48 protein-coding genes (1 of these 48 running past the window's edge) are annotated in these 57,671 nt (G+C 38.2%); 24 read left to right on the forward strand and 24 right to left on the reverse strand.

Going from position 1 to position 57,671, the window contains the following annotated elements; genetic code table 11:
- The first annotated feature begins 234 nt into the window (after window positions 1-234).
- Window positions 235-1,905 carry an FMN-binding glutamate synthase family protein gene (locus FTV17_RS10845; RefSeq protein ID WP_179999471.1) on the forward strand — a complete coding sequence of 557 codons (1,671 nt, stop codon included), beginning with the start codon at window positions 235-237 and terminating at the stop codon, window positions 1,903-1,905.
- A gap of 36 nt (window positions 1,906-1,941) precedes the next feature.
- Here FTV17_RS10845 and FTV17_RS10850 read toward each other — a convergent pair whose 3' ends face one another.
- Genes FTV17_RS10850 through FTV17_RS10865 form a run of 4 tightly spaced genes read right to left on the reverse strand, consistent with a single transcriptional unit; the run spans window position 1,942 to window position 5,679 of the window.
- Window positions 1,942-2,970 (reverse strand): alpha/beta hydrolase, encoded by a 1,029-nt coding sequence (locus tag FTV17_RS10850; RefSeq protein ID WP_035266046.1) that lies wholly within the window; start codon window positions 2,968-2,970, stop codon window positions 1,942-1,944.
- Complete coding sequence (locus FTV17_RS10855; RefSeq protein ID WP_179999473.1) at window positions 2,970-4,100, reverse strand: YdcF family protein; 1,131 nt, start codon at window positions 4,098-4,100, stop codon at window positions 2,970-2,972. Before FTV17_RS10855 ends, FTV17_RS10850 begins: the two co-directional genes overlap by 1 nt.
- Entirely contained in the window at window positions 4,093-5,145 is a 1,053-nt protein-coding gene (gene murB / locus FTV17_RS10860) for a UDP-N-acetylmuramate dehydrogenase (protein ID WP_179999579.1), read from the reverse strand. Before murB ends, FTV17_RS10855 begins: the two co-directional genes overlap by 8 nt.
- Before the next feature lie 12 nt (window positions 5,146-5,157).
- The gene (locus FTV17_RS10865) at window positions 5,158-5,679 is read right to left on the reverse strand and encodes a low molecular weight protein-tyrosine-phosphatase (RefSeq protein WP_179999475.1); all 522 of its coding nucleotides are present in this window, start codon (window positions 5,677-5,679) and stop codon (window positions 5,158-5,160) included.
- A gap of 113 nt (window positions 5,680-5,792) precedes the next feature.
- Here FTV17_RS10865 and FTV17_RS10870 point away from each other — a divergent pair, with 113 nt between their 5' ends.
- The gene (locus FTV17_RS10870) at window positions 5,793-6,953 is read left to right on the forward strand and encodes an iron-containing alcohol dehydrogenase (RefSeq protein WP_179999477.1); all 1,161 of its coding nucleotides are present in this window, start codon (window positions 5,793-5,795) and stop codon (window positions 6,951-6,953) included.
- A 37-nt stretch (window positions 6,954-6,990) separates the two neighbouring features.
- Window positions 6,991-7,434, forward strand: a complete 444-nt coding sequence (locus tag FTV17_RS10875) for a thioesterase family protein (RefSeq protein WP_179999479.1) — start codon at window positions 6,991-6,993, stop codon at window positions 7,432-7,434.
- Here FTV17_RS10875 and dnaX read toward each other — a convergent pair.
- From dnaX to FTV17_RS10910, 7 genes are all read right to left on the reverse strand, one after another.
- A complete protein-coding gene (gene dnaX, locus FTV17_RS10880) occupies window positions 7,431-9,557 on the reverse strand; it encodes a DNA polymerase III subunit gamma/tau (protein ID WP_179999481.1) in 2,127 nt (708 codons plus the stop codon). The genes FTV17_RS10875 and dnaX overlap by 4 nt on opposite strands.
- A 127-nt stretch (window positions 9,558-9,684) precedes the next feature.
- Entirely contained in the window at window positions 9,685-10,134 is a 450-nt protein-coding gene (locus FTV17_RS10885) for a copper resistance protein NlpE N-terminal domain-containing protein (protein WP_179999483.1), read from the reverse strand.
- 60 nt (window positions 10,135-10,194) lie between these two features.
- Entirely contained in the window at window positions 10,195-10,812 is a 618-nt protein-coding gene (cpaB, locus tag FTV17_RS10890) for a metalloprotease secretion chaperone CpaB (protein ID WP_179999485.1), read from the reverse strand.
- 3 nt (window positions 10,813-10,815) lie between these two features.
- A complete protein-coding gene (cpaA, locus tag FTV17_RS10895) occupies window positions 10,816-12,585 on the reverse strand; it encodes a metalloendopeptidase CpaA (RefSeq protein ID WP_179999487.1) in 1,770 nt (589 codons plus the stop codon).
- 69 nt (window positions 12,586-12,654) lie between these two features.
- Window positions 12,655-13,914, reverse strand: a complete 1,260-nt coding sequence (locus FTV17_RS10900; protein WP_373687205.1) for a serine hydrolase domain-containing protein — start codon at window positions 13,912-13,914, stop codon at window positions 12,655-12,657.
- 68 nt (window positions 13,915-13,982) lie between these two features.
- Window positions 13,983-14,837, reverse strand: a complete 855-nt coding sequence (locus tag FTV17_RS10905; RefSeq protein WP_179999491.1) for a MaoC/PaaZ C-terminal domain-containing protein — start codon at window positions 14,835-14,837, stop codon at window positions 13,983-13,985.
- A 140-nt stretch (window positions 14,838-14,977) separates the two neighbouring features.
- On the reverse strand, window positions 14,978-16,369 hold the full coding sequence (locus tag FTV17_RS10910) for a 3-oxoacyl-ACP reductase (protein WP_179999494.1): 1,392 nt from the start codon (window positions 16,367-16,369) through the stop codon (window positions 14,978-14,980).
- 240 nt (window positions 16,370-16,609) lie between these two features.
- On the opposite strand from FTV17_RS10910, the gene FTV17_RS10915 reads away from it, so the two are divergent.
- Window positions 16,610-18,139 carry an acetyl-CoA C-acetyltransferase gene (locus FTV17_RS10915; protein WP_179999496.1) on the forward strand — a complete coding sequence of 510 codons (1,530 nt, stop codon included), beginning with the start codon at window positions 16,610-16,612 and terminating at the stop codon, window positions 18,137-18,139.
- A 55-nt stretch (window positions 18,140-18,194) separates the two neighbouring features.
- Here the strand turns inward: FTV17_RS10915 and aceI are convergent, their stop codons facing one another.
- Window positions 18,195-18,626, reverse strand: coding sequence for a chlorhexidine efflux PACE transporter AceI (gene aceI / locus FTV17_RS10920; RefSeq protein WP_179999498.1), 432 nt, complete (start codon window positions 18,624-18,626; stop codon window positions 18,195-18,197).
- Window positions 18,627-18,723: 97 nt separating this feature from the next.
- Here aceI and FTV17_RS10925 point away from each other — a divergent pair, with 97 nt between their 5' ends.
- The 4 genes from FTV17_RS10925 to FTV17_RS10940 all read left to right on the forward strand — a co-directional run bounded on the left by FTV17_RS10925 (window position 18,724) and on the right by FTV17_RS10940 (window position 22,639).
- The gene (locus tag FTV17_RS10925) at window positions 18,724-19,608 is read left to right on the forward strand and encodes a LysR family transcriptional regulator (RefSeq protein WP_179999500.1); all 885 of its coding nucleotides are present in this window, start codon (window positions 18,724-18,726) and stop codon (window positions 19,606-19,608) included.
- Window positions 19,609-19,702: 94 nt separating this feature from the next.
- The gene (tal, locus tag FTV17_RS10930) at window positions 19,703-20,689 is read left to right on the forward strand and encodes a transaldolase (RefSeq protein ID WP_179999502.1); all 987 of its coding nucleotides are present in this window, start codon (window positions 19,703-19,705) and stop codon (window positions 20,687-20,689) included.
- 67 nt (window positions 20,690-20,756) lie between these two features.
- Window positions 20,757-21,407, forward strand: a complete 651-nt coding sequence (gene leuE, locus FTV17_RS10935; RefSeq protein ID WP_179999504.1) for a leucine efflux protein LeuE — start codon at window positions 20,757-20,759, stop codon at window positions 21,405-21,407.
- 53 nt (window positions 21,408-21,460) lie between these two features.
- On the forward strand, window positions 21,461-22,639 hold the full coding sequence (locus tag FTV17_RS10940) for a benzoate/H(+) symporter BenE family transporter (protein WP_179999581.1): 1,179 nt from the start codon (window positions 21,461-21,463) through the stop codon (window positions 22,637-22,639).
- Between the two features lie 19 nt (window positions 22,640-22,658).
- Here the strand turns inward: FTV17_RS10940 and map are convergent, their stop codons facing one another.
- Window positions 22,659-23,453, reverse strand: a complete 795-nt coding sequence (gene map / locus FTV17_RS10945; RefSeq protein WP_035266073.1) for a type I methionyl aminopeptidase — start codon at window positions 23,451-23,453, stop codon at window positions 22,659-22,661.
- Between the two features lie 344 nt (window positions 23,454-23,797).
- Between map and brnQ the strand changes: the two genes are divergently transcribed.
- Both brnQ and FTV17_RS10955 read left to right on the forward strand, forming a co-directional pair.
- On the forward strand, window positions 23,798-25,090 hold the full coding sequence (gene brnQ / locus FTV17_RS10950; RefSeq protein ID WP_179999506.1) for a branched-chain amino acid transport system II carrier protein: 1,293 nt from the start codon (window positions 23,798-23,800) through the stop codon (window positions 25,088-25,090).
- A gap of 420 nt (window positions 25,091-25,510) precedes the next feature.
- Window positions 25,511-25,762, forward strand: a complete 252-nt coding sequence (locus FTV17_RS10955; RefSeq protein WP_179999508.1) for a hypothetical protein — start codon at window positions 25,511-25,513, stop codon at window positions 25,760-25,762.
- Window positions 25,763-25,861: 99 nt separating this feature from the next.
- Here FTV17_RS10955 and FTV17_RS10960 read toward each other — a convergent pair whose 3' ends face one another.
- Both FTV17_RS10960 and FTV17_RS10965 read right to left on the reverse strand, forming a co-directional pair.
- Window positions 25,862-26,317 (reverse strand): hypothetical protein, encoded by a 456-nt coding sequence (locus FTV17_RS10960; RefSeq protein WP_218945354.1) that lies wholly within the window; start codon window positions 26,315-26,317, stop codon window positions 25,862-25,864.
- A 146-nt stretch (window positions 26,318-26,463) separates the two neighbouring features.
- Complete coding sequence (locus FTV17_RS10965; protein WP_179999510.1) at window positions 26,464-27,996, reverse strand: TerC family protein; 1,533 nt, start codon at window positions 27,994-27,996, stop codon at window positions 26,464-26,466.
- 554 nt (window positions 27,997-28,550) lie between these two features.
- Here FTV17_RS10965 and FTV17_RS10970 point away from each other — a divergent pair.
- Window positions 28,551-29,015, forward strand: a complete 465-nt coding sequence (locus tag FTV17_RS10970; protein WP_035266085.1) for a MarR family winged helix-turn-helix transcriptional regulator — start codon at window positions 28,551-28,553, stop codon at window positions 29,013-29,015.
- A gap of 17 nt (window positions 29,016-29,032) precedes the next feature.
- On the opposite strand, the gene FTV17_RS10975 is transcribed toward FTV17_RS10970, so the two are convergent.
- The 5 genes from FTV17_RS10975 to FTV17_RS10995 all read right to left on the reverse strand — a co-directional run bounded on the left by FTV17_RS10975 (window position 29,033) and on the right by FTV17_RS10995 (window position 36,068).
- Window positions 29,033-29,698: an SOS response-associated peptidase gene (locus tag FTV17_RS10975; protein ID WP_179999511.1), complete on the reverse strand. Its 666-nt coding sequence runs from the start codon at window positions 29,696-29,698 to the stop codon at window positions 29,033-29,035.
- A gap of 59 nt (window positions 29,699-29,757) precedes the next feature.
- A complete protein-coding gene (locus FTV17_RS10980) occupies window positions 29,758-31,206 on the reverse strand; it encodes an aldehyde dehydrogenase family protein (RefSeq protein WP_179999513.1) in 1,449 nt (482 codons plus the stop codon).
- Window positions 31,207-31,297: 91 nt separating this feature from the next.
- Window positions 31,298-33,460, reverse strand: coding sequence for a malate synthase G (locus FTV17_RS10985; protein ID WP_179999515.1), 2,163 nt, complete (start codon window positions 33,458-33,460; stop codon window positions 31,298-31,300).
- A 354-nt stretch (window positions 33,461-33,814) separates the two neighbouring features.
- Window positions 33,815-34,957, reverse strand: a complete 1,143-nt coding sequence (zapE, locus tag FTV17_RS10990) for a cell division protein ZapE (RefSeq protein WP_092767765.1) — start codon at window positions 34,955-34,957, stop codon at window positions 33,815-33,817.
- Between the two features lie 100 nt (window positions 34,958-35,057).
- A complete protein-coding gene (locus tag FTV17_RS10995) occupies window positions 35,058-36,068 on the reverse strand; it encodes an AraC family transcriptional regulator (protein WP_179999517.1) in 1,011 nt (336 codons plus the stop codon).
- Between the two features lie 155 nt (window positions 36,069-36,223).
- Here FTV17_RS10995 and FTV17_RS11000 point away from each other — a divergent pair, with 155 nt between their 5' ends.
- Entirely contained in the window at window positions 36,224-37,744 is a 1,521-nt protein-coding gene (locus FTV17_RS11000; protein WP_179999519.1) for an NAD(P)/FAD-dependent oxidoreductase, read from the forward strand.
- Between the two features lie 37 nt (window positions 37,745-37,781).
- On the opposite strand, the gene FTV17_RS11005 is transcribed toward FTV17_RS11000, so the two are convergent.
- Together FTV17_RS11005 and msrB are read right to left on the reverse strand one after the other, a co-directional pair.
- Complete coding sequence (locus tag FTV17_RS11005) at window positions 37,782-38,264, reverse strand: glutathione peroxidase (protein WP_179999521.1); 483 nt, start codon at window positions 38,262-38,264, stop codon at window positions 37,782-37,784.
- Window positions 38,261-38,680, reverse strand: a complete 420-nt coding sequence (gene msrB / locus FTV17_RS11010) for a peptide-methionine (R)-S-oxide reductase MsrB (RefSeq protein ID WP_035266138.1) — start codon at window positions 38,678-38,680, stop codon at window positions 38,261-38,263. Before msrB ends, FTV17_RS11005 begins: the two co-directional genes overlap by 4 nt.
- A 151-nt stretch (window positions 38,681-38,831) precedes the next feature.
- Between msrB and FTV17_RS11015 the strand changes: the two genes are divergently transcribed.
- From FTV17_RS11015 to FTV17_RS11065, 11 genes are all read left to right on the forward strand, one after another.
- Entirely contained in the window at window positions 38,832-40,067 is a 1,236-nt protein-coding gene (locus FTV17_RS11015) for a pyridoxal phosphate-dependent aminotransferase (RefSeq protein ID WP_035266106.1), read from the forward strand.
- Window positions 40,068-40,253: 186 nt separating this feature from the next.
- Complete coding sequence (locus tag FTV17_RS11020; protein WP_035266107.1) at window positions 40,254-41,312, forward strand: type II asparaginase; 1,059 nt, start codon at window positions 40,254-40,256, stop codon at window positions 41,310-41,312.
- A gap of 173 nt (window positions 41,313-41,485) precedes the next feature.
- Window positions 41,486-45,064 (forward strand): DNA polymerase III subunit alpha, encoded by a 3,579-nt coding sequence (gene dnaE / locus FTV17_RS11025; RefSeq protein ID WP_179999523.1) that lies wholly within the window; start codon window positions 41,486-41,488, stop codon window positions 45,062-45,064.
- Window positions 45,065-45,077: 13 nt separating this feature from the next.
- Entirely contained in the window at window positions 45,078-45,920 is an 843-nt protein-coding gene (locus FTV17_RS11030; RefSeq protein WP_035266112.1) for an RNA methyltransferase, read from the forward strand.
- Window positions 45,913-46,725 carry a serine O-acetyltransferase gene (gene cysE / locus FTV17_RS11035; protein ID WP_257219932.1) on the forward strand — a complete coding sequence of 271 codons (813 nt, stop codon included), beginning with the start codon at window positions 45,913-45,915 and terminating at the stop codon, window positions 46,723-46,725. Before FTV17_RS11030 ends, cysE begins: the two co-directional genes overlap by 8 nt.
- 110 nt (window positions 46,726-46,835) lie before the next feature.
- On the forward strand, window positions 46,836-47,753 hold the full coding sequence (locus FTV17_RS11040) for an ABUW_2363 family tetratricopeptide repeat lipoprotein (protein ID WP_179999527.1): 918 nt from the start codon (window positions 46,836-46,838) through the stop codon (window positions 47,751-47,753).
- Window positions 47,754-47,867: 114 nt separating this feature from the next.
- The gene (locus FTV17_RS11045) at window positions 47,868-49,871 is read left to right on the forward strand and encodes an alpha/beta fold hydrolase (protein ID WP_179999585.1); all 2,004 of its coding nucleotides are present in this window, start codon (window positions 47,868-47,870) and stop codon (window positions 49,869-49,871) included.
- A gap of 230 nt (window positions 49,872-50,101) precedes the next feature.
- Window positions 50,102-51,538: an anthranilate 1,2-dioxygenase large subunit gene (gene antA / locus FTV17_RS11050; protein ID WP_035266117.1), complete on the forward strand. Its 1,437-nt coding sequence runs from the start codon at window positions 50,102-50,104 to the stop codon at window positions 51,536-51,538.
- A 2-nt stretch (window positions 51,539-51,540) separates the two neighbouring features.
- Window positions 51,541-52,032 carry an anthranilate 1,2-dioxygenase small subunit gene (gene antB, locus FTV17_RS11055; protein WP_035266119.1) on the forward strand — a complete coding sequence of 164 codons (492 nt, stop codon included), beginning with the start codon at window positions 51,541-51,543 and terminating at the stop codon, window positions 52,030-52,032.
- Window positions 52,033-52,043: 11 nt separating this feature from the next.
- Complete coding sequence (gene antC, locus FTV17_RS11060) at window positions 52,044-53,078, forward strand: anthranilate 1,2-dioxygenase electron transfer component AntC (RefSeq protein WP_179999529.1); 1,035 nt, start codon at window positions 52,044-52,046, stop codon at window positions 53,076-53,078.
- A 98-nt stretch (window positions 53,079-53,176) separates the two neighbouring features.
- The gene (locus tag FTV17_RS11065) at window positions 53,177-54,520 is read left to right on the forward strand and encodes an MFS transporter (RefSeq protein WP_179999531.1); all 1,344 of its coding nucleotides are present in this window, start codon (window positions 53,177-53,179) and stop codon (window positions 54,518-54,520) included.
- Between the two features lie 43 nt (window positions 54,521-54,563).
- Here FTV17_RS11065 and FTV17_RS11070 read toward each other — a convergent pair whose 3' ends face one another.
- On the reverse strand, window positions 54,564-55,544 hold the full coding sequence (locus FTV17_RS11070) for an AraC family transcriptional regulator (RefSeq protein ID WP_179999533.1): 981 nt from the start codon (window positions 55,542-55,544) through the stop codon (window positions 54,564-54,566).
- A gap of 461 nt (window positions 55,545-56,005) precedes the next feature.
- On the opposite strand from FTV17_RS11070, the gene FTV17_RS11075 reads away from it, so the two are divergent.
- Entirely contained in the window at window positions 56,006-57,043 is a 1,038-nt protein-coding gene (locus tag FTV17_RS11075) for an AraC family transcriptional regulator (protein WP_179999535.1), read from the forward strand.
- A gap of 48 nt (window positions 57,044-57,091) precedes the next feature.
- Here FTV17_RS11075 and FTV17_RS11080 read toward each other — a convergent pair whose 3' ends face one another.
- Window positions 57,092-57,671, reverse strand: partial view of a transporter gene (locus FTV17_RS11080; RefSeq protein ID WP_179999537.1) — the 3' portion only. 365 nt of this gene lie beyond the right edge of the window; 580 of the gene's 945 nt are visible here — the last part of the coding sequence; its start codon lies beyond the right edge, outside the window; the stop codon is at window positions 57,092-57,094.

The following is a 57,671-nucleotide window of genomic DNA, read 5'->3' on the forward strand; positions in this document are numbered from 1 at the left end:
AGTTGTGCAAGTGGTTAGGGCAAATTGTAGGTTTTATCTCTTTCACAGACTAAAAGTCTTAGGTCTATTACAAACTCTACAATTTGCATATAGTGGAAGCTAATCACTACAAGCTCCAAGATACAAGATCTAATATAAATTGTTAGCTTACAGCTGTAAGCTAACAATTCACTACTTGTCTGATTCCATAGAAGTTCGTAAGGTAATTACAGTAAAGAACGATGGAAAATAAAAATGGCAAGTCCTGCTCAAGCAATAAGACATAAATTACTGAACACTTTTTTTTCAAGACATTCTGTATGGTTCGCATGTATTATCATCGCCCTGAGTATTACGTGGCTTAGGCTATTTTACAGTCCCCATTATATTTATTATTTTCTATCCGACAGTGTCATTAATATTATTTGGCTACTGACCAGTTTACTCAGTGTGTTAGGCCTATATGATGTACTTCAAAATAAACATTCGATTTTAAAGAACTACCCAATCATGGGGCATTTTCGCTTCTTATTTGAAGATTTCAGACCCGAAATTCGTCAATATTTTATTGAATCAGACCAAGACGCTTTACCCTTTTCAAGAATGCAACGTAGCTTAGTTTATCAGCGTGCAAAGAATGAAAATGCTGATAAGCCTTTTGGTTCAATTATTGATGTATATCAAGACGACTATCGTTTCATTACTCACTCTCTTGCACCGAAACTCCCAGCTGATACCAGCACCTTCCGTATTAAAGTGGGTAATGATCAGTGCGCTCAACCTTATAGTGCATCAATCATGAATATCTCAGCAATGAGTTTTGGGAGTTTAAGTGCTAATGCAATACGCGCACTTAATCTCGGTGCCCACATGGGTCAGTTCTATCATGATACTGGCGAAGGAAGCCTAAGCCCCTACCATCTTGAAAATAATGGAGATATTGTTTGGCAAATCGCCAGTGGATATTTTGGTTGTCGAACTGAAGAAGGTCTATTTGATCCTGAAAAATTTAAAGCTCAAGCCAAACATCCCAATATCAAAATGATTGAGCTAAAACTGTCTCAAGGTGCAAAACCAGGTCACGGCGGTATTTTACCCAAACATAAGATTACAGAAGAAATTTCGAAAATTCGTGGTGTTCCTCGTGATCGCGATTGTATTTCCCCGCCAAGCCACCCTAGCTTTAATACACCGATTGAAATGATGCATTTTATTCAACAATTGCGTGAACTATCAGGTGGTAAACCTGTCGGATTCAAATTATGTATCGGACAGCCTTGGCAATTTATGAGTATTGTCAAAGCGATGCTTGAAACCAATATTGTTCCTGATTTTATCGTCGTAGATGGATCAGAAGGTGGAACCGGTGCTGCACCGATTGAATTTAGCGATCATATCGGTACACCTCTGCGTGAAGCCCTGTTGTTTGCACACAATACCTTAATAGGTGCTGGATTAAGAGATAAAGTAAAAATTGGTGCAAGTGGTAAAATCATCAGTGCTTTTGATATTGCAAGTACCTTTGCCTTAGGTGCAGATTGGGTGAATTCAGCTCGTGGATTTATGTTTGCTGTCGGTTGTATCCAAGCTCAAAGTTGCCATACCAATCAGTGTCCAGTTGGGGTAGCAACACAAGATGCTGAGCGCCAAAAAGCAGTACATGTACCAACGAAAGCAGAACGTGTTTATAATTTCCACAAAAATACATTACATGCACTAGCGGAAATGATAGCAGCTGCAGGTTTAAATCATCCGAGTGAAATTAAAGCTCATCATCTCGCGCAACGTATAAATGATCGTGAAATAAAAAATTATGCTCAATTACATTTTTGGTTAGAATCAGGTCAATTATTAAACTGTAAAGATAAAGACGAAGAAAATTTCTATTTCAGAATGTGGAATTTGGCAGATGCCAGCAAATTCTAGTTTTATCAAAAAGGTGCTGAAATCAGCACCTTTATTTTAAAAGTATCCTTTATGACTTTGCGCATGTAAGAATGCTGGGATTAAACCCGTTAATGCTGCCCGTATATCCGCACGCTCATTGATCAACTGATGAGATCCCTCCTCTAACATGAGCAAGGTCTGAAGGCGAAACTTTCTGCGAATAAATTCGATATTATAACGCCAGTCTACGGTTTGATCTTGGGCACCTTGAGCGAGCCAAACTGGAATTCGGCATGCAGGTCGATTTTCCATTTCCAACATCCACTTTGACATTGCTAATATCCAATCCATCCCCATCATACGCGGTTGTAGTGGATCTTTTAGACGTACAAATCTTAAAAATTCAGGATTGTGATTATTGCGTTTAAAATGTCTTGGAACTTCACGTTTGATACGGCGAATGATGCCCAAGCCTACTGGATTATGCCACCATGCTGTTTTTGCAGGTCTGACTAATGGCGACAAGAGTAATACGCGTTCTACAATTGGATTTTTACGTTGTTCAGCAAACTCCAACAAATGATGCATCCAAATTGCACCACCAGTACTCTGTCCGATACCTAGCCATGGTTTAGGCAATTGATCAGCTTGTTTTACATATTGGTGAACCGCATGGAGTACTTGCTGATAATGATCAAAGTTCTGAATGCTGGCAGCATTGCCATCACTTAACCCATGTCCAGGCAAGTCATAAGTCAAAACACTAAACCCTTGATCCAGCAATTCACCAATAATTGGTTGGTAAATCCCACTGTGTTCCAAATAGCCATGCAATAAGAATACAGTACCTTTCACCTGCTCTATGCGAGGTTGATACACCTGCACATGAAGTTTGAACAAAGGCATTTTGATATAACCCTGCCAATAATTCGCTTCAAGACGATCAAGTGCGTAAAGATGACGATAAGCTTGAATCTCTTTCGAAGGAGAATAAGGTCGATTTAAGTTCAAAGGTTCCAACCTTAATGGTGTTTGTTCTCGATTCGGAATGGGTAAATCGAGTTGTTTCAACACATTTGGATTCAGAAATGGAATATCAGACATTATGGCACCTCCCGACAACCGCTAGAGCCAAACATTACATCTCTGATCGTGGCAAGTAATTCATAATTTGCACGACGACTGTGATCGTAATTTAATTGGCTAGGACGCCATGTTGTCAGCATTGTAGGCATGGGCGCTTCAACAGGAATTGTCTTGATACCGTTCAAAGCAAAAAGACGTCGTGTACGTGTCATATGATAACGATCGGTAATCAGAATCACTGTCGGCGCTCCTCCTTTTTTTTGTAATAATAATGAACTAAAGCGTGTATTCTCACAGGTATTCATGCTGCGTTGCTCTAATAGATTCGCTTCCACCCCACGCGATGCTAGCCAAGCTTGCATGTACGGTGCTTCAACACCACTCAACACAATAGGTAAATCCGTTTGCTTCTCAATCTCAAGTGTTTTTTCTAGTCTAGAGCGTGTGTAATCATTAACTACGATATCAATTTTATTATCCCCTAGCGTCAACCCACCACCCAACACAACTATCGCATAAGGTTTATCTTTTTGATTTGATAAAGTTTTATTTTCATTTTGAATCAACGCGATATCTTTATAGATTTGCGGATCTAATTTTTGAACCTCATCTTCTTCTAAGGGATGATTTCTAAGGAAAAATTCATATTTTTCCATTAAAGCCAAGCGCTGATTTTTTTCTTCATTAATGGATGAATTTGTTGAATCAGTTTGGCTTATGGCAACATCACTGGCTAAATCAGGCTGATCAATTGCGAAGACAACATCCTCTTTAGTTTCGTTCTTTTTATTTACATCTGTAAGCAATTCATCTTTAATTTTTTGTTTTAATAACACATAGCGAGTTTGAATTTCAGCAAGCTGGTCAGCCCCTTGATCATTTAATTGTTCTTCAATAAGCTTGAGATAAGCTTGTCTTGCAATCCACAGCCTTGAACCAGGCTCCAAATCCTCCTTATCAGTTAATGCTGCCATTTGCTGGCTCTTGGCCGCAATTTCGTCAACTTTGATAGGGACAAATGCGTGAAGTGATTTTACAACAAGTGCTGAATAAAATGGTGTATACCAGAAAACCATGAGACAGCCCAAAAGTGCGAATATGATCGCCATCATACGCACCGTTGTCACCATCCAATGTTTTCTAGACATACTGTCCTTTTTTAACCAAATGAGATTGAATAGAACCTTTTTGATCGAACAAAACAGGCTCAGGCTCTAATAAAATACCAAACTTATTTAACACATCTTGCTGCACAGAGCGATAGGTTGCCTGCACATCTGTGAGAGATGCATCGGCGTAATTGACTAAAACTAAAGCCTGTCGATCAAACATTCCCACTTTTCCTAATTTTTTTCCTTTCCAGCCTGATTGGTCAATCAACCAACCAGCTGCAACTTTTACAGAACCATCCGCTTGAGGATAGTGTGGAATCGTGGGATGAAGTTGTAAAACTTCCTCAAATTTCGTTTTATTTAAAATCGGATTTTTAAAAAAGCTCCCTGCATTTGGATATTCTGCAGGATCTGGAAGTTTACTTTTACGAATTTTGATCACTTGTTGCTGTAAATTATATGGCGTAATGTCATCGCCCATCGCAGCTTTTAAATCTCCATAATTCATTTTGAGTTGTGGCTGTTTAAGTAATTTAAAGATGACCGCAGTAATAAAAAACCGCTCAGGGTGATCTTTAAAAATGCTGTGTCGATATGAAAAATTACAATCACTCGCTTGGATTTGAACGATTTCATTTTTAGTGCGATCAAAAGCCTCTACAAATTCAATAAACTCACCGACTTCAACGCCATAGGCACCGATGTTCTGAACAGGTGCAGCACCCACCCACCCTGGAATCAATGCTAGATTTTGCAATCCATAAAAACCTTGCTCTGTTGTCCATAGCACGAACTCATGCCAGTGACGTCCAGCACCCACTCGAATTGTTACATTGGTATCATCTTCAGCAAGCAGGACAAGATCATCTAAATGTAATTGAACAACTAAAGCATCTAGATACTCAGGAAGCAGCATATTACTCCCGCCTGAAAGTATCATCATGTTTAATTGAGCTTGCTCAGCAAATTGAATTGCTTCTCGCAAATCTTGAAGAGATCGAACAATACAATAATGAGATGCAACAGCATTTAAATTCAACGTATTGAAAGACTGGAGTTGTATATTGGTTTGAATATCAATCATATTTTCATCTTACTCAACGTTTGACTGCTGCAACATTGGTTTTAAGTAACTAATCCATGCTTTACTGTTCGACTCACATTGATCTAAGACCAACTCAAAGCCATCATCTCCACCATAGTAAGGATCTGGTACGGGTTGATTTAAATATGAAGGATCTTTGGCACTCATGAGCTCTATTTTTGCTCGCAGTTCATGGTTTTGAAATATTTGCGCTGCTTCAACTTGCAGTTTCTGAATATTGACTAGATTTTCATGATCCATCGCCAAGATTAAATCAAATTCCTTAAAGTCTTCAATACGAATCTGTCTCGCACGTAATGAAGATAAATCATATCCTCGTTTCAATGCGTGCTTTTGACTTCGATGATCAGGCGCTTTGTTTGGGTGATAATTACTGGTTCCAGCTGAATCAACTTGAATATTTAATTTTTCTAAATCCGCAAAGTGTTTCATTACCACTTCTGCTGTTGGGGAACGACAAATATTTCCTAAACATACACATAAAATTTTGTATGGCATTTTCGTCGTCATCTTCGCCTCAAAAATACATATACTTTCGCAGTGCATATGTTAAGTTATTTAAGGAGTGAATCCTATAGAACTGTAAAACAATAATCTTATTTAAAGCGCAAAAAGGATGTGTGATGAGCCAATTTCAATTTCAAACTGTCGGGAATATTATTTCTGGTTTAGGGAGTATTCAACAGCTTGGCTCAATTTTAAAACAACATCGATTTAATAAAGTTCTTCTCGTCACAGATCAAGGAATGATTGATCATCACCTCCACCAACCTATTCTTCACATTTTCAACGCTACTGGGACTGAGTTCAGTATTTTTTCCGATGTCGTTGCAGACCCTCCTGAGGAAGTCATCTTAAATGCAGTAGATGAAGCAAAACGTTTACACATTGATGCAGTCATTGGTTTTGGCGGTGGTAGCTCCTTAGACGTGGCAAAAATTATTGCCGTACTTTCACACCCCAATCAAACCCAAACGATTTCTGAGTTATATGGCGTCAATCAAGCTCAATCGCCACGATTACCACTCATCTTAGTGCCTACAACTGCAGGTACGGGTTCTGAAGTTACACCAATCTCTATTGTCACTACAGGCAAAACAACAAAAACAGGAATTGTTTCACCCGTTCTGTATGCGGATACTGCCATTTTAGATGCAACTTTTACTCAAGGTCTCCCGGCTCACATCACTGCAGCTACAGGTATTGATGCAATGGTGCATGCAATTGAAGCCTACACCTCAAAACTAAAGAAAAATTTCTATTCTGATTTGCTCGCTAAACAAGCATTAGATTTATTGAATCAAAATTTAAAACTTGTTCTAGAGCAACCCCAAAACCTAGAAGCGCGCCAAAAAATGCTCTTAGGTTCTATGTTGGCTGGACAGGCATTTGCAAATGCACCTGTTGGAGCGGTTCATGCGCTTGCCTATCCTTTGGGCGGGCATTATCACTTATCGCATGGTCATACCAATGCAATCGTGCTTGTTGAAACACTGAAATTCAATGCACCTCAAGCGAAGAAATACTATGCTGAACTCATGCAATGGATTGACCCTTATAGCAAAGGCAATACTGATGGCTTATGTGATTTATTTATCGATCATATGGAAAGGCATGTAAGCCAGAGTGGGTTGAGCTTAAAACTCAATGAGCTAGGTGTACAAGAATCAGATTTAGAGATGTTAGCTAATGATGCGATGCAACAAACGCGCCTCTTACAAAACAATCCTAGAGCTCTAAGCTATGCTGATGCTTTAAGCATCTACCAAGCAATTTATCATTAAATGAGTCGAAATCTTTAATCAACTTTCTGAATAAAATATGACAACTATTTCAAAAAAGACCAGAGCTGACTATCAATTCTTTTTTCCAATCCAAACTCGTTGGGCTGATAATGACGTGTATGGGCATGTCAATAACGTCACTTATTACAGCTACTTTGACACCGCCGCGAACGCGCTACTTATTCAACACGCACTATTTGACTTTAAAACTTCGCCTATCATTGGACTCGTTGTTGAATCAAAATGTACATATTTTTCTGAACTATCCTACCCCGAAGTGATCGATGTTGCTGTCGCTATCCAAAAGATTGGACGATCTTCAGTGACGTATAGCATTTCAATATTTAAGCAAAATCAATCAGAGCCTGCTGCTCAAGGTTATTTTGTCCATGTATTTGTCGACCGTCACTCTCGTAAAAGTATTGAATTACCAAACTCAATACGCGAAGCCTTAACTACGTTTATGACGAAATCAACTTAAGACTTAAGCTGAATATTATGCAGCTCACCGCCGAAAGTTTTTAACAAGTCTTCCACGACAGGTTCTTGATGAATTAATTCTTCAGCACGTCGATATGCCTTTTGCTTACGCTTTTCCTGCAGATCGAAAGGCGTTTCACCGTTTGGTTCGTGGTATTTCACGATCAATTGAGATTTTGAAAATGATTGCTTGAGTGCTGCTTCTAAACTCGGAATGAGTGAGTGTAATAAAGCTTCGTATTTTGCAGGAATGTAGAATTCACATATCCCATCAATTTGACCTTGCATAAGACCTTGCTGTGCTAATTCTTGTACCGCAGGTGTTAATGGGCTATTTCTGAACCAGTATTCCCACTTTTGAGTATCCCATTCACCTACCAATTCGACAGGCTCAAGTTTAAGAATATCTTGAGGCATTAAACCTTTTAAACCAACATCTGTGACAACAATTTTATTCTCATCGGGTAGATCTAGACTTGGGAAATGAGGGCCATTCGATGTTCCTTCTTCTTGAATTGACAATTCAGCACTTTCAGCAGAAAGTTCATTTGGTTTAGGCTCTAAAAAGAAAATATTGTCTTGATCAACAATAGAAGATTCAACAGGTTCTGAATTAAAGCTTGCTCCAAATGAAGTCAGCTCAATCTCCCTACTCCCTACCACAGAGTTGTTTAAATTCTCTTGTTTCACCTCAACAGATACAGACTGACCGACATCATCCGCATGATTTAATTCTGTTGAATGCAAGCTTTCAGATTCAGATTTTTCAGGATGAACTGACTCCGTAGGAACAGCCTCATCATCAGATGCCATCATCTGCTGAAACAAGATTAGATCCGTATTTTCCTCATCATTTACATCACGACTAGGCTGAATCGAACTCGTATTATTCTCAGGCGAACTGATTTTCGATCCTGCTTCTTGATGATCAGCCGGTATAGATTCTGAATTCTCTGTCGAAATCTGATTTAAATTTTCAGCTTCTTTTAAGACATTTGATTGTTCTGGAGGTGCTTGAGTAGTCAGCTGCTCATTATTCGCCATCGGGCGGAATGCCAACAACCTGAGCACACACATTTCAAAGCCTTGCTCTTGAGTCACTGCAATTTGTAATTCAGCACGACCTTTACATGCGATTTGATAATACAATTGTAGATCTTGAGCCGAAATCATGCTCGAAAGCTGCATAATTTTCTGATTAATCTCAGTACTATATTTTAAACTCAAGTCTGGTAAATATTGGAGTAACGCCAACTCGTGTAAAGTTGAAATGAGTTGATCCAACACCAGAGAAACATCAAGTGCTTGTTGACGGAATTGGAGTAATAAAGCACTGACTTTAGCCCGTTGATTTTGATGTATCGCCAAAATAAGGTCGAAAATAATCGTGCGATCAATCAAACCCAGCATTTCTTTCACATCTTGGTAGTGAATTGCACCTTGTCCATATGCTATTGCTTGATCTGTTAGCGACAGTGCATCACGTAAAGAACCTTGTGCTGACTCAGCGATCTGCCAAATCGCATCAGCTTCCGCATTAATTGATTCTTTAGTTAAAATTTGTGTGAGATGTGAAGTGATTTCAGCAACCGCCAATGGGCGCAAAGTAAATTGCAAACAACGTGAAATAACCGTAATTGGAAGTTTTTGAGGATCTGTCGTCGCAAATAAAAATTTGACATGTTCAGGCGGTTCTTCAAGTGTCTTGAGTAAAGCATTGAATGAATGTGTGGACAGCATGTGTACTTCATCAATGAGATACACTTTAAAACGACCTTGCGTTGGTGCATACGGTACGTTATCCAATAATTCTCGTGTATCCTCAACTTTGGTTCGGGATGCTGCGTCAATTTCAATTAAGTCTATAAATCGACCTTCATTGACTGCGGTACACGTTGGACATACTTCACACGGCGTAGATGTTACACCTGTTTCACAGTTTAGACATTTAGCAAGAATCCTTGCAATCGTCGTTTTACCAACGCCACGCGTCCCCGTAAAAAGATAAGCATGATGCAGTCGACCACGCTCTAAAGCACTGGTTAATGCACGCGACACATGGTTTTGACCAACCAATTCTAAAAAATTACGTGGACGATATTTACGCGCAAGAACCTGATACATGAATGCTCCCTAATTACAGGACTAAGCATACTGTTTTTTTTGGCAAGAGTGAATGCGTTACAGATCATTCATACATTCAAAAAACAATTTAAACCCAACTCTTTTTTCTTGGGAAAATTTAACCTGTTCAATTCAAACTAAAATCATCAAAATTTTCGTATTCCTCACCAGTCCCATCGATACGAATTTCTAGCATTTTGTTGACCAAATCGACAAGAATGATATTTCTGGTTGGGACACCGCTTAATTGAATCAAAGACTTCTCAGTATTAATGAATTTAAACTGACCTTCTATTTCTTCTGCTTGGTTATGACCACTTAGACTTAATCGTGATAATACATACGTTTGGTCTGCGTTAAGTTGTAAATCAACAGCCATACCAGGACAATCCTCACAACGTGAAAAACACCCCATACATGGCGTGGTACCTTGATACAAACCAATATATTGAGGTGTTACTTGATTTTTTATTAAATCATTCTGTTTCAAGAGTTGATTTGATTGCGTGGACTGATCACAAGAAGCCATATGAATCGACGATATCAAAACCAATGGGATGACAGTACTACGGCGCATAATCACAAATCAATTTTAACAATTTTGTGAAAATTACCATATCTCAAGTCTGCATATGAATCAATGCGTATGTTGATGCATGTGAACCCCATCATCATGTAAAACTTGATCAGGGTAAGCGAGTCCAATCCCTTTAATTACTTCAGCAAAATATGACCCTTTATCTGTATAAACTTTAATAATTGCATATTGATCTTCAACACTTTGAGTAATCGTAAAATAGTTTAGATCAGCAGGATAATCCTCAAATTGCCCCTTATATCTCACAATTCCATCCTCAACTTGTTCAATCTCAGTAATTTCGGCCACACGATTGATACCAAATTGCAAGAGTTTCAAGGGAAATTTACTGCCCTCTTTCATGCTCGCCACTTGATCAGGACTAAACTTAAATAAATAACTCGAGTCAGCCCGATGCTGAAAACTTTCTGGAAGAATCATATGCCGTTCAACATTTTGTTCTAGTACAGGCATAAGCTCAGCCATCAGATGAGAACTCGATGATTCATTCTTATTTTCAAGGCGTTCGTCATGAGCATTAACATTTTGACCCAGTTCATTTTCAACTTGATGCTGCTGTAAGCTCGCAGATGATTTGTCTTTTTCGGGTTTTAGATATAACGTAAATGTAGCAGTCACAAAAACTGCTACACCCAATAAAATATAAATTACTTTCATAAATTATTTGAATAGCGACACTGCTTTAGCATTTTTATTAATCATAGTGACAGCATCACGATCATTCGTACCCCCTAATTGGTATCCATACTTTGGATGGAATAAATCTGGGCTTGAGAAATAAGAGATACTATTACCTCCCATAATCGTACTACCCAAAGGATGCTCCAAACCACGTGCTGGTCCAGCGGTATCATGATGATCCACCCCCATATTATGACCGAATTCATGACGTAAAACCGTGATTCCGCAGTTAATACTTCCACTACCGATCATATAATTTGAGTTAGGGTTTTCAAGTAAGTAAGCTAAACCACAGCCCTCTTCATCACCTTCATAATATACAGCATCAGCTTTTAAGCGATTACGCTCATTCTGAATAACTTTGTCCACACGACCAATATCAAGGACATTGTTTAATGTTTTAGAACTTGGTGTTTTATATTGCAGATAACCAACATTTCGCAGATAGAACTTGGCATTTGAATTCTCTGCAGACACATTGGTTAGGTCAAAGCCTTCAATCAACCTTATTTTCGCTGCATTTGCACCTAATTTCTCTGCAACAGCAGGACTACTCACCAAAAGCATGTCAATCGTTGAACTATCAGCTTGCCATCCTTGAGATGTATAGATAAAACGTTGCGTTTCCCCAGTTTGAATCGTTTGTCGTAAATTATTGGATGCCTGAATTGTGCTGCTCCACGCCGCTCCAGAACTTATGATTATTTTGTCATTAATTTGAGCACGATCAGGTAAATTAATTACTGATTGCCAATTTCCATTTGCCAACTTAACACGTGTCAGTGGTTGTTTAGGATCAGGAACTTTTTGATTATTTAAATCGCTCGCTTGTATCACAAGTTCTGGTGCAGAAACTAAAATCCACTTCGCTAATTCTTTTACAAACATAAATTCATATCGATCACCTCTATTTAGTTTTAAAGTTGCTGAGGTATTGATATTCTGATTTGAAATAGTAGCTTCCCATGTTGCAGTCGACTTCACGATCACACGATCACGGTCATATGCTGAACTTGGTAACGTGAATTGTGACACCCAATTTCCATCACCAAAAATAATTTCAGTTAAAGGGCTATCGGTTTTATTTAACTGAGTACCCACTGAACTAACATTTATTTGTCTCGGCTTGATATATTCAGGAACCCATTTTTTTAGTTTTTGATTAAATACAAACCAATAGCGATCTCCTTTTTTTAAATTAAAATTACTCGAAAAAAGAAGATTTGTTGTATCAATTGATGAATCCCAGCCTGCATCAGATTCAATCAACATTACCGTATTGTTAGCTACATCGCTCGGCAATACTATTTTCTTTGTCCAAGCGCCATCTTTTAGATGAACTCGCTGTATGATTTGTTGATTAGATATAATATTTTGTACACTTGAATTATCGACAATGGCACTAGGTGCACTGTTGATTCGCCATTTTTTTAAAGATTCACTATAAATAAAGTCGAATGTGTTTCCTCTATTGATTTGAATTGACTCAAGTGGAATATCTATATTGGAAGTATCTAGATATGCAGCATATCCCGCCGACGAAGAAATTCTAATCTTGTCATTATTTTTTGGATTGTTTGGCAGATAGATTTGCTTCGTCCAATTTCCATCACCTAATTTAAATTCTAATTCAGCATAACCGCTCGGAATCTGACCGCTTTGCTGATTTTGGTTTGGTGTAAGTACTGTACTTGCCACAACACCACTCATCAAACAACCCATTAGTAAAAAGGTAATTTTTTTATTCATCATGTCACTGTTTGTTTATTTTAGTTAAAGTTAGTGTACATTATAAATACAAATTCCCCTTTCTAAATGTTAAAACCATCCCTTTTTACCATTATTAATGTGATCCACACATCTCATTGCCTCTTGCGATAAACTCCATAAACGATAATCCCCTGTAATTGACCCAACAGGATAATTATGGGTATAGGCAAAACTTAATTTTCTTTCAGGATCACACCAAGCTCCTGATCCGTTGTAGCCCATATGACCAAAACCATTTTTTGCACTTTTACCCAGCGTGATAACTCTGTGATAACCCAAACGCCAATGCATAGGTATTGGCATCACCTTGTCTCGATCATAGCTTTGAATTTGCGAAAGTTGTTTGAATACAAGTGGCTTGATAAATTGTCTTGATTCGAACTGACCATAGTGCGCCATCATGGCATAGATTTTCGCTAAACTTCTGGCTGTAAATACACCATTAGCAGCAGGAATGGGTTGAGTCAGAACACGATCATCAAAAAAGCTAAAACCCTTCATTCCCTTTGGAATCATTGCATCTATAAAATCATCAGGATTTTGACCAGAATATTGAATGATACGATCCAAAAATGAAACTTTCTGTTTTTTCTTCTTTTGTTTTGCAACTTGAGTAGTTGATGACTTTCTTTCAGTATTTGTTTTTTCTAGAGGTTTGGCTATTCTTGAAAGTTGATCCTGAGGGACACCAAAATAGGCACCATCTAATTGAAGTGGTTCTACTAAATATTGATTCATCAGCTCAGAAAGATTTTGCTGAGTCGCTTTTTCAATTAGCCCTCCTAATAACCAGCCATACGTAAGTGCTTGATATGCATAATTTGAATTGGGTTTAAAACGTGGTGTCGCGCTAGCCATCACATTGAGCATGTGATCCCAGTCTGCCATTTCAGATGCTTGAGCAATGACATTTCTAACATCATATAAACCACTACGGTGACTCAATACGTCAGCCAAAGTAATCTTAGATTTTCCATGTTCAGCAAATTCTGGCCAATAATCAGCTATGGGTTGACGATAGTCTAATTTCCCTTCACTCACTAGAATATGCGCCAAAGTCGCTAAGATCCCCTTTCCGGTGGAATAGCACATCGCCATCGTGTCTTCTGACCACTCTTCACTCGCAGACTTTTTTCCAACATAAATATCAACCACTTTTTCTTGACCATAATATACAGCCAAAGATGCACCACCTTGTTCCGTACGAGTGTCTTGTAAACGACTAAACAAATGTGCCAAATCTGCAAACTGATGGTGAACCGTACCCTTATAATTATGTGTGTCAGCGTAAATTAAATCTTTTAGAATTTTCATCTTCTATCCTTGATTTATAGTTATAAAAAAGCCTAACGAATGTGTTAGGCCTTGAGCATTTATTAAAGTGGTTTCACAACACCTGAAACATGAGGTTTTTGCGATTTTGCATTACGAACTAACAAATGTGTCGCTTGATCTCGCTCACCCGTTAAAAATTCAACCTCAGATGGTAAAAACATAGGCAACTTAAAATAAACATCAGCATCATAAGCATCCGGTAAACTAATACTTGCTAATGCTTTAGCCTTACTCCACATGCCATGCGCAATCGCTTGTTTAAAACCAAATGCTTTCGCTGTAACTGCATGAATATGAATGAGGTTAAAATCACCTGAAACAAGCGCATAGCGACGACCCGTATTTTCAGCGACTTTCCAATTTCCCTGTGATTTAAATTCAGGCAACTGATCTTCTTTAGCCTTCAAAGCAGATGAAGTATTTGTTTTTTGACGAGAAAGATAGGTCGTTAAACCTTCCATCACTACATCATTTCCTACTTTTGCAGTCGTAATGAAGTCAAATTGCAAACCTTTGTCATGGGGTTTTAACTCACCAAATTTGCATGATAGCGTGATGGTTTCATTCACTCCAATTTTGCGGTACTGCTTAACTTGATTACGAATATGAACTAAACCCAGCAAAGCAAATGGGAAAGGTTCTTGTGTCATCATTTGCATCTGCAAACTTTGAGAAATGACAGCCAAGTAAGTCGCTGGTACATATCCATTATTCTTATAACCACAAATTTCGTTATACGATTTTAAATGGTCATGATCAACACGATATTCATCAACGATGTAATCCACTTGTGGAAGTGTTTTCTCGCCTTTCGGTTTTTTAAAAATTAAACCTTTAATGACTTTAGGATAAGCTAGATAAGCTTTTGGCAATTGACTAAAGTGACGTGTTTTCATGTTAAAAATTCCCATTTATCTTTATAAAAAATTTACAGTTTTCTGCTCAACAAAACGATCATAACAAATCATACGAGCAATAAAGAGAGCAATGCCTGAACATTACTCTCTTTCATTTAACAATCGATGACCACTAAAGCTTAAGCACCTAATAAACTTTGACCGCACACACGTACAATGTTTCCATTCAGCCCCGTTGAAGCAGATGAAGCAAATAATGCGATTGTTTCAGCCACATCAACTGGTTGACCACCTTGACTCATCGAGTTCATACGGCGACCCGCTTCACGAATTGCGAATGGAATCGCTGCTGTCATTTGAGTTTCAATAAATCCAGGAGCAACAGCATTAATCGTTACACCATTTTTCAAAATTGGTGCTGTAAATTTCACTAAACCAATCACACCAGCTTTAGAAGCTGCGTAGTTCGTTTGACCGAGGTTACCTGCAATACCTGAAATCGAAGATACGCAAACGATGCGACCATTTTCATTGATGCCGTCATTAGACAACAAATAGTCATTCACACGCTCAATCGCAGATAAGTTAATGTTAATCACAAGATCCCAAAGCTCTGGCTTCATATTAGCAAGCGTTTTATCACGTGTAATACCGGCATTATGGACAATCACATCTAGTCCGCCTTGAGCAGCCGCTGCAGCTTTGATTTTTTCTCCAGCATCTGGTGCAGTGATATCAATCGCTAAAGTCGATCCACCAATTTCACTCGCAACACGATCAAGATCTGCTTGTTGTTGTGGTACATCTAAGCAAATGACATGAGCACCATCACGCGACAAAACATGCGCAATCGCTTCACCAATACCACGACTTGCACCTGTGACCACCGCAGTTTTGCCCGCAAGTGGTTTAGTCCAATCAACATCAACAACATTCGCTTTTGAAACACGAATGACTTGACCTGATACATACGCTGAGCGCGGAGAAAGTACAAAACGAAGTGTAGATTCAAGATTTAAAGCAGCATCTTGATCTACATAAACCAATTGTGCAGCAATACCTTTCTTAAATTCTTTACCTACAGATTTCACGAAACCTTCTAATGCACGTTGAGCAATCGCTTGTTTCACTGTAGGTGCTGATTCTGGCGTCAATCCAACAACGACTACACGACCTGAAGTTTGAATTTGGCGAGCAATTGGCTTAAAGAATTTATGCAATTCATTTAACTGTTCAGAGTCCTGAATACCCGAAGCATCAAACACGACTGCTTTGAATTTCGACTCTTTATCGCCTTCATTAAACGCACCTAAGTTCAACCCAACTTTAGCTGCAGCTTGTTGTAACTCCGCATTGTTTCCCGCATAGCTGTTGGCATGAATATTACTCAGAATTTGCGCAATTTCACCATTAAAAAGACTTTTAGACGCAGAACCGAATAAAACAGCACCTTGAACGACTGGTGTTGCTGATTCAAAGCGATCTAAGTGAATTGGGGATGGTAAACCTAAGTTTTTGATGACAAATTTACCAATTGGAGATTTTGCAAAAGCTTGATATTGGTCAGTCATGAATATGATCTCTCGATAAAATAATTTTTTGAAGGATCTTTGATGTAGATGAAGTTCAGTTCAAACTCTGATACTTAGTAAATTAATTGATCCCTGCGTTCCAGTTAAATAATACTTGAGTTACTCTATGTATGTCTTGACCTGAAAGCATTGCTAAATGTCATTTTAGTCAATACGACCTCTTAGCGATTATGCTAATGTAGCACTCAAGAATATCCCAAATATGCTTGGAAAAGCCTTATGAGCAAAACAACTCAAGAAAATCCAACAACTGAGAATTCTGCGAAAGCGACTGTGTCAAATACATCAAAAGCTCGTTCAAATGCGAGTACTGGTAATGCAAACAGCGCCAATAACGCAAATACTCCAAAAGCGACTCGCCCTCGTACGTCGACGACTCGCAAAAAAACAGCAGCAACAAATAAAACTAAAGCTGAAAATCAAACTTCAGCAACTACGACTCAATCTTCCGCTGAACAGGAAAAAACTATGACTCAAAATACTGTACGCCGTGTTGCAATTATCGGTGGTAATCGTATTCCTTTTGCACGTTCTAATGGTGCTTATTTCACAGCTACAAATACGGATATGCTTACAGCGGCATTGAATGGTCTAGTTGAGCGTTTTAATCTTCAAGGTCAACGTCTGGGTGAAGTCGTTGCTGGTGCTGTACTAAAACACAGCCGTGATTTCAATATGACGCGTGAATGTGTGTTAAGCACAGAACTTGCACCTGAAACTCCAGCTTACGATATCCAACAAGCTTGTGGCACTGGGCTTCAAGCTGCTTTCCTCGTAGCGAACAAAATTGCACTAGGTCAAATTGAGGTGGGTATTGCAGGTGGTGTAGATACCACTTCAGATGCTCCTATCGCATTTGGTGATGGATTACGTAAAGCCCTCTTAGAACTCAACGTTGCAAAAACTGGTAAAGATCGTCTTAAAGCGTTAACTAAAATTAACGTAAAAGATTTGCTAGATGCTCCTAAAAATGGTGAACCTCGTACTGGCTTATCTATGGGCGATCACCAAGCGATCACAACACTTGAGTGGGGCATTTCTCGTGAAGCTCAAGATGAACTTGCTGCATCGTCTCATCAAAAAATGGCTGCGGCTTATGAATCAGGTTTCTTTGATGATTTAATGACGCCATTCCTTGGCCTTGAGCGCGACAACAACTTACGTCCTGATTCAACTGTAGAAAAGCTTGCAAAACTTAAGCCAGCGTTTGGTAAAGGTGATGCTCGTACAATGACTGCTGGTAACTCTACTCCACTTACCGATGGTGCTTCTTGTGTATTATTAGCATCAGAAGAATGGGCTAAAGCAAATGGTCACGAAATTTTAGCGTATTTAAGTTTCTCTGAAACTGCTGCTGTAGATTTCATTGGTAAAAAAGAAGGTTTGTTAATGGCTCCTGCTTACGCAGTTCCACGTATGCTCGAGCGTGCTAATTTAAAACTTCAAGATTTTGACTACTATGAAATTCATGAAGCATTTGCATCTCAAGTTCTTTCTACATTAAAAGCTTGGGAAGATCCTAAATTCTGTAAAGAGCGTCTAGGCTTAGATGCACCTTTAGGTTCAATTGATCGTGCAAAGTTAAACGTTAAAGGCTCTTCGTTGGCTGCGGGTCACCCATTTGCCGCAACGGGTGGTCGTATTATCGCAACTGCTGCAAAAATTTTAAATGAAAAAGGTTCAGGTCGTGTACTTGTGTCGATCTGTGCTGCAGGTGGTCAAGGTGTAACGGCTATTATTGAAAAATAATTCGATGTTCTTAACAAAAAAGCCCCTCGATTGAGGGGCTTTTTTGTTATAAATTTTAATGATTTAAAGTCTCAGGCGCATAACCCAGTTTAGCCTCGATCCCATCATAGAACCATTGAAATATAAAGGTATAGACCAGAATACTAAGCGTCAAAGCTAAGTCGACGATAAAAGCTTGTATGAGCGTCATATCCATCATATATGCAACAATTGGGATGGTTACTAACATCAAGCCACCTTCAAATCCTAGCGCATGCAATATACGAACTTTTACAGTACGCTTCCACTGATTGCGCGCTTCAATTTTTTCAAAATAATGATTGAAAATCATATTCCAGATCACTGAAAGTACAGCCATAAGCACACCTAATGTACCTGCAATCTCCAGTGGAACTTCGAAAATAAAACTCAAAGAAATTGCGATGATCACCAATAGAATGATTTCATAGCTTATTGCGTGAATAATTCTTCTCTTTGAAAAAAACATGCGTTCACTCATCAATATTGTTATCCATAAGCGCATTTTATTTTCACAAAATTGAATGATCGAGTTAGAATCTATCAAAATTTTTGAAAGAATAGACATGAATATTAATCAAGAACAATTGGTCGTTTTTAAAACAGTGATGGAAACAGGTTCTTTTTCCGCAGCCGCACGTCAGTTAGGCAAAGTCCCCTCTGCTGTCAGTATGGCGATTTCCAATTTAGAGATTGATCTGAATCTTCAACTGTTTGAAAGAGTAGGACGTGAACCACAGCCAACACCTCAAGCCAAAATTTTGTATGAGCGTACTAATCATTTATTGATTGAAATGAATCAATGGAAACAACATGCATTTGGTTTGAATTGCGGCATCGAAACCGAATTAAATATTGTGGTGGTATCTGAGTTACTGCATAGTAGATGGACTGATTATATTGTTTTATTAGAACAACAATTTCCTCAACTACAAATCAATATATTCAGCGCACCACAAGAAGATGCACAACAAATGATTTTAACGGGTAAAGCACATTTAGCATTGATGTTTGAGCGTGAACATATTGAGTCGAATGAACAATTTGTGGAATTAATGAAAGAAAGTTTGATTCCAGTTGCATCTGTTCATCATCCGCTGTGCCAAAATCAAAAAGTGAGCTATGAAGAAATTTTTCAAAGTCGTCAGATTGTAGTTGCTAGTCGCGATCGGAACATTAAGCCTGAATTACTCTTCTCCAAAAATGCATGGCGTACAGACAATCACCATTCTGCATGTAGATTAATTTCACAAGGACTTGGATGGGGAGTTTTACCCACAGAAATGCTTATCGAACAACCAATATTAAAGAAAAAACTTAAAGCTCTACAATTTTCAGATTTCACCCCAAAATTTGATTATTTTATCGATCTAGTCTGGAGTAAAGAGCAACCACTGGGCAAAGCTGCTCAATTTTTAATTCATCACATCAGAAATAAAAGAAAAATGTAGGAAAATGACTTGATTTAAAACTTTTGTAGCATGTTTCAAAATAATCATGTGTTATAAAGATGATATAAGTAATGAAACAAAGAATTAGATCGCAATGACTGAAACAGCTTTATCTCAATTAAAAAACTTCACTACAATTGTTGCAGACACAGGTGACTTAAACGCAATAAAAAAATTTAAGCCATTGGATGCTACCACTAACCCTTCACTCATCACGGCAGCAGCTTCATTTCCTGAAAACAAAGAACTCATTGAAGCTGCATTTGATCAAGCAAAGTCAGAGGGTTATCAGTCGGATGAGTTAATCGATAGAACAATTGATATCCTGACTGTCAAATTAGGTGTGGAAATTCTAAAAGTAGTTGAAGGTCGAGTATCAACAGAAGTTGATGCAGCACTGTCATACGATACAGCCGCGACAATTGCTAAAGCTAAAGAATTACTCGCACTCTATGCGACATATGGTGTTGATCAAAACCGAATTTTAATTAAAATCGCCTCAACATGGGAAGGTATTCAAGCTGCTAAGGTTCTTGAAGCAGAAGGCATTCATTGCAACTTAACTTTGTTGTTTGGCTTACATCAAGCAAAAGCATGTGCGGATGCTCAGGTCACATTGATCTCCCCATTTGTAGGTCGTATTCTCGATTGGTATAAAAAAGCTGAAAATGTGGATCACTATCCAATTGAACAAGATCCTGGTGTGCAATCCGTTAAACATATTTACGAGTTCTACAAACAAAATCAGGTGAAAACTGAAGTTATGGGTGCAAGCTTTCGTAGCGTAGAACAGGTTCTCGGACTCGCTGGATGCGACCTCTTAACTGTATCACCGAATTTACTTGACGAATTGGCTCAAGATCATCGCCAAGTTGAAGTTCAGTTAAATGCAAATGCACACAGCTCAAATATCGAATCGCTTAGTCCAATCACTGAAATAGATTTTAAAGCGCAAATTCAGAAAGATCTTATGGCATCGCAATTATTGCAAGGCGGTATTGATGGCTTCATTAAGGCAAGAGATCAACTCAGCTCTCTGTTAAAACAATCATTTGGCATAGATGCTGATATTAAAGCTTAATTGCACCTATCCATCATTCTTTCAATCGAGCTCTTAGGAGCTCGATTATTTTTTAAGAGATAAATGAGTGTTTGGTATAACTGATCTTCCAACCTATTTAATAGGTACATTACTTATTATTTTATTACCTGGACCTAACTCGCTCTATGTCATGTCTATTGCGACTCGCTTTGGCATAAAAGTGGGCTATCAAGGTGCTTTCGGTATTTTGTGTGGAGATAGCATCCTTATTTTGCTAACTGTCTTAGGTGCCGCAACATTATTGCATCAATTTCCCTGGATTTTTTTCGCCCTAAAAATTATTGGTGCTTTATATCTTAGTTATTTAGGTATCCGTTTAATATATGCAGCCTATTTAACTTGGAAACGTCCAAGTAAAGATCGAGCTAATGTTTCTATTGAACAAAAACAAGAAAAATTTCATCCTTTTCGTACCGCATTACTCATCAGTCTAATTAACCCAAAGGCAATACTGTTCTTTTTATCTTTTTTTGTTCAATTTGTAGATCCAGCTTATCCTTATCCAGCTCAAAGCTTTTTAATGCTTGCTGTAATTTTACAATTGATGAGTATAGCCTACTTAAGTATATTGATCTTTACAGGTATCAAAATTTCAAATTACTTCAACACGCATTATAAAGTAGCTGCTGCTTCTGTTGCCACTGTTGGTATTTTATTTGGATTGTTCGGGATCAAACTTGCGACATCAACAATGTAATCTTAAGATCACAGACTCATTAGGTAAATAATATAAAAATGCTCATAGACGTGATAACAAGAATAAAAAAAGATTTTAGTCTACCTGCTGTTTTCGCTGGCTTTATTACATTTTTAATTGGCATTAGCGTTTCATCTGTACTGGTTATTCAAGCCGGACAAATATTAGGTGCAAACCAAGCACAGATTAGCTCATGGTTTTGGGCATTGGGCTTAAGTATAGGATTATCAGGACTGATCTTAAGCTGGAAGTTTAAATATCCAGTTGCGACATCATGGTCAACAGCCGGACTAGCGCTGATTATCGCTACAGGCTCAGGATACAGTTTGAATGAGGCGATAGGGGCATTTCTAATATGCGGAATTATGACTGCTATATTGGGCTTTTTTGGAATATTTCAAAGAATTCTTGAATTTTTACCACAATCACTTACAAGCGCCATGTTAGCTGGAGTGTTATTAAAATTTGGCATTTCATTATTTACGGTCATGCAAGACCAATTGATCTATGTTTTAATTTTGATCAGTACATATTTTATAAGTAAAAAAGCATTACCACGTCACTCTATTGTCATTACATTGTTAGCTTGCATTATCGCCACACCTTTTTTCTTTGAATATACAGCAATCAAAATTCACTACGGAATGACGTATCCAGTATGGATTCAGCCTGAATTTCACTTGTCAAGTATTTTGAGTTTAGCTATTCCTCTCTTGATCATCAATATGGCTTCGCAATATTTACCTGGTTTAGCAATGATCAGATCCTATGGTTACAAACCTCATGTCAACCAATTAGTGAGTTGGACAGGAATTGCTCAAGCAATATTCGCTCCGTTCGGGGCATTTTCAACCAATATCGCAGCAATTAGTGCAGCTGTGAGCCTAGACGAACAAGTTCATCAAGACCCTTCTAAACGCTATATTGCAGGTATTGCTTGTGGTGTGTTCTATATTTTTATGGGCATTTTTGCGGCGACACTAACGGGATTGTTACTGTCATTCCCTAGAGAAATGATTACCACTTTGGCGGCGATCGCGCTTTTTGCCACGATTGGACATAACATCAGTATCGCATTTAAAGAAGATTTAGATCGTGATGCTGCTTTAATCACTTTTTTAATGTCTGCATCTGGAGTTCAGTTTTTGGGCATTGGATCTGCTTTTTGGGGATTGGTTATTGGATTTATTATTTATCATTTGATGCGTATACAAATTAAAAAGCCTATTTAAAAAAATAGGCTTTTTGGAATTAAATTACAGGATATTCACCAGTACCTTCAGGCCAAGGTGTCAATAATTCATATCCTTCATCAGTTACAGCAACCATATGTTCCCATTGTGCAGACCAAGATTTATCTGCTGTAACTACTGTCCATCCGTCTTTTAATTCTTTAACTTTGGCTTTGCCTGCATTCACCATAGGCTCAATGGTAAACACCATTCCTTTTCTTAAAACTAATCCCTGACCAGGCTGTCCGTAATGCAATACATTCGGTTGCTCATGGTAAGTTTTTCCAATACCGTGACCACAATATTCACGTACAATCGTATATCCTTCACGTTGCGCAACCTGTTGAATAGCATGACCCACGTCACCAAGTGTCGCGCCAGGTTTAACCGTTTTAATACCTGCAAGCATCGCTTCATAAGTCGTATCGACTAATTTTTTTGCTTCTGGTTTAATTGTACCTACATAGTACATTCGACTGGTATCACCAAAATAGCCATCCTTGATGATTGCAACATCAATATTAATGATATCTCCATCCTCTAAGATAATATTGGAAGCAGGGATACCATGGCATACAACTTCGTTTTTCGAAATACAGGTTGTTTTTGTATATCCGTAATAACCAACATTGGCTGGCGTCACCTTGAGTGTATTGACGATGTAATCATTACAGATATCGTCAAGATACTCAGTACTCACACCTGGCTTCACATAATCACCAATCATCGCAAGCACTTGTGCCGCAAGCCGACCCGATATTCTTAGTTTTTCAATATCTTGTTCAGTTTTAATGGTGACAGCTGTTGCCTTCATGATGAATCCCTCTTTAATTCAGGATTCATTATATGACTTTCATTTGTCGATCACAAACGCTATAGACTGTCTGTAACTCAATCATTTTCGACTATTATTTAATCATTCAGTATATTATTTTATTTTGCGAATCGAGGTCTACGCTCTGCTTAATTTCAATTCAATAAATAAATTTATTTTATTAGTTTTATAAATACATAGACTTAATTTAACTCATAATTTCCCATCCAATAAAATTATTCGCTTCTTGCTTTTTTACTATTCAATTCGATGGATGACCACCCTCCCTATTTACTGACATTTGCTCTAAAATCGCTTTCTTTTTTCTTGAACCGATCTCCCTTATGACCAATTTGCGTACACGGGACATTATTGCCTTAGGTTTTATGACCTTTGCACTATTTATCGGTGCAGGCAATATTATTTTCCCACCTATTGTTGCTCAACAAGCGGGTGAACATGTTTGGTTAGCTGCTTTTGGCTTCTTAATTACTGCTGTTGGCCTTCCTGTTATCACGATCATTGCGCTATCGCGTGTTGAAGGCTCTATTCAACTTTTAAGCTCTCCACTGGGTAAGATTGCAAGTTTAATCTTAACCGTAGCATGCTATCTTGCTGTTGGACCACTTTTCGCGACACCTCGGACAGCTACAGTTTCTTTTGAAATTGGTTTTTCGAGTTATTTCGGAACGTCCTCATCTACCTTGTTGATCTACAGTGCAATTTATTTTGCATTTGTAACATTAATCTCACTTTATCCGAATAAAATTTTGGATACTGTCGGCTATGTTTTATCTCCACTCAAAATTCTCTCTTTGATCATTTTAGGTGGCAGTGCATTTTTAGTTTCTGCAGATTATATCCCTGCTCCTATTGGAAACTATATCAATAGTCCTGTTTCAGAAGGTTTTGTTAATGGTTATTTAACCATGGACACTTTAGGGGCTTTAGTATTTGGTATTGTCATTATTAATGCGATACGTTCACGTGGTGTAACTGATCAAAAGTTAATTACCAAATATGCAGTGATCGCAAGTTTAATTTCAGGTATTGGCCTTACACTGGTTTACATTAGCCTATTTAAACTTGGACTGAGTAGCCACGAAGCTGCACCTAACGCTGCAAATGGTGCCATTATTCTCCATGGCTATGTTCAGCATGCTTTTGGTGACTTTGGCTCATATTTTCTAGGTGCGATGATTTTTATAGCATGTATGGTTACGGCAATTGGTTTGACTTGTGCATGTGCAGAATATTTCTCACAAATCACGAAGATTACTTACAAAAAATGGGTTTTCATTCTTGTTGGTTTCTCATTTGTCATTTCCAACTTAGGTTTAACCAAGTTAATCGCCTTCTCTGTACCTGTATTAAGTGCAATCTATCCCCCAGCGATTGTGGTGATCATGATGGGCTTTATGTGGAAGTTCTTTAATTCCGCTCCACGCGTCATTGCGCCTGTTACAGCGGTTGCTTTCATATTCGGTATTATTGATGGACTTAAGGTTGCAGAATTAGATCATTTCTTGCCAGCATTTATGAACAATCTACCATTGGCTGAACAAAATTTAGCATGGTTGATTCCTTCTTTAGTTTTATTTGTCATTGTCTACACACTGGATAGACTGAAGAAATAAATTCAGGTGATTTATCAATAAATATTGTTTTACCCAAACCGTATTTGTTCTGTAATCAATAATTGTCTCGTTTATCCAACAGACTATTATTGCTTACCCACCTTAAACTTGACCTCATCAGTCAGATTTGGAATGACTTTTGCTACTATTTATTTGTTTTGCAAGATGCTAAAAAATAATTAGATTAAAGAATTAAAAGAAACTCTATTCATCTCATCGCCATTTATCCAAACAATTCTAGCACTTAGCTCACGTAGCATCTTAATTTCAAATATTTCAACTTTTGTCATAATAATGTCATAATTTATTTACATAATAGAGTGTTAAAAACTTGCTTTATTCTTCAATCCCCTGTACAAGTATATAAACAAAGTCGACTAAATCATTCAGATTTGTCATGAATTATCAGGAGGGATGGAGATGTTATCATTACATTTCAACAAGCAAGTCTTCATTAATACTCTTAAAGCGAACAACAATGCTGTCGTTTTTTTGAGCACAATGTTTGCTCTCATGCTGACACTTGTTTTGCAAGGTACAATTCAAGGCACGTTGAAGCTTGAATATTTTGCTTATGCACTTGCTGCAACGCTAGCATTTTACGTGTGGGCCTTTATTGACACGAAATATCGTACTCAAAAGCTTTCTGATCAAGAAGCACATTTAGACTAAGAGATGGATGCCAAAGCATCCATCTTAAAGTCAATGTCATCATTCAAATCACACTATCAAAATAACAAATTTTTCAATTAAGCTCTTCTACTTATTTACTTAGAATAACCCAATATACAAACCATAAAGCAAACCTAAGGTCGACCCAACCTCACCTACGACCAATAGTACCATCGCACCTCTCATGAGCATTTTTGGTAATTCAATACACCCTAATTGATGTGGTTCTTTGAACTGATTTGTCGTATCTTTTAATAAACCATGCAAAATATAACTTATAATTGAAAATGCAAAAAAGAAAATATTAATCAAAATAAAGAGCAAATTTGTCGATTCATTCAACGCTGAAAAATATGCCATAACCGCTAGAATTAAAGTTGCAGGTGCATATAGCAAACTACTTCTATGCGCAATATCAACATAATAATGTGCTCGAGCTTGTTTAGATAAGCTGATTTGCACATACTTCCAAACGCCAGTAAACATACCGGTCAATAAAAAAATACCACTAAAAAATATAGCGAGTCGTACCGATAATTCCATTTGATCAACCATGATCTTAAATTCCTTCGTTAGAATACAAATTGCAATATGTATAGCATCTTATCTCATATTTCAAATTATGACTTGGCTATATACATGCTTTATATAAAGATTTAAGCCAAAAAAAAGCTCCTTTACGGAGCTTTTTTTATCAGACACTAAAGCGTAATTTTAACGGTTTTAATTCGATTATCTTCCATTTCTAGAATTTCAAAATTAACCCCTTGATGTTCAATCACCATACCAACATCAACCGCCCCACTCGTTTTATCTAAAATCAGTCCTGCAACACTGAAATAACCAGAGTCTTCTTGCACCAGAACTAAATCTAAAATATCGAGAGCCAGCTCTAATTGATATAGATCCAACATACCAGATGCCTTCCAAGTGGTATCGTCGATTTTGACCAATTCAAGCTGTTCATCAGCATCTGGGAATTCACCAGCAATTGCTTCAAAAACATCCAACGGTGAAATTAAACCTTGAATATTGCCATATTCATTTGTAACAAGTACCAATGAACCTTTTGAAGTTCTTAATGTATTAATTGCATCAATCACTTTCATTTTTTCATAAATGAAAATAGGACGCACACGTTTCATCAAATCTTTCAGTTGATCTGGATCATCTAATGCATCAATCAATTCTTTTGCACGTACAATCGTGATGACTTTATCTAATTGTCCACGGCAAACAGGGAAAAGACTATGAGGTACAGCTAAAACCTGTTCGCGAATTGCTTCGGCATCGTCTTCAATATTTACCCAAGAAATTTGATTTCGAGGTGTCATAATTGAAGCAACTGAACGTTCAGCAAGTGATAGCACACCACCAACCATATAACGTTCTTCATCACCAAAAGCTTGTTGAATTTCTTCAACTTCTTTGGATGTTGCAATATCAGCATCCAATTTACTGCCCATCAATTTCAAAATTGAATCTGCAGTTCGATGACGTAATGGGATCTTCGCTTGATTTTTTTCAAGATTACGATTCGAAAATTGATTGAATGCTTCAATTAGAATTGCAACACCAATACCTGAATAAATATAACCTTTAGGGATATGGAATCCAAAACCTTCAGCGATTAGACTTACACCGATCAATAACAAGAAACTTAAACAAAGGATAACCACCGTAGGATGACGGTTAACAAACGTAGTTAACGGTTTTGATGCAATTAACATGACAACCATAGCCACAATCATCGCAGCCATCATCACGTAAATATTATCCACCATACCAATCGCAGTGATCACTGAGTCGAGTGAAAATACCGCATCAAGCACAACGATCTGAGCCACAACTGCAGCAAAACCAGCGTAGACGACATTGTTATTCGTTTTAATCTCGGGTTTACCCTCCATTTTTTCATGGAGTTCATTGACAGCCTTATACACAAGGAATAGACCACCAAACAGTAATATCAAATCTCGACCTGAGAATGTTTTTCCAAAAATTTCAATCAATGGTTGAGTTAAAGTCACTAACCACGAGATCGCAAAAAGCAGACCTAGACGCATTAATAATGCGAGGGATAAACCGATTACACGGGCTTTATCACGTTGTTCTGGAGGAAGTTTTTCTGCAAGTATCGCAATAAATACTAAGTTATCAATACCTAAAACGATTTCAAGAATGATAAGGGTAATTAACCCTATCCAAATGCCAGGATCCAATAAAAATTCCATATTAGATCTCCTGGTTCTTATTATTTAAGATAATGTAAGAAGCTAAATTAGGCCAACACGGCGACGGGTCCATATATAAAGTTACCTTTTCAGAAATGATGAAACTATTATGCATAAGAATTTTATTTTGTAATTACTTTTTTTATGTTCAAAACAATTTTTTATGTAAATTTAGATCATATCTTTAGTCGTAATTGCCATCCTTGAATAGTCTTTGACATTTTCGACACAAAAAAAAATATCAGTGCCAAATTATAGTTCCTCTATTTTTCAATAGAATTTGGTCAGCGTGGAATTGACATAAAGATATAATCACGAAGATTAGAAGAGCTGTATTTTTAGAATCTTCTGTTTTGATATATAAAGATATTTAAAGATCATTGAAATATGTTTTATAAAACTGAAGCCTATAGGTATCATGCCTTTTGTCTGATTTAAGGTAAGCGCTTGAACATAAGTTGATTATTTGAACAAAGTTCTTTTAATATAGGTTATGCTTCATGTAATATTTAAATCAATAAAAACAATTAAGTTACACTGACAAGGACGTAGCGATGTCAAAAAAATATGCAAAATTTTTACCTTCATCTGAAAATTTTGAACTCGAAAATTTTCCATTCTATTGGATCACTCAAGTCCATTCTCAGTATGTACTGAATGTTGACCATGTGCTCAAAAAGTATGGCGTTGATAATTCTCGTCGACGTTTGCTTGTCGCATTGTCTACTAAGCCAGATGCAAGTGTTTCAGAACTCTCTGACATGATTGTGTCAAAAATGTCGACGACTACAAAAATCGTTTACCGTTTAAAAGATGAAGGAATGGTTGATACTTACTCGTGTGAAAACGATGCCCGTATTACGCGTGTGGTACTAACACCAAAAGGTTTGGAAATGACAAAAAAAATTAATGACCTGATGAGTGTGGTTCTTGAACAAACATTTGAGGGATTAACACCCCTTCAAATTGAAAAACTAATGGAAAGCTTAAAGCATATTTTCAAAAATTTAGCGCATTAATTTTCCTAAACTTTAGATTAAAGCCCATCATCAAACATATTGAGTTGGGCTGTATTGTTCTGCCGTGGTTTTGGACAATAAAAACATTCAAATTCCTCTACTGGAAAGCCTTCAACAAAGTTCTGAATGTCGGGGGATTTTAAACTCAACCACTGATCTAATTTATGGTGCGGAATAATAATTACTGACCGTTTAACATCTCCAGGCTCATGAAAATTCTTCATCATTTCGTGATGAATAGCATCCATGGTAATCATCGTTGCTGAACGATAAATAATTTGATCAATTTTCGTGATTTCATACAACGCTGCGATAAAAAATGCCTGACCATCTTTTCTTCTCACACCCCATCGTTGTGGTCGTCCATTAATATATTTTGCTTCATAAAACTCAGTGACTGGAATTACACCAAATTTACATTTTTCAAATGCTTCTTGAAAACTTCTTTTTTCGCTTAATGTTTCATTGCGTGCATTATAGGTTTTCTTGGCTATTTCTGTATCAGTTGCCCATTTTGGTATAAAACCAAAATTAACCAACCTCCACGCGTAGCCATGAACACCTTTAAATAACAACGGTGTTTCGTAGCTTGGATAAACCTCTTCCACATATTCAAATGGAATATGTGGAAGTTCTAATGCTTGGATTTGATACGCTTGTATTGGCTTAAAGTTGGCACACATAGCATAATTTTCAATACTATAAAAAACTTAGACTATTATAGCCGATCCAATTCACTTCATTATGATGATATTGGTACTGTCATCCAGTGTGTACGCGTGAATTCATCCATAATCCAATGCCCATTAAAGCGCCCTAATCCAGAGTTCTTTTCTCCACCGAATGGTGCATTAGCATGGTCTGCGATACTTATACCATTAATATGTGTCATTCCAATATCGAGTTTTGAAGCGATTTCTACTCCACGCTCAATATCAGATGTACATACAGCACCAGATAAACCAAACGGTGTGTCATTGGCGATTTGTATTGCATGTGCCTCATCATCTGCTCTGATGATTGGAAGAATTGGTCCAAAACTTTCCTCTTGAGCAATTGCATATGTCGGCAATACATCTGTAAACACATGAGGTGAAACCAAATTATTCTCAATGCCCCCAGCATAGACCAACTTAGCACCTTCTATTTGAGCCTGATCAATAATTCGTTGATGCTGCTTCACTTGTGTATTATTGATAATAGGCCCTATGAGCGTCTCATCAAGATTAGGATCACCCACAGGAATATCTTTTACTTTGCTTAAAAGCTTTTCAACATATTCATTGTGAATTGATTGATCTACAATGACACGATTAGTGCTCATACAGATTTGGCCTTGGTGAAGGAAGCGTCCCTTGATCGTCAAATCGACTGCCAAATCTAAATCTGCATCTTTAAGAATTAATAATGGCGCATTCCCCCCAAGCTCTAAAGCAAGTCGTTTGATTCTAGAGCTGGCCATCGCTTTAGCACCAACATTTTGTCCTACTTCTGTAGAGCCAGTGAATGAAATCATCTTCGGGATAGGATGTTCGACAAAATAATCCCCTATTTCACTACCACTACCCACAATGACATTCAGTACACCAGCGGGCACACCCGCCTCTTCAAACAATTTCCCTAATAATGTTCCACCTGTAACAGGTGTATCACTCGCAGGTTTAAGTACCACTGTATTTCCACATGCGATTGCGCAAACAACCGATCGCATTGACAAATGAAATGGAAAATTCCAAGGGCTAATGACAGCAATAACACCCAACGCTTTGCGTTGATAAAAACTTTTTCTCGCAGGATCTTTACTTTCTAGCTGAACAGTTTGGATTTGATCAGGAAAAGTGAATGATTCTGAGATAATACCAAGCGCAGCACCCACTTCAATATTTGCTTTGAGACGCGTACTTCCAGACTCGGTAATCAGCCAATCTATAATTTCGTCTTTACGTAATTGTATGATGTCATGCAGCTTCTGAATGATTTTCTTGCGATCTACAGCAGAGGTAATTAAGCCAAGATCAAATGCTTGTTGTGCTGCAGAAAAAGCGAGATCAACATCAGACTGATTCGCCGCTTGAATTTGGTGTATTTCTTTTAAATCAAATGGATTTAAATTTCGTAAGACACGCTCTGAAGAGCCTTTTAACCAAGAACCGTTAATAAACTGTTGATTTAAATTTGAATATTGCGTCATTTTATGTCCTTCTACATGCCACTTTTTACCCAATGGTCAACTATTTTACACAATCGTAAAAAAAGCCTCCGGAGAGGCTTTTTTATTTTAATTAGTCACCAGTGTAACCTTTAAGCTTCAAGCGGTAAGCATGAAGTAATGGTTCTGTATAACCTGATGGTTGTTCAGCACCTTTAAACACTAAATCATATGCTGCTTGGTAAGCATAACCGTCAAACCCAGGCGCCATTGGTGTGTACGCTGGATCGTTCGCATTTTGCTCATCTACAATTTTAGCCATACGTTGCATTACTTCTTCAACTTGCTCTTTAGTCACGATACCGTGACGTAACCAGTTAGCAACGTGTTGAGATGAAATACGCAAAGTTGCACGGTCTTCCATCAAACCGACGTTGTTGATGTCTGGAACTTTAGAACAACCAACACCCAAATCAACCCAACGAACAACATAACCAAGAATACCCTGAAGGTTATTTTCTAACTCTTTGGTTTTCTCATCATCAGTCCAATTCGTATCAGTCGCTAATGGTGGAGTTAATAAATCATCTAAAGGTAATGCTTCAGTTTTTAACAACTCTTGTTGACGCGCTGAAACATTACATTGGTGATAGTGGATCGCATGAATTACAGCACCAGATGGTGATGGAACCCAAGCACAGCTCGCACCAGCCTCAGGATGCTCAATTTTAGTTTTATACATGTCTAAAAGCATATCTGGTTTAGGCCACATACCTTTACCAATTTGTGCTTTGCCACGTAAGCCTGCTTGTAAACCAACCATTACGTTACGGTTTTCATATGCAGGGAACCAAATTTGAGATTTAACTTCACCCTTACGAACGAATGGACCTGCTTCCATAAAGGTATGGATTTCGTCACCTGTACGATCCATGAATCCTGTGTTAATGAAGATGGTACGATCTTTCGCTTGAGCAATACAGTTTTTCAAGTTTACAGAAGTACGGCGCTCTTCATCCATGATCCCGATTTTAAGCGTTTTTGCTGGCAAACCTAGAGCTTGTTCTGCACGCTCAAATAGTTCAACTGCAAATGCAACTTCTTCAGGGCCATGCATCTTAGGTTTAACGATATACATAGAACCTTTACGAGAGTTCTTGATTTCGTTTTGACCTTTGATGTCAGCAAACGTTAACAACGGTGTGATCAATGCATCCATGATACCTTCATAGATTTCTTGACCATCCACAAGGATCGCCGGGTTCGTCATCAAATGACCAACGTTACGAAGAAGCATCAATGAACGACCGTGTAAAGTTGTTTCGCCACCGATCAGATTTTTGTGGGTACGGTCTTTGTTTAAAGCACGAGTAATGGTTTTACCATTTTTCTCGATTTTCTCTTCCAAAGTACCCTTCATCAAACCTAACCAGTTACGGTAGCCTTCAACTTTTTCTTCAGCATCAACCGCAGCAATTGAGTCTTCCAAATCTTGGATCGTTGTTACCGCAGATTCTAAAACAAGATCTTTTACGCCAGCAGCATCCGTTTGACCAATTGGGCTTGTCGCATCGATTTCAATGAGGACATGTAGACCATTATTTAATAAAACGATCTCTGTCGGCGCAGACTCTTCACCATTAAAACCTACAAATTGAGCTTCTTTAGCCAAATTCGTTGTGCTGCCATCTTTAAGCGTTACCACTAATTTTTTTGCTTCAACAGCGTATTTCGTAGCATCCGCATGTGATCCATTTGCTAAAGGGAAAGTTTCATTTAAGAAATTTTTAGCAAAAGCGATAACTTTTTCGCCACGAACAGGGTTATACCCCTTACCTTTTTCCGCACCGCCTTCTTCCGAGATGACATCGAAACCATACAATGCGTCATATAAAGAGCCCCAACGAGCATTTGCAGCGTTCAAGCAGTAACGTGCATTACGTACAGGCACAACCAATTGTGCACCCGCCAATAGTGCGATTTCTTCATCTACATTTTCAGTTGTAATTTGAAAATCTTCTACTTCTGGTAATAAGTAGCCAATTTCTGTCAGGAAAGCTTTGTAAGCTCCTAATTCAAATTTATTATTGCGGTGCCATTCATCAATTTTCGCTTGAATGTCATCACGCTTAGCCAAGAGTGCTTTATTTTTTGGGCTAAGATCAACAACGACTTGTTCAAAGTTTTTCCAGTAAGTTTCACTGTCTAAACCAGAACCTGGTAGTGCTTCATTTTCGATGAAATCGTAGAGTTCTTTAGCAATCGCTAACTTGCCTTTCTGAATACGTGCAGTCATTGTCTTTCCTGATATTGCTACTTTTTATACAAGAGAATCTAGTATACCCATTTATAAATTGCTGAATAGTAATATCACATTGCTAAATAGTGATCATTTATTATAGACACCAATCAGATGAGACTTTTGATCTATTACTTATTGAGTCGTTTTAATTCAACAATCTAATTACAGTGTATAAAGTTTTATAAAGGTAGAAATTAGACTTAAGTGCCAATTTCCATCAAATCTGATTTAATTTAAACCAATATGTCTATTTTCTCTACGCTTTTAAGGAACGATTTCAAATTTATTCCACTCCAAATAAAAAAACCCAAACATCATCTGTTTGGGTTCATTTGTGAATTCTCACATTTATTCAGCGGGCTTATCAATTTGTCGATGCGCAGATTGTAAATAGTCATCTGATTGCATTTCGAGTAAGCGTGAACGTGTGCGTTCGATTTCAAACGCTAATTTTTCGCCACTATATATATCAATGATACTGGCATGTGAAGTTAGTAATAATTTAACACCACGATCATAGAACTCATCGACTAAATAAATGAATCGGCGTGTTCCTTCTGATAAATAATCATTCAGATCGGGAACATTACTGACTAGGACAGTGTTATAAGTATTCGCAATTTCGATAAAGTCTGCAGGACTTCGTGGCTTCATACAGAGTTCAGAAAACTCACACCACAATACATCTTCAGTATGACCAATTGTATCGACATTACGTCCATTAATGATGATCGGTTCTTCACTCACATTTTGAGCACTGGTTAATGCTGAAAAACGTTGTGCCATCCATACCTGATTATCATGGCTTAAAGGTGATTTGAACAATTGCGCTTGTTTCAGTACACGCAAACGATAGTCAACACCTGCATCCACATTCAAAATGACACAATTCTTTTTTACCATTTCAATCGTTGGAATAAAGCGGTCGCGATGAATGCCGTTCTTGTATAAACCATCTGGTGCAATGTTTGATGTCGCAACAAGTGTAATTCCACGAACAAATAGCTTTTGGAATAAATCACTTAAAATCATCGCATCCGTGACATTTGATACAAAGAATTCATCAAAACAGATCACAACCGCATCTTTGTAAATTTGATCAGCAACAATGTCGAGTGGATTTTGTTGTCCTGAATTTTTATTTAACTCTTTGTGCACATATTGCATAAAATGATGGAAATGCATACGCGTCTTGCGACGGAATGGTATCGCATCATAAAACTGGTCCATCAACCAAGTTTTTCCACGCCCAACACCACCCCACATATAAACACCCTTCGGGGCTGTTTGACGGCGAAAACGTCGAAACGCTTTTTTAGAAGCTTTATATCGTAAGATCAGTTCTTCCCAAACACGATTAAGTTCATGTACTGCTTGAGCTTGAGCATCATCTGGCATAAATTGTCCTGACGAAATTGCGTGAGCATAACGTTCTGCAGGTGATTGCGGAGTGTGACTTAAACTATTTTGCGAAGAATGAGAATGGAACATAGATATAGATTACTTTTTTAGGCCGTCGGAAGTATAACGAATATTTAAAAAAATGATAAATAACACTTTGGCATATACTATTTGAGCATACATGCTGAGGTTATTTCCCATACTGTCGTGGACTTTGTCCAAACCATCTTTTAAAAGCATGGTTAAATGCTGCAGGTTCTGAATATCCAAGCATTTCAGCTATTACTTCGATCGAATACTCTTTGTACTCAATTAATCGAAGCGCTTTCTCTCGAATGAGTTGCTCCCGTATTTGCTTATAGCTTGTATCCAGTTGGTTAAGCTGATGTCGCAAAGTACGCTCTGGAATATTCAATGCTTGAGCTGTTTCTGCCATTGTTGGAATCTGACCAGTTTGTAAATCCAAATAATCGTGAATTCTTTGAATCAACTGGTGTTGATTCAATTGTTGTGCATTTAATCTTTCGATTTCAGCATTACATCTTTGTTGATGGACATTAAATGTGATTTGATCAGCTGAAGGCAACTTCAATTCTAAAATTCTTACATCAAAGATCAGTCGAAATTTGTCTTGATCAAACCGAACTTGCTGACCGAAATAATCCAAATACTTGTTCAAAAAAATGGATTCTTTCGGTCGTGAAAACGGCAACTCAATCTGAACTTCAGGAAAAGGCAACCCTATCATTTTGTAGATATCTTGCACGAATTTAACCGTACCTGAAATTTCACATTGTGCCCTGAACTCATTAATTTCACTTTGTAAATTGAGAGGTTCATAACATAAAGCCGCATAGACACTCGTCTGCTCTAAAGTAAGTCTACCCGACAAATGTGTAAGCGCTTGATAGCGTATCCCATTTCTGAGAGCCGCACCGACATTCGGGCTTGTGACCAACAGCATAAGAAGCGGACCATAGCCTGCGAGCGCATAATGTTGACCGACATCCAAACCAAGCAGCGGGTTAACCCCTTTAGCAATAATTCTTTGAATGATTTGTTCTAATTCAGGTTGAATCGTTGAACTCGGATCTAAGGCATCCGCCTTTAAACCGACAGCTTCCAATCTTTCGTCCACATTTATTCCGACCTGTCGCATACCCTGTATGAGATACAACAAACCGAGAATCGACCTTTTCATAAATCAGAATTTTAAAATTAAAGTTGCATATGTTTTACCCTAAAAAAAAGGGAAAGAATATTGCCGAAAATATCAATATTAAATGTCAATGAAATCATGTCAGTTTCAGTCCAGACTGATTATGATAGCTTCAAATAATATAAACGAGTATTAAAATGGAAGTTACATCAGATCAGCTAGATACAAATTCAGTCGACTTAACTAAAACGCAATTCATCAAGAAAAATACTAAAATTGCGATTATCGGCGCTGGATTTGGAGGATTAGCCACAGCTATTCAACTTCTTAAACGCGGTATCAAAAATTTTGTTATTCTTGAAAAAGCTAAAGATGTAGGTGGTACTTGGCGTGAAAATCAATACCCGGGTGCTGCATGTGATGTGCAGTCTCATATGTATTCATTATCTTTTGCACCCAAATCTGATTGGACAAAACGATATGCTGAATCACCTGAAATTTTCCAATATATTCAAGATCTTATTAAAGAATACGATTTAAAAAAATTTATTCAATTTGATACCGAAGTCATTTCGACACGCTTCGATGAACAAGCTCATGCGTGGGAAATCTCCATCAAGAATCAAAGTGCTCTACGCAGTCAATTCCTTATTTTTGCCTCTGGTCCATTGCATATTCCTCAAATTCCAAAGATTAAAGGAATCGAAAAATTTAAAGGCGAAGTATTCCACTCCTCATCTTGGAATCATGCTTATGACCTGAATGGTAAACGTGTAGCCAGTATCGGCACAGGTGGAAGTGCAATTCAATATATTCCTGAGATTGCACCAAAAACCAAACAGTTATACGTGTTTCAAAGAACCGCTGCATGGGTAATACCGCGCGATGAACGTGCTTATAATGCTTTAGACAAAAAACTGTTTGCCCAATACGACTGGTTTAGAAAATTGCATCGAGCGCGCTTGTATTGGTCAAATGAATCACGCGTAGTTCCGATTGTTAAACCTCAAATGATGCGACTGGGTCAGAAACTTGCAGAAGCTTTTATTCGCTTCCAAGTCAAAGATAAAGAAATAGCAAAAAAATTGACACCAGATTACACCATGGGGTGTAAAAGAATTTTGGTATCAAATCGATATTTCCCAACATTTAATCGCAAGAATGTAGAGCTCGTGACGGACAACATTCAAGAAATTACTGAAAATGCGATTGTTACCAAAGATGGTCAAGTACGAGAAATAGATTGCTTAATTTACGGTACTGGTTTTATTACTGATCCACGAATTTATTTAAAAGATTTTAAATGTTATGGCGAAAATGGTATTGAGTTGAAAGAAGCATGGAAAGAGGGTGCTGAAAGCTACTATGGAATTTCTACCAAAGGATTTCCAAATCTCTTTCAACTTTTAGGCCCGAATACGGTTTTAGGTCATAACTCTGTAATTTTTATGATTGAATCTCAAGTGAATTACATTCTACAACTGATTGAAGCTGTAGAAAAATCCAAAACCAAAGCAATCGTGGTCAAAGATGTAGTTCAAGAAGAATTCAACCGTAAAATCCAAGAAAAATTTGCAGGCACAGTTTGGCAATCTGGCTGTGTGAGTTGGTATCAGCAAGAAGGCGGAAAGAATTTTTCACTTTGGCCGAGTTATACATGGAAGTATTGGCTAGAAACCAAAAATGCAAATCTAGCCGATTATCGTTTCTTAAATTAAATGAATAAAAAAATCAGCTCAATTGAGCTGATTTTTTTTACTGAGCCAGCGCTTTTTGAATATCCTCTTCAATGCTTTCTGGTTTAGTTGTAGGTGCATATCGATTAAGCACTTTGCCATCTTTTCCAATCAAAAATTTGGTAAAGTTCCACTTAATTCCACTTCCTAAAATGCCTTTGCTGTTGTTGGTGAGATACCGAAAAATCACATGGGCTTCAGGACCTTTTACATCCACTTTAGCGAACATCGGAAAGGATACACCGTAATTTCTCTGGCAAAAACTACCAATTTCTTCATGCGTACCCGGATCTTGCCCACCAAATTGATTACACGGAAATCCTAACACCTCAAAACCTTGATCTTTATACTTTTCATACAGCGCTTCCAACCCTGCAAATTGTGGCGTAAATCCACATTTGCTGGCTGTGTTGACTATCAATAGCACTTTACCTTCATAGTCCGAAAATTGCTTATTTTCCCCTTCTAGCAATTCTGCCTCAAATTGATAAATATTGGTCATGGATAGGTTTCCTCATCATTTTTTTCTTGGGTTTTTAATTCTAATGAAGCTGAGTTTACACAATAACGAAGACCTGTAGGTTCAGGTCCATCCTCAAAAACATGACCTAGATGTGCGTCACAATGATGACAAACAATCTCAGTACGAATCATGCCATGTGAGTGATCGTCATGTTCTTCAATGACTGTTTGGTTGATTGGACGATAAAAACTAGGCCATCCACAACCACTGTCATATTTGGTTTCTGAAGTAAATAAAGGTTCGCCACAGCAACGACAAACATAAGTTCCTTCTTGTTTGGTATTCCAATATCGCCCTGTGAAAGCAGGCTCAGTTCCCTTTTGACGGGTAATGCGATACTCCTCTGGTGATAACTCTCTTTGCCATTCTCGGTCTGTTTTATTGAGTTTTCCCATGATTAACTCCTTTAAATCTTTGACATTCAATGTCATGCTTTAGTACCTTCATATTTACGCTAGAGCTTGAAAAATTTCTAGCTAAATTTCTACATAGATTGTGATATTTAGTAATCTATTTTTATTCACTCAAAAATAATTGGATGGGAATATGTCCGTTTTAGGTAACACTACTCCACGCGAAATTAAGAAATCGTCTAAGCTCGAGCATGTATGCTATGACATTCGTGGACCTGTGTTACGCGCCGCCAACGAAATGGAAGAAGCCGGACATAAGATAATTAAACTCAATATCGGCAACCCAGCGCCCTTCGGTTTTGAAGCACCTCAAGAAATTATCAATGATGTTGCGTTGAATTTACCAAATGCAATCGGCTATACAGACTCAAAAGGGATTTTCCCTGCCCGCAAAGCGGTTTGTCAGTATTATCAACAAAAAGGTATTTTCAATATGCATGTCAATGACGTGTATATTGGTAATGGTGTTTCTGAGCTGATTGTAATGGCTATGCAAGGCCTGTTAGATGACGGCGATGAAATGCTGGTACCAATGCCAGATTATCCATTATGGACTGCTGCCGTTAATCTTTCTGGTGGTACAGCAATTCATTATAAATGTGATGAAGAAGATAATTGGTATCCTGATATTCAGGATATGGAAAACAAAATTACGCCTAATACTCGTGGGATCGTGATTATCAATCCGAACAACCCAACGGGTGCTGTTTATCCACGCCATGTCTTAGAAAAAATTGTCGCTCTTGCAAAAAAATATGACCTGATTTTATTTGCTGATGAGATCTACGATAAGATCGTTTACGATGGAATCGAACATGTATCGGTCGCTGCCCTTGCGGGTAATCAACTGTGTATTTCATTTAATGGATTATCTAAATCCTATCGAATCGCTGGATACCGTTCAGGCTGGATGGCAATTACGGGTGATAAGACACGTGCGGCAGATTATATTGAAGGTCTAGATATGCTCGCGTCAATGCGCCTGTGTGCTAACCATCAAGCTCAATATGCTATTCAAACTGCATTGGGTGGCTACCAGTCTATCAACGATTTAATTCGTCCAGGTGGTCGTTTGTATGAGCAACGCAATATTGCTTGGCAAATGTTGAATGAAATCCCAGGTGTAAGCTGTGTTAAACCTGAAGGTGCAATGTATTGTTTCCCTAAACTTGATCCTGAAATTTATCCGATTCAGGATGATGAACAGTTTATGCTTGACTTCCTCAAAGCAGAAAAAGTGTTATTGGTTCAAGGTACAGGATTCAACTGGCCTACCCCTGATCATTTTCGTGTGGTGTTCTTGCCTGCAGAAAATGAATTACGTGAAGCAATCAATCGTTTAGGAAGATTCTTAGCAAAAATGCGTTAATTCGGTCGTTTTATGTGAATGATGTATTTCAAACCCCCAGATTTCAATCTGGGGGTTTTATATTTAATATTTTGATTATTTCATGATATTAATTTCATTTTGATTATATACAAGCACCCTTCTTTTCCTTTATCGTGATTAAGCATTATCCATGCACAATACTATAAAAAACATTTAGGAAAAAAGATGAAAAAGACGCTAACCGCATTGACTCTATCGATTGGCTTGTTATTACCTCTAACGAGCTTTGCTAAAAATAACGTTGTCGTCGTTGCAACTGGGGGAACGATTGCGGGTGCTGGTGCAAGCTCAACCAACAGCGCCACTTACACTGCCGCAAAAGTTCCAGTGGATGACTTACTGAATGCCGTTCCTCAAATTAAAGATTTAGCCAATGTGAGCGGCGTACAAGCAATGCAGGTTGCTTCTGAAAGCATTACGGACAAAGAATTACTTTCCCTTGCCCGCCAAGTCAATGATTTGGTTAAAAAGTCAGATGTAAATGGTGTTGTGATTACACATGGCACAGATACTTTAGAAGAAACCGCTTTTTTTCTTAATCTAGTCGTACAAACGGAAAAACCTATTGTTGTTGTCGGCTCAATGCGCCCATCGACGGCTTTATCTGCGGATGGCCCACTAAATTTATATAGTGCAGTTGCTCTGGCAGCAGACCCGAGTGCAAAAAATAAGGGGGTGTTCGTCCTTATGAACGATAGTATTTTTGCAGCTCGAGATGTGACTAAAGGCATTAATATTCATACTAATGCCTTTGTAAGCCAATGGGGAGCTTTAGGAACTTTGGTAGAATCTAAACCTTATTGGTTCCGAAGTTCTGTTAAGCGATTTAATCAACGGTCAGAATTCAATATCGAGAATATTAAGGGTGATACACTCCCATTAGTTCAAATTGTCTATGGCTCTGGCAACATGATTCCTGATGCTTATCAAGCGTATGCCAAGGCTGGGGTTAAAGCCATTGTCCACGCAGGTACAGGAAACGGCTCAGTCGCGAAAAATATTGTTCCCACGCTGAATCAACTTCAGCAAAGTGGTATACAAATTGTACGTTCTTCACGAGTGCCACAAGGATTTGTTCTCCGTAATGCCGAACAGCCAGATGACAAATATGGTTGGGTAGTTGCACATGATTTTAACCCTCAAAAAGCTAAAATATTAACCGCCCTTGCTTTAACCAAAACCAAAGATGCAAAAGAAATTCAACGCATGTTCTGGGAATATTGAGCCAAATTTTCATGTTATAAAAAAGTGCCGAATGGCACTTTTTTTGATTGATATAAAATCGCCTTTATTCAAATCGAGGATAATTTGTGCGAATCATATAAAATATCGTGGATTCTCAGCTCTTAATCACTTTGCATGATAAAATACGCTCTGCTCTTGTAAAGGACTCATCTATGCAGTTTGTTCATCTCGGTGTTCATACAGAATTTTCAATTACTGAATCAATCGTACGTATACCTGATCTAATGAAGTCTGCTGTACAGGATTCTATGCCTGCACTCGCGATGACAGATTTATCGAACTTACATGCAGCAGTGAAGTTTTATACCTCATGTCTTAAAAAAGGCATCAAACCTATTTTAGGAAGTATGATCCGTTTGAATGACGAATCTCATCGTATGACTTTACTGGCGATGAATAACGAAGGTTGGCGTAGTTTAACTGAAGTAGTATCTCGCGGCTTTATTGAAGGACAACAACTCAGTATCCCGTGTGTAAAAAAAGAATGGGTGTTAGAACAAGCGCCGGGCATGATTGCACTTTTAGGGATTAAAAGTGATGTTGGAGAAATGCTTTGTTCAAGTAGCCCTGAAAAAGCTGAACCCTTACTTGAAGCTTGGATCGAAAAATTTGGCAATCGTGTCTATTTAGCACTCACGCGCACCAATCGCCCACAAGAAGAAGATTTTATTATTGAAGCTGTTAAATTAGCCGCAAAATATCAAATCGGTGTTGTCGCTCATAATGATGTTCATTTTATTAGAGAAGAAGACTTTGAAGCTCATGAAGCACGCGTCTGCATCGCAGATGGCTATGTTTTAGGTGATAATCGTCGACCACGTACTTACAGCCCTGAGCAATATTTCAAAACAACAGCGCAAATGGTGGAGTTATTTGCTGATATCCCCAGTGCTATTCAAAATACAGTTGAAATTGCTAAACGCTGTAATGTGACACTTCGCTTAGGTAAATACTTTTTACCTGACTATCCAATTCCTGAAGGTCATACAATTGATACCTTCTTTGCCCATTTATCTAAAGAAGGCTTAGAGGAACGTCTTAATCACCTCTATCCTGTGGAGAAACGTGGAGAAGACTGGCCTGAAATTCGCAAAGAATATGACGATCGTTTAGATTTTGAAATCAAGATTATTAACTCTATGGGATTCCCAGGTTACTTCTTGATTGTCATGGACTTCATTCAGTGGTCCAAGAACAATGGCGTACCTGTAGGCCCGGGTCGTGGTTCAGGTGCAGGCTCATTAGTTGCATACAGTTTAAAAATTACAGATTTAGATCCACTGCCATACGGACTTCTTTTCGAACGTTTCTTAAACCCTGAACGTGTTTCGATGCCAGACTTTGACGTGGATTTTTGTATCGCAGGTCGAGATCGTGTAATTGATTATGTAGCACGAACTTATGGGCGTGATGCTGTATCGCAAATTGCAACCTTTGGTACGATGGCAGCGAAAGGTGCAATTCGTGATGTTGCACGAGTGTTAGGTAAGTCTTACGGCTTAGCAGATCGTATTTCTAAAATGATCCCGACTAAACCTTTAGGTTTAAGTTTGGAAGAATCTTTAGAAGCAGAACCACAACTTAAAGATATTGTAACCAACCCGTCCAACCCAGATTATGAAGATGCTTCAGAAATCTGGGAAATGGCGCTTAAACTTGAGGGAATAACGCGTAACACAGGTAAGCACGCAGGTGGTGTTGTAATCGCACCGACCAAGATTACGGACTTCTCAGCTGTACTGTGTGAAGAAGATGGTACTGGTCGTGTTGCTCAATTTGATAAAGACGATGTTGAGGCGGCAGGACTTGTTAAATTTGACTTCTTGGGGTTGCGAAATCTTACTGTAATTGAAGATGCTATTCAGCACATTAACCAACGATTAAAGTTTGATATACCTCTAAAGATTGAGAATATTCCGCTAAATGACAAAGCTGCATATTCGATATTTGCCGAAGCAAATACCACTGCGGTATTCCAATTTGAATCCGTGGGCATGAAAAAAATGCTCAAGGAAGCACGTCCAAGTAAATTTGAAGAAATTATTGCCTTCGTGTCATTGTACCGCCCCGGTCCAATGGATCTAATTCCAGACTTTATTCATCGGATGCATGGTGGAGAGTTCGAATACTTACATCCCCTATTAGAAGGTGTATTAGAACCAACATACGGGATTATGGTATATCAAGAACAGGTCATGCAAGCAGCACAGTATTGTGCAGGATATAGTCTAGGTGGCGCGGACTTACTTCGTCGTGCGATGGGTAAAAAGAAACCTGAAGAGATGGTTAAACAACGCCAAATCTTTATTGAAGGTGCTGCAAAAAAAGATATCGATGAGCAAACGGCGAACCATATCTTTGACTATATGGAAAAATTTGCAGGCTATGGTTTCAACAAATCACATGCTGCAGCCTATGCATTGGTGGCTTATCAGACGGCTTGGTTAAAAGCACACTATCCTTCTGAGTTTATGTCCGCTGTACTGACTTCGGAAATGCAAAACACAGACAGTATTGTATTCTTGATTGATGACTGTCGTAACAATGGTCTCGATGTGTTACCACCTTCCGTCAATATGTCGATTTATCAATTCCATGCAATTGATGAAAAAACCATTGTATATGGTCTAGGTGCAATCAAGGGTGTTGGTGAAGCAGCAATGCAGTCTGTGATTGATTCACGTAAGCAACTTGGACCTTATAAAGATTTATTTGATTTCTGCCATCGCATTGATCTGAAAAAAATCAATAAACGTACACTTGAAGCTTTGATTCGCTCAGGAGCATTAGATTGTCTCGGACTTGAACGTGCGACTTTAATGGCTCAATTGCCTGAAGCTGTACAAGCGGCCGAACAAGCTCGTTCAAACCGTGAAACAGGCATTATGGATTTATTTGGTGAAGTTGAGGAAGTTCAACGTAAACCAACTAAACCTGTAAAACCTTGGTCTGATGAAGTCCGTTTAAAAGGTGAAAAAGACACCTTAGGTTTATACTTAACGGGACACCCGATTGATGTGTATCGCCCCGAGTTAAAAGCGTTTATTTCTAACAAAATTAATGAACTGACTCCAACACGTCGTGGAGTAACTACTGTATTTGCAGGCTTGGTTGTGGATGTCGCAAATTTCCCTAACCGCATGATGATCACACTCGATGATGGTACTGCTCGAATCGAAGTCTCAGCAAATCATGAACGCTTCCAACGTTTTAAAGACGTTATTGTGAATGAAAGAGTGATCGTGATTGAAGGTGAAATTTATGAACGTGAAGGCTTCGACCGTCCGATGGGACGTCTTACTAAGGCGTTTACATTAAATGAAATTCGTCAAAAACGTGCGAATCACATCCTCATCAAATTACAACCTGAGCATATTCAGCCAAATCTTGGTCAAGAGCTTTCGCAGATCATTCAACCATTTTGTAATGTAGATATGTGTCAGCATGTGCCATTACAAGTACACCTCGACTTTCCATATGCAACGGCTGATTTTCATTTACCACCGCAATGGAATGTCGCACCACTCGATGACTTATTGTTCAAACTGCGCGACTATTTTGGTAAAGAGGCCTTACATGTGGAGTATCATGTCAAGTCAAAAGCTGCACGTTCCCACGTCGCAGAACCAAAATCAGAACCAGTCATCACATCACATGCCTCTCCACGTGACCAGATCAGTATGGATGAAGCAATGGATCAATACATGACGGAAGTCAGTCAATACTCTTAATTTTGGAAGATTTATGAATTTAATTGATAATGCTGCTGTCTCAGCGCATTTGTCTCATGTGCGTATTGTTATGGTGAATACTACCCTGCCTGCGAATATCGGTAGCGCACTTAGAGCAATGAAAACCATGGGGCTTTCAAAATTGGTTTTAGTTGCACCTAAAACTTATCCTCATCCTGATATTGATGCACTTGCAGCGGGTGCAACCGATTTAATTGATCAGATTCAGATTGTAGAAACGCTTGAAGAAGCCATCGCAGATTGTCATTTAGTCTTTGGTACAAGTGCTCGTAGCCGAACTATTCCATGGCCTTTATTAGATGCTCGACCTGCTGCTGATAAATCTATGCAAGCGGTGATCAAAGAACAACAAGAAATTGCCGTAATATTTGGGCGTGAAGATCGCGGATTAACCAATGAAGAATTGGCTATGGCGAATTACCATGTGACCATCCCTGTGAATACAGACTATGGCGTACTCAATGTCGCTCAAGCCATTCAAATTATTTGCTATGAAATGCGAATGGCGACCACGGCTCTCATGGAACAAGTTGAAGATCCTCAAGCTGTTATGAAAGTGACTGATGAAGATTCTATGCATTGGGATGAGCCGTTGGTAACACATCAACAGATGGAACAATTTTATCCTCATTTTGAAAAAATGTTGCACGAAATCGAGTTTTTAGACCCAGAAAACCCACGATTATTGCCTTTACGCTTGCGTCGCTTATTCGGACGTATACAATTAGATCGTATGGAGTACCATCTTCTTAGAGGTATTTTCAGTCGTGTTCAGGCATTGAACAATGGCACATGGAAAAAGTCAGATTCTAAAGAGAAATCAAAAGATGCTTAAACAGCTTAAAGAAGATATTCAAGCTGTGTTTGCCCGCGATCCTGCGGCGCGCAACACATTTGAAGTTTTAACCACTTATCCAGGAATTCACGCACTGATTATGCATCGTGTTGCGCATGAGCTTTGGAAAAAAGAGTGTAAAACTTCTGCCCGCATGCTGTCTTCTTTTAGTCGTTTCGCAACTGGTATCGAAATTCACCCAGGTGCCAAAATTGGCAAACGTTTTTTTATAGATCACGGTATGGGTGTAGTCATTGGGGAAACAGCTGAAATTGGTGATGATGTGACGCTCTATCATGGCGTGACATTAGGTGGCACCACTTGGAATAAAGGCAAACGTCACCCAACTTTAGAAGATGGCGTAGTCGTTGGCGCAGGTGCGAAAATTTTGGGACCATTTACCGTGCATAAGAATGCGAAAGTGGGTTCAAATGCTGTGGTCACCAAAGAAGTCCCTGAAGGGGCTACTGCCGTAGGTAATCCAGCGCGATTTATTATTAAAAATCAGCAAAAAGATTTGGACAAAGAATCAGAACGACGCAATTATGCAGAAAGCATCGGTTTTCAACCTTACGCGACAACCCAAGATCAATCTGATCCAATGTTAGAAGGTATGCGGGTATTATTGGATCGTATACAGCACAATGAAAAGCGCATGAACACTCTATGTCAGCGACTTTCATTACTTGATCCAACATTTAGTAACGCTCAAAGTAATGGACAACCATTTAGCGCTGAAGAGTTAAAAATCATTGACGAAGTTCGTCGTGAGTGCGAAGCTCAAACTGCACAATCAAAAGCTTAATGTATAAGTTTGACTAAGTTAGGTGAATCTGAGTTGCATGTTGTTTCGACTTTTCATAGACTCAGATACAACCTGAACTAGAATTTAAAAACATAATATTGGAAGAAAATATGACGATTAAGCCCCTCATTGCCACCATGATCGCTGTTTCATTATTGAGTGCTTGTAGCTCTCCAGCAGTTAAAAAACAATCTAAAACAAACGATCCAATCGTCTTTTCTGAGCCTGATTTAAGTGCGCCATTTTATGCATTAAATCCTTTCAACTATAGCCAACCACCAGTATTCGAACTTGAACTAAAAAAAGCAGCTGCTGCTCCACTTCAAAAACTTGAGGTGACTGATCCAAATAACCCAAACAGGAAGATGATCCTCGATAAGAATAAATTAATCGTACCGACTGTGAATAGTTCACAACGTGCGATGAAATACACGGTTTTAGCGGGTCAAAATGAAATCGATATTACAGAAATTGATGACTTCCTCCAGATGGTTGAAGGTAAAGCACGTCACTATCCACCTCGTTTCACAGATCGCCAAGAACGTCGCGGTTTTGAAGCTAAATTACGTGAAGTTTCAGCTCAACTTGATACTTTAGCAGCGAAAGATAACGCGTCATTCGACATCTTAATTCGTGCATTTAAAGCAAGTATATTGGGTCGTAACCTTGATCTTGGTTCTGCTTACACCACTAAATCTTTAAAATATGCACAACAAATCCTGAAGATCAACAAAGAAGATGCAGAAGCGAACTTCTGGTTTGGTTTCTCTTTGTCTGAAGGTGGTGGTCAAAAAGAAGCTATTCCATATATCGACAAGGCCATCAAAGCAGGTGTTCAAGAAGCTTATCTCGTAGCTGTTAATAACTACCTCGCATTGAGCCAAAAGAAAAATGCAATCACAACTTTAAAAAATTACAAAGTGAAATATCCTGAAGAAACTGAAGTTGCTGACCGCTTGATTCAAGAAATTGAGAAACAAGGTCGTTACAATGTTTGGCAAATTTTAAACAATCCAGCGAAATCATAATCTTATTTCAAAAAAAATAGACTGATTATTCAGTCTATTTTTTTAGCACTTATTTTTATCTCCCTAAAAATAACGTATGCTCAGCGTTAATGATTCATGCTGACAGTTGAAAATATGTTTATGATGAACAATAAATACATCGGCGTCCTACTGCTCGCAACACCACTATTTATGACAGGTTGCCAAGTCGTCAGTGTAAAAAATCAAGCGCTTAATGTCTCGATCGCGAATGAACGAGATAGCATATTAACGCGTAAAAAAATGAGTGAAGCGAGTCTGAATGTCCTCTCCATGACAGGCAGTGAGGCTGAAAGTTGTTCTAATGATCCAGATAAATGCGTATCTGATCTAAAAAAAATAAAACAAATTCAAGATGAACAACTTTATTCAACTGCAAGTGAAGCATATTTAACACGGGCATTAGCCCTCAATAATTCTTCTGATTGTAATACCAGTTTAATTAATAAATATCAGTCAGAAGAAAAGCAAAAAATTCATCAAGAAAACTATAGTCAATGTCTTGATCAACAGTTAGCAATGCTTGATAAAAGTATTCGTTATAGTTATGCCTATCTATTCAAGACAAAACGCCAACCAAGCGACCGTATTTTCGATAATAGACAAGTTCAAATACGAGATTTCTACAATCAAGCCTTGGCGAAAATGGTGATGACCTATGGTATGCGCTATACGGGTGAAAAAGTTCCCAAACAAATAAAAATTGGTGAAAGCATTTATACCATCAACTATGACCATTACCCTCAGATTGCTAATCAAAAATTAGATAGCCTGCTTTCAAGCTACAATCTCAATTTTAGTGGCTTGCGTTCGATTAACCGTCGGGATGGTTTCGGTGCGGAATTTGTCGCAACACTTCCAGCGCCAGAGCGAAATAGCGATTCAGGTAAATATATTGTAGATCCATTAAATCACGCTTATAAAAATGGTCGCAATCCTAACATTCATCCACCACGTTATCTTTCAGTCACGATGACCGCTGAGCCTGCGCGTCAAAGTAATGTAGAGGATATTCTGAATGACCCGCATTTCACCCTGAATATTTATGATCCTTATGGATTAGATCAATTAAAAGTAGGTGGAAAAGTTTATCCCTTAGCTGCGAATTATTCTGCACCTTATGGTTTGTGGCTTGCCGAAAATAACTTAGGTGCTGCTGCATATTTGAGTTTGATTGATCGTGACAATACAATCACAATGCCCCATCTCTTTATGCTCGAACCCTATAATCCAAACAAAAAAATTATTGTTTTGGTACATGGACTTGCAAGCAGTCCAGAAGCTTGGATTGCATTAACCAATGACATTATGGGAGATAATGTTCTAAGAGAGCATTATCAAGTTTGGCAAGTATTTTACTCAACCAATATGCCAATTTTAGAAAGTCGCTTTCAGGTGAATGCGATCATTCAACAAGCATTTAATTCACTTGATCAATCTACGGCGTCAGCTAAAGATGCAGTTCTGATTGGACATAGTATGGGTGGTATTATTTCAAGATTATTGGTGAGCCAAGCTGATTTAACACAACCTGCATTGTCTCAATTAAAAAATTCTCAAATTAGCCGTTTTAAGAATGAACCTTTATTTAAAGCTCGTTTACAAATCAAACCTGTACCACAGTTTAATCGTGCTATTTTCTTAGCAGCACCGCATAGAGGCACAGATTATGCTGATCGTTGGTTTACACGAGCTGCGCGCAAAGTGATCAAGTTGCCAGGTGCATTTTTGGGTGCATTTGCTGAATCGCTCTCAGATAAAGATATTAATATTAAACATTTTGTCAAAGACTTAGGTCATGGATTGATTCAAAATGGTCCGAGTGATCTGAGTCACAACTCTCCTTTCACCAAATTAACCTCACCTGTGATGCCAGTTAAAGGGTTTAAATTTCACTCCATCATGGGGAATGTGACTGAGAGTAAAGATCCTACTGTTATGTCAGATGGGATCGTGCCTTATCAGAGTGCGCATCTAAAAGGGGCACAATCTGAGATTATTATCAAAGGTGGTCACTCAATTCAGGAAACGCCTGAAGCTGTGTTGGAATTAAGACGAATCCTAAGACTTCATTTGACAGAGCTTGGAATTGCCAAATAACGATTTCCTTTAGCTTTTATCAGCCGATGTATGAAAGATGCATCGGCTTTTTGTTTTTATAGTCCCAAATGACGACTTTTGAATCCCACTCATATTTTTAATTCCCTTCTCCATAAAATATTTGAGAAAAAATGGATAACGATTAGAACAAACTGGATAGCCTGACTCCGTTAATCACTGTTCAATAGATTCAAAGATAAATGAAATCAAGTGATATAAGGAGTTAGACCATGGGATCTCGTAGCAGCATCGAATGGCATGATTTTATTGAAGGATGTATCGATTTTCGACCAGAGGATGGCGTCTATCGTATCGCACGTGACATGTTTACTGAACCAGAACTTTTTGATCTAGAAATGGAAATGATCTTTGAAAAGGTGTGGATCTACGCGTGTCATGAAAGTGAAATTCCAAAACCAAATGACTTTGTCACTGTTCAAATTGGTCGCCAACCGCTCATCATTAACCGTGATGGTCAAGGTAATTTAAATGCAATGGTCAATGCCTGCGAGCACCGTGGTGCTACATTGACCCGAGTTGCTAAAGGTAATCAATCCACATTTACCTGCCCTTTCCATGCTTGGTGTTACAAATCGGATGGTCGTCTCGTAAAAGTTAAAGCTCCTGGTGAGTATTGTGATGACTTTGATAAATCATCACGAGGTCTAAAAAAAGCACGTATCGCAAGTTATAAAGGATTTGTCTTCGTTAGCTTAGATACAACAGCTACAGATACCTTAGAAGATTATTTAGGTGATACACGTGTTTTCCTTGATCTTATGGTTGAACAATCACCTACAGGTGAATTAGAAGTTTTACCGGGTAAATCAGCATATACCTTTGCTGGAAACTGGAAGCTACAAAATGAAAATGGTGTAGATGGCTACCATGTAAGTACTGTTCACTATAACTATGTATCTACAGTTCAATATCGTCAGCAACTGAATGCACAAAAAGGGACGGGACCAAAAGACACACTTGATTACAGTAAATTAGGTGCAGGTGATGACACAACTGATGATGGTTGGTTCTCATTTAAAAATGGTCATAACGTTTTGTTTAGTGACATGCCTAACCCAACTGTACGTCCTGGTTACGCAACTGTGATGCCATATCTGGTTGAGAAATATGGTCAAAAACGTGCTGAATGGGCAATGCACCGTCTCAGAAACTTAAACCTATATCCAAGCCTTTTCTTTATGGATCAAATCAGTTCGCAACTTCGTATTATTCGTCCAGTTGCGTGGAATAAAACTGAAGTCATTAGCCAGTGTATTGGTGTTAAAGGTGAGTCGGCTGAAGCACGTCGTAACCGTATTCGTCAATTCGAAGATTTCTTCAACGTATCGGGCTTAGGCACGCCTGACGATTTAGTTGAATTCCGTGAACAACAGCGTGGTTTCCAAGCTCGTTTAGAACGCTGGAGTGATATTTCGCGCGGTTATCACAAGTGGAATTATGGCGACAGCCCGAATGCTCAAACACTAGGGATCAAACCAGTCATTACGGGTACTGAAATCACTCAAGAAGGTTTATATGTCAATCAACACCAAGTTTGGCGCGATCTCATGTTAAAAGGCTTAAAAAATAAAGCACTTAAACTCACTGAAGATACTTCTGAACCACACGAATGCCCTGCATCACAAGCGACAACTGAGGAGGCTTAATCATGACACAAGCTCTTGTACATCAAGTTTCTCAATTTTTATATGAAAAATCTGCGCTTTGTGACAACTATGAATGGGACGCATATTTAGAACTCTATGATGAAGACAGTGAATACCACATTCCACAATGGATTAGTGACCATGAATACGTCACTGATCCAAACCAAGGACTTTCGTATATCTATTATGAAAACCGTGCTGGCCTTGAAGATCGCGTATTCCGTATTGGAACTGGTAAAGCTGCATCAGCTACGCCCCTTCCGCGTCTCATGCATGCGATTCACAACATCCGTGTAAAAACACTTGAAGACGGATTATTAGAAGTTAAAGCGGGTTGGTCGACATTCTATAACCGCCAAGGTTTAGAAGGCTATTTTTACGGGCATGTCACTTATATCCTTCGTCAACATGAAGACACTTTCCGCATTCGTAAACAGCACACCATTTTGTTGAATGACAAAATTGATTCTGTGCTCGACTTCTATCACGTTTAAGGAGTAAAAGAATGAGTCATTCTGTTGCACTCAACTTTGCAGATGGTAAAACGTTCTTTATCTCTGTGAATAATGATGAGCTTTTACTTGATGCTGCGTTCCGTCAAGGTATCACATTACCTTTAGACTGCCGTGAAGGCGTTTGCGCAACCTGTCAAGGGCAATGTGAAAGTGGCAATTACACTCAAGATTATGTCGATGAAGAAGCATTAACCGAACGTGATCTGGCAGAGCGTAAAATTTTAGCTTGTCAAACACGAGTGCAATCGAATGCTGCATTCTATTTCGATCATGACTCAAGTTTCTGTAATGCTGGTGAAACACTTCAACTCGAAACCAAAGTGACTCACGTAGAATTAGTCTCTGAAACTACGGCAATCATTCATGTAGATGCCAGTCAACATACGCAGAAAATTGATTATTTACCAGGTCAATATGCTCGATTAAAAATTCCTGGTGCAAATGATTGGCGTTCATATTCATTCGCCAATCTACCGAATGAAGGTAATCAATTACAGTTTTTAATTCGCTTACTGCCGCAAGGTCTCATGAGTGATTACCTGCGAGATCGTGCAAAAGTTGGCGATACCATTTTACTCGAAGCCCCTCTGGGTAGTTTTTATCTTCGCGAAGTGGAAAAAGAAAAGCCATTGGTCTTTGTCGCAGGTGGTACTGGTTTATCGGCATTTTTAGGAATGCTAGATCAAATTGTGGAACAACCTCAAATTCCGCCTGTACATCTATATTATGGTGTAAACAAAGAGCAAGATTTGTGTGAACAAGAAAGGTTAAAAGCATACTCAGCCAAGATTCCACACTTTGAGTATCATCCCGTAATCGGACAACCTTCTAATGATTGGACTGGAAAAAAAGGATTTATCCACGAACATTTAGATCAATCGCAATTAAGCGAATCAGCATTCGATATGTATTTGTGTGGTCCGCCACCAATGATCGATGCTGTCAAAAATTGGTTAGCTGATCACCAGATAGACAACGGACGTGTTTACAGTGAGAAGTTTATTCAAAGTCATAGCTCAAGATAATTAAATGAGCTGATGACATTCACTAGGGGCTATCGTTAATATTCACTTCTAACGATAGTCCTTTTTAGTTCTAACGTTTGAATATATGGAAATTTTAAATGCAAAAAATAATTGTAAATGACGTTATTGATCGGGAAAAAATGTCCCCTTTACAATGGACAGTTTTCTTTTTGGGGTTTTTGGTTTTTTTCTGTGATGGATTAGACACTGGCATCTTAGGCTTTATTGCACCAGCATTGTTAGATGATTGGGGGATTTCAAAACCAGATCTAGCACCTGTGCTCAGTGCGGCCTTAGTAGGCATGTCGATCGGCGCTATTATCTCAGGGCCATTATCAGATAAATTTGGGCGCAAGGGTGTCATCGTAATGACGACTTTGTTGTTTTCAATTTTCACCATCATGTGTGGATTTGCTTCTAACACACAAGAACTTATGATCTATCGTTTTATTACAGGGGTCGGACTTGGTGCGGCTATGCCGAATATTAGCACAATGGTATCCGAATACATGCCTCTAAAACGTAAAGCATTTCTGACCGGATTAGCAGGTTGCGGATTTATGTTAGGGATCTCAAGTGGCGGTGTCTTATCTGCGTTCTTATTAGAGAATCAAGGGTGGGCAAATGTCATTATTATTGGCGGTGTAATCCCACTCATTGTATTGGTATTTTTGATTACAAAGTTACCTGAATCACCTCAATACCTCATCAAACAAAATCGTCAAGAAAAAGCAAAACCAATTCTTGAGAAGATTCACGGTCAAGCATTTGATCAAAGTACTGTATTTGTACTACCTGAAGCAGAAGTATTAGATCCTAAACAAAGCCCTGTTAAAATTTTATTTAGCAAATACTTTTGGGGTTCAGCAATGCTTTGGCTGTGTTGCTTTACCAGCCTAATGGTATTTTATCTGTTAACCAGCTGGATGCCGACTATTCTTAAAACCGCTGGATTCACAACAGAACAGTTTAGTTTAATTGCAGCGATTTTCCCATTCGGCGGTGTAATAGGTGCATGCTTTATGGGTTGGTATATGGACAAAGTCAATCCAAATACTGTGATTAAATATTCTTATCTCGCAGCATTTGTATTGTTCTTCGTTGCAGCATTTGTGAGTCAAAGTATTGTTTTACTCGGTATTGCAATTTTCTTAATTGGCGCATTATTAGTTGGTGCTCAATCATCACTACTTCCATTAACAGCACTATTCTACCCTTCAGTGTGCCGCGGTGTAGGTGTTTCATGGATGCATGGTATTGGTCGTATCGGTGCGATCTTAGGTGCGTTCTACGGATCACTGATTTTTACTTTTGAATTATCTCTTGCAGGTATTTTCTATGTCCTAGCAATTCCGACATTTATTTCGTTTATTGCGCTCGCATTAAAAGGACTAAAACAACCTGAATCAGCCAATACTGCAACTGCAGAGGTAACGCAGTAATTTAAACTCAGTCATTAAAAAGCCCCAATCAAGGGGCTTTTTTTTAAACCATTATTTTAAGTGTTTCACTCGGGAGAACCCCATACTTGGCTTTGTATTCTTGAGAAAAACGTCCTAAATGTCTAAATCCCCAATCATAAGCCAATCTTGAAATGGAAATATTTGCATTGTTCTGCAACAAAGCATGATGAATCTGTTCAAGTCTATAGTTTTTTAAATAATCCATAGGACTCATTTGCAGCGCTTGTTGAAACTCACGGTATAAAGTCGATTTTGAAGTCCCCGATATCATGACTAAATCTGATGCGTCCAACTCTTGATCAGCAAAACGATGAATAAAATCTCTGACCACCATGACTGGCTTCGGAAGCTGATACTCTTGGAGCGATCTTAATTCATTGGAATAATTATTGTGCTGGGTTAAAAGCAAAGCCTTAATCAAAAAACTTTCATAATCTTGAGAAAGCAGATTTAAACCATCAAAACGAGAATAATCTTGCCTGAGCGTTAAACATTGTTGAATATTATTCCACCACAATCTTAAGAAGTTATCTTCACTAAATGGCATATCTGGCTCAAAAATCACCTGCTCTTTAACAGGTTTAGAAAGCAAATTGGAAAGTACAGATTTGACACTTTCTTCAGGAATCACCACTTGAAATTTTTTACAATTACGGTGAATGATGAGTTCTTGCTGATCCTGACTAGAAACAATGATTCCATTACTACTATGTGATAAATGAGTTTCTCCATTCATACGCAATGTTTGCTGTCCATAAATAGGCAAACTGATACTGTATGCACCTAGCTGCTGAATTTGAATAGACACATCTGTGCCATAACTGATACAGCCAATTGCCATTTTTTTACTCGGCAAGCGTATACCTGAATAATGAAAATCAAGCTGATCTTTACGAGCAGTTTCTAATTGATGTGAACCACAAATAAGGCTCATTAATCGTTGAGCAACATTCAATTCACGCGATGCGTGACTAAGATCCTTATGTTGGCTGAGTGTGATCATCCTGTTCACCTAGCTATTTTGAATCATGATAAATACTATAAAACATTTTTAATAATAATGTCGAAATAAAGTCTCTTTGCTTCGACTAAATATTTACATATATTATTGAACACAGATTAGTAAATTAAAAAATACTAATTTGGTATCTTATATTACTTAATAGGTATTTTTATTTTTTATAATATTTTCATAAACTTATATTAAAATTACAATGATAAAAAAATTCGATTTTATTTGACATTCAGCGATTATAAAGATAGATTTTTAAATAACGTCCTAAGGATAGGACTGATATAAATAAATGTAATTTTTTTCAATTACCACTATAGCTATTAAATTTTAAAATTATTATTTCTGGTCTGAATATTGCTTCATTTATTTATATCGTAAATCTCATTCCATGATATCAATTTAACACTACTGTCATGGTACGGACTACTAATGAGCCAAAAGGATTCACAATGAACCAGCTTCATTCCTCTCAGCTAACTGGGCAAAATTTTAGTAATGAATCAATTTTCAACAGTCAAAACTTGGTCTTCAATCAAGCAGATTTGAGCGAGACTTGTAAAAATGTAGGGCAAATTTTTAAGCCTCATGCTCTAAAAGTGTTAAAATCAGCTAAAAAATTTAGTGCAAGCATGCACCATGTTCAAACTGGGGCTCTTTCTATCAGCCGCTTGGAATATGGCGCAGATGTATTAATCGAACCAGATCAACTTGAAAAGTTTTATCTTATTCAGATTCCTACTCGAGGCTATGCTGAAATTGAATTTGGTCAAGATAAATTTATTTCATACTCAGAAGTAGCGTCAATTATCTCACCTGACCAATCACTCAGAATGCGCTGGCGTGCTCACTCCCCTCAACTCATTCTCAAAATTTCAAAAGATGATTTTGCACATCATTGTCAGCAACATATCGTGAAATCTGAACAAAAAAATGTAATTTTTAATCCTCGACTTGATTTTACCACTCAATCTGGTGGTTATTTTCTGCAACTTTTGAGAACCATGATGGATGCACTTAAATGTGAGCATCATCCTCTCCACCACCCACTTGCATTTAAGCAGTTTGAATCAAATCTATTTAATGCGCTTATTTATGGACAACCAAACAATGCTTTTTTTAAAGCAAATTCTCATCATGAGAAAAAATTAGCGCCCTACTTTATCAAACGTGCTGAAGCATACATTCACAACCACTTACATGAACCACTCAACATAGAAGTCTTGGCTGAACAATCAGGTGTAAGTGCACGAACACTCTTTGCAGGATTCAAAAACCATTTTGGCATTACCCCTATGGCATATTTACGTGAGCTTCGTTTTGAACAAGCTCATCTTGAACTGATGAATAATGAACATGCCACGGTCACTGATGTTGCATTTAAGTGGGGCTTTACTCATTTAGGTCGTTTTTCACAAGAGTACAAACGTCGTTATGGCGAGCTGCCCTCATCAACGCGTAAGATTACACAAAATTCACTCTTCTCTTAATTTTATGTCTGTCAATAAAAAAGCCTGTGAAATCACAGGCTTTTTCGATTAGAAATGATGAATGTATCGAATTTGGAATCGATCGCCTTCAGTTCTATTTTTTGCATCATTTTCAAAATATGCATTTGCGACTACATGATTTTTTGGCGAGTGGCTATACATAAGTCCAGGTCCAACTGCCCACACACTTTCTTTGCGACCATCGACTTTTACACCATCAACTTTAGTATCGGTAAACTGTTTTAAGTAATATCCACTTAGACCCAACCGAATCTGATCATGTACAGCATATTCAGATGCTAAGTTAATGTGTACTGCTTGCCCCGCTTGGATGTCATCAGCAGCACCAAAACCATAAGTTGGATCATCATTTTTAAAATTATACAAATAATGAGCGCGTGTCGAAGCTGTCCATTTCGGATTAAACCAATACGTTGCAGCCCAATATGGATTGAAGGAAAATGCATTATTACCCGGATTAATATCACGGTTTTGCTGATATTCCCCTGTCGGCAAATTTATCTGTATTTCTATTCGATGGACAAATTTTGGTCCCTGTTCACCCATGACTGGATCAAACTGGAGAAATGGACCAATCATCAAATCTCCAAATCCACTTTTAGCTTTT

Origin of the sequence: Acinetobacter sp. YH12239 (assembly GCF_013417635.1) — a bacterium.
Classification (GTDB): Bacteria; Pseudomonadota; Gammaproteobacteria; order Pseudomonadales; family Moraxellaceae; genus Acinetobacter.

Coding starts and splice junctions, on each gene's coding strand:
- FTV17_RS10985 (WP_179999515.1), bottom strand. CDS start 33,460: ATGACTGCACGTATTCAGAAAGGCAAGTTAGCGATTGCTAAAGAACTC.
- cpaB (WP_179999485.1), bottom strand. CDS start 10,812: ATGAAAGTAATTTATATTTTATTGGGTGTAGCAGTTTTTGTGACTGCT.
- FTV17_RS10960 (WP_218945354.1), bottom strand. CDS start 26,317: ATGGTTGATCAAATGGAATTATCGGTACGACTCGCTATATTTTTTAGT.
- FTV17_RS10875 (WP_179999479.1), top strand. CDS start 6,991: ATGACAACTATTTCAAAAAAGACCAGAGCTGACTATCAATTCTTTTTT.
- FTV17_RS11020 (WP_035266107.1), top strand. CDS start 40,254: ATGAAAAAGACGCTAACCGCATTGACTCTATCGATTGGCTTGTTATTA.
- FTV17_RS10965 (WP_179999510.1), bottom strand. CDS start 27,996: ATGGAATTTTTATTGGATCCTGGCATTTGGATAGGGTTAATTACCCTT.
- cysE (WP_257219932.1), top strand. CDS start 45,913: ATGCTTAAACAGCTTAAAGAAGATATTCAAGCTGTGTTTGCCCGCGAT.
- FTV17_RS10995 (WP_179999517.1), bottom strand. CDS start 36,068: ATGAAAAGGTCGATTCTCGGTTTGTTGTATCTCATACAGGGTATGCGA.
- antA (WP_035266117.1), top strand. CDS start 50,102: ATGGGATCTCGTAGCAGCATCGAATGGCATGATTTTATTGAAGGATGT.
- zapE (WP_092767765.1), bottom strand. CDS start 34,957: ATGTTCCATTCTCATTCTTCGCAAAATAGTTTAAGTCACACTCCGCAA.
- FTV17_RS10925 (WP_179999500.1), top strand. CDS start 18,724: ATGAATATTAATCAAGAACAATTGGTCGTTTTTAAAACAGTGATGGAA.
- map (WP_035266073.1), bottom strand. CDS start 23,453: ATGAAGGCAACAGCTGTCACCATTAAAACTGAACAAGATATTGAAAAA.
- FTV17_RS10885 (WP_179999483.1), bottom strand. CDS start 10,134: ATGCGCCGTAGTACTGTCATCCCATTGGTTTTGATATCGTCGATTCAT.
- FTV17_RS11015 (WP_035266106.1), top strand. CDS start 38,832: ATGTCCGTTTTAGGTAACACTACTCCACGCGAAATTAAGAAATCGTCT.
- FTV17_RS10845 (WP_179999471.1), top strand. CDS start 235: ATGGCAAGTCCTGCTCAAGCAATAAGACATAAATTACTGAACACTTTT.
- tal (WP_179999502.1), top strand. CDS start 19,703: ATGACTGAAACAGCTTTATCTCAATTAAAAAACTTCACTACAATTGTT.
- FTV17_RS11070 (WP_179999533.1), bottom strand. CDS start 55,544: ATGATCACACTCAGCCAACATAAGGATCTTAGTCACGCATCGCGTGAA.
- FTV17_RS10855 (WP_179999473.1), bottom strand. CDS start 4,100: ATGTCTAGAAAACATTGGATGGTGACAACGGTGCGTATGATGGCGATC.
- FTV17_RS11000 (WP_179999519.1), top strand. CDS start 36,224: ATGGAAGTTACATCAGATCAGCTAGATACAAATTCAGTCGACTTAACT.
- FTV17_RS11030 (WP_035266112.1), top strand. CDS start 45,078: ATGAATTTAATTGATAATGCTGCTGTCTCAGCGCATTTGTCTCATGTG.
- antB (WP_035266119.1), top strand. CDS start 51,541: ATGACACAAGCTCTTGTACATCAAGTTTCTCAATTTTTATATGAAAAA.
- FTV17_RS11045 (WP_179999585.1), top strand. CDS start 47,868: ATGTTTATGATGAACAATAAATACATCGGCGTCCTACTGCTCGCAACA.
- FTV17_RS10870 (WP_179999477.1), top strand. CDS start 5,793: ATGAGCCAATTTCAATTTCAAACTGTCGGGAATATTATTTCTGGTTTA.
- FTV17_RS11005 (WP_179999521.1), bottom strand. CDS start 38,264: ATGACCAATATTTATCAATTTGAGGCAGAATTGCTAGAAGGGGAAAAT.
- aceI (WP_179999498.1), bottom strand. CDS start 18,626: ATGTTTTTTTCAAAGAGAAGAATTATTCACGCAATAAGCTATGAAATC.
- FTV17_RS10980 (WP_179999513.1), bottom strand. CDS start 31,206: ATGACGCAATATTCAAATTTAAATCAACAGTTTATTAACGGTTCTTGG.
- FTV17_RS10865 (WP_179999475.1), bottom strand. CDS start 5,679: ATGACGACGAAAATGCCATACAAAATTTTATGTGTATGTTTAGGAAAT.
- FTV17_RS10970 (WP_035266085.1), top strand. CDS start 28,551: ATGTCAAAAAAATATGCAAAATTTTTACCTTCATCTGAAAATTTTGAA.
- brnQ (WP_179999506.1), top strand. CDS start 23,798: ATGACCAATTTGCGTACACGGGACATTATTGCCTTAGGTTTTATGACC.
- msrB (WP_035266138.1), bottom strand. CDS start 38,680: ATGGGAAAACTCAATAAAACAGACCGAGAATGGCAAAGAGAGTTATCA.
- antC (WP_179999529.1), top strand. CDS start 52,044: ATGAGTCATTCTGTTGCACTCAACTTTGCAGATGGTAAAACGTTCTTT.
- FTV17_RS10955 (WP_179999508.1), top strand. CDS start 25,511: ATGTTATCATTACATTTCAACAAGCAAGTCTTCATTAATACTCTTAAA.
- dnaX (WP_179999481.1), bottom strand. CDS start 9,557: ATGTATCAGGTTCTTGCGCGTAAATATCGTCCACGTAATTTTTTAGAA.
- FTV17_RS10905 (WP_179999491.1), bottom strand. CDS start 14,837: ATGAAAACACGTCACTTTAGTCAATTGCCAAAAGCTTATCTAGCTTAT.
- FTV17_RS10850 (WP_035266046.1), bottom strand. CDS start 2,970: ATGTCTGATATTCCATTTCTGAATCCAAATGTGTTGAAACAACTCGAT.
- cpaA (WP_179999487.1), bottom strand. CDS start 12,585: ATGAATAAAAAAATTACCTTTTTACTAATGGGTTGTTTGATGAGTGGT.
- FTV17_RS10975 (WP_179999511.1), bottom strand. CDS start 29,698: ATGTGTGCCAACTTTAAGCCAATACAAGCGTATCAAATCCAAGCATTA.
- FTV17_RS11040 (WP_179999527.1), top strand. CDS start 46,836: ATGACGATTAAGCCCCTCATTGCCACCATGATCGCTGTTTCATTATTG.
- FTV17_RS10915 (WP_179999496.1), top strand. CDS start 16,610: ATGAGCAAAACAACTCAAGAAAATCCAACAACTGAGAATTCTGCGAAA.
- dnaE (WP_179999523.1), top strand. CDS start 41,486: ATGCAGTTTGTTCATCTCGGTGTTCATACAGAATTTTCAATTACTGAA.
- FTV17_RS11065 (WP_179999531.1), top strand. CDS start 53,177: ATGCAAAAAATAATTGTAAATGACGTTATTGATCGGGAAAAAATGTCC.
- FTV17_RS11075 (WP_179999535.1), top strand. CDS start 56,006: ATGAACCAGCTTCATTCCTCTCAGCTAACTGGGCAAAATTTTAGTAAT.
- FTV17_RS10910 (WP_179999494.1), bottom strand. CDS start 16,369: ATGACTGACCAATATCAAGCTTTTGCAAAATCTCCAATTGGTAAATTT.